We start from the raw sequence: 57,105 nt of genomic DNA on the forward strand, positions 1-57,105 counted from the left end.
TCGGTGGTTTTGGCGATGGGTGTCAGTGATATGGCAAAAAACAAGCACACCATCATCAAAACACTGCCAGCGGTTGAAACGCTAGGCTCAGTGGATGTGATCGCGACGGATAAGACCGGTACCCTGACCAAAAATGAAATGACAGTTAAAGACATCGTATTGGCTGAGCAGGAATACGAAGTGACGGGTGACGGCTATGCGCCGGTGGGCGTGATTCGTCCAAAGCAGGAGGACGTTCGCACGCAAGACATCTTGCAGTTGTTTTTGGAAGCTGGCTACGAAGCCAACGATACGGTATTGGTGCCAGAAGGAAATCACTGGACGATCAATGGAGAACCAACAGACGGCTCCTTTTTGACGCTGTATCATAAGCAATTTGCCTATCCGCAAGCACCCGCTTACCAAGAACTGGATATGCTACCCTTTGATTCGGACAACCGCTACATGGCGAAACTAGTGGCAAACCCTGCGGGGGAACGCTTGTTATTTGTTAAAGGCTCCCCAGATAAATTGTTTGAAATGGTGCAAAAACAAGCGGCACCTTTTAATGAAGCCTATTGGACAGGTCATGTTCGCCGCTTGTCGGCAGAAGGCAAACGAGTGGTAGCGGTGGGCTATCAGAAAGTTTCGATTGATCACATTGATGAAACGATTTTTGAGCAAGGGCTACAATTACTAGGGATCGCCGGGATCATCGATCCGCCGCGAGAAGAAGTGATTGCCTCCCTGAAGGAAATGAACCAAGCCGGTGTTCAAGTGAAAATGATTACTGGGGATCACCCTCTGACCGCCAAAGCGATTGGGGAAAAGCTTGGCTTAGCGGATGAGATTCACGTCGTGACTGGGGCCGAGTTGGATCAGATGAGTGAAGCTGAATTTCAAGATGCTGCCTTGACGAATCAAGTCTTTGCACGAACCACGCCGAAAAATAAATTGGACATTATCAGAGCGCTGCAAGCCAAAGGCAAAGTCACGGCGATGACAGGGGACGGGGTCAACGATGCCCCTGCGTTGAAGCGGGCGGATATCGGTGTAGCGATGGGGATCAGCGGCACGGATGTAGCCAAAGACTCTGCTGATATGATCTTGACCGATGACAATTTCGGTACCATGTCCTTAGCGATTCGCGAAGGACGCAGGATCTATGACAACATCAAAAAGAGCATTCTGTTTCTGTTGCCGACATCTTTTGCCGAAGGGCTGATCATTGCCTTTACGATCATGATGCAAAAAGAATTGCCGCTGCAGGCGACACAACTGCTGTGGATCAACATGGTTTCTGCTATTACGATCCAGTTTGCGTTTATCTTTGAACCAGCAGAGTCTGGGATCATGAGCCGCAAGCCGCGAAAGACAGGCAATAAATTGTTGAATCGTCACGATATTTGGCAGATGGCGTATGTGTCGATCTTGATGGCAGTCATCAGTTTGATCGCCCATGACTGGCTCTTGCTACAAGGCGTCAGCGAAGCCGTTGCTAGTACCATGATGGTCAATATCGTGGTCTTGAGTAAGATTTTCTATTTGTTCAACATCCGTACCAGTGCACCAGCGTTTTCTAATGCTTCCTTCACCAATCCAAAAGCGTTCGTGATCATTGGGGTGATGCTGGTTCTGCAACTGTTATTGACCTATGTTCCATTTATGCAAAGCGCCTTTCATACTGAGGACATGTCCTTGATTGGCTGGGTCATCTCAGCAGCTTCTGGGATGGTCGTCTTACTCGTGACGGAGTTCGATAAATGGCTTCGTTCGAGAAAAAATATTTAACCTAGGTTTTCTCGTGTTTTTTACAGGCAAAATCGCCTTGCTGCAGCTCAGGAAAATGGCGGAACGACAAGGGATTTCTGCTGTCGCTGCTTTGGGGTTGCCAAAAGAAAAAGCCAAGAGGAATTCCTATTGGCTTGTAATCAGGCCTATTGACAAACAAAAATGGTCGGGCTAAAATGCACATGAATTGAATAGTATTCTTCGGGGCAGGGTGTAATTCCCGACCGACGGTGACAAGTACAATGCTTGAAGTCCGTGACCCGCATAGCTATGCGGTGGAGCCAGTGTGAATCTGGCACCGACAGTGAAAGTCTGGATGGGAGAAGAAAAACCACAAAATTTCAAGGGGCGCAGTGCGTCTAAAATTGATTTTTTGCCGGTCTTGTTTGTCTATGCCTCGTGAGATTCTCACGAGGCATTTTTTTATTGAAAGGAGGAAGGAAGATGCATAACGAATACATGCGTTTGGCGATCGCAGAAGCCAAAAAAGGGCGTTACCAAACCTTTACCAATCCGCTAGTGGGCGCTGTGATCGTCAAAGAGCAACGGGTCATTGCCAAAGGGGCTCACTTAGTCTATGGGCAGCCCCATGCGGAACGAAACGCCATCGAACAATGCCATTCCTCCGAAGACCTAATCAATTCGACTTTATACGTGACGTTAGAACCTTGCAACCATCAAGGAAAACAGCCGCCTTGCACCCAGCTGATCATCGACAGCGGCATCAAAAAGGTAGTCGTCGGCCAGTTAGACCCTAACCCGATCGTGGCTGGACAAGGCAAGCGCTTTTTAGAAGAACAGGGCATCGACGTGTTGGTGGGCATCGAAGAAACAGAAGTGCGCCGTTTGAATCCACACTATAATTTTTACCATCAGCATCAGCGACCTTACGTGGCGTTGAAGCAAGCGATCACTTTAGATGGCCGGATCGCTCATGATGCGTTAACCCGCAGTGCGATCACTGGTTCAGCGGTTTGGCAAAACGTCCATCAAGAACGTGGAGACTATCAAGGAATCTTAGTGGGCAGTCAGACGGTGTTGACGGATGATCCCACGTTATTGACCACGGTTGAAACCAGCTTTCCGCCGATTCGCATCGTGTTAGACCGTCGGGGGCGAACGCTGTCGCAACCCCATTTGGCACTGTTTGCCGATGATTCAGCACCCGTGTGGATTTTTACGCAGCAGACAGTTGTCAGCGACTTGCCAGCGCATGTGTCAGTGATCCAGCTGGAAGAGTTGACGATTGTTGCATTGTTGAAGGAGCTTGCCGAACGACAGGTCCAATCGCTTTACGTAGAAGGAGGCGCTGCGATCCATGATGCCTTTTTAGCCAGCGGACTGTGGCAAGAAAGCATTACCTATGTGGCGCCAAAGTTTCTTGGGGGCAATAGTCTCGCAAGTTTTACCAGTGAGCGTACCCCGAAACAGCTGCAGCAGCTAACAGAGGTGACGGTGACGGCAGTTGGGGAAGATGTTTGCATCCGAGGAAGGAGACCAGAGGAATGTTCACAGGATTGATTCAGGAAAAAGGCCGCATCAAAGAGATCCGCAAGCAAAGCCACACGATCCAGCTAACTTGCAGTGCGTCGGAAGGCTTGCTGGCGGATTACCAGATCGGAGACAGTATGGCGATCAACGGGACGTGTTTGACGGCGATCGCCAAACAAGCGACGACGTTTACGGTGGATATCATGCCAGAAACCTTTCAACGAACGACATTTAAACAACTCTCGGTGGGTGCCGAAGTCAATTTGGAGCGAGCGATGGCAGCGACACAGCGTTTTGAAGGCCACTTTGTCGCTGGCCACATTGATGTAACGACCCGTTTGATCCAGAAAAAGCAGTTGGAAAATGCCTTGATCTTGACGTTTGCTTATCCTGTCAGTGTGCAAGGGGAAATCATTCCGCAAGGGTCGATTGCGATCAATGGCGTCAGTTTGACGGTTACCCAGACGACGGCACAGGCCTTTTCCGTTAGCTTGATCCCCCATTCCAAAGACCAGACGACGCTGGGGCAGTTGAAACAAGGGGAGTGGGTCAATATCGAGACGGATATGATCGGGAAATATGTCAAATACCAACGAAAATGAAAGAAGGCAGACGATGCATAAAGTAGAACAAGCAGTGGAATGGATAAAAAAAGGCGGCTTAGTGATTGTCGCCGATGATGAAAATCGGGAATCAGAAGGAGATTTGATTGGGATCGCTGAATACGCAACGCCAGAAGCCGTCAATTTTATGGCGACTTATGGCCGCGGCTTGATCTGTGCACCCATCTCACAAGCGATCGCTGAAAAGCTGGCATTGCCTGAGATGACCGCCAATAATACGGATGCCTTTGGTACCGCGTTTACCATCAGTGTCGATCACGTGATGACGAGTACGGGAATTTCTGCGAAAGACCGGGCAGTGACGATTGAAAAGTTGGCTGATCCTGCGTCACAGGCTGCGGATTTTTATCGCCCTGGACATATCTTCCCATTGACCGCTCAACCTGGCGGCGTGTTGGAACGCAGAGGACATACAGAAGCGGCTGTGGATTTAGCGAAGCTTGCTGGCAGCGTGGAAGCAGCCTACATTTGTGAGATTTTAAATGAAGATGGCACGATGGCTCGGGTCCCAGAATTGAAAAAATTAGCAGAAAAATGGCAGCTGCCGTTTTTGACCATTGATGAGTTGGCGGAATATCTACGAGGAACTGCACCTATCACGGTGGATCTGCCAACGGCTTATGGGGCGTTCCAATTGACCTTATTTGAAGATGAATTCGGCAATGAACACCTTTTACTAGCCAAAGGCGAGATTCAACATACTACCGAGCCGCTGTTACTACGGATCCATTCAGAGTGTTTAACAGGCGACGTCTTCGGCTCTCATCGCTGTGATTGTGGCGAACAGCTGCAAGAAGCGATGCGGCAGATCGAAGCAAAAGGCCGTGGTGCGATTTTGTATCTACGCCAAGAAGGCCGCGGTATCGGCTTGCGGAACAAGCTCCGTGCCTACCAGTTGCAGGAACAAGGATTGGATACGTATGAAGCAAATATTGCATTGGGTTTTGCAGCAGATGCTCGTCAATACACGTTTGCTGCCGATGTTTTACGTTCCTTAGAAGTGCAGGAGATTCAACTGATGACCAACAACCCTGACAAAGTGAAGGAATTAGAAAGCTTAGGGATCAAGGTAGCAGAACGAGTACCGCTGGAGATGCCCGCGCATAAAGAAAACAGCATCTACTTGAAAACGAAGAAAGAAAAGTTTCACCATTACCTATCTATTTAATCAACCAAAGGAGAATGAGCGATGACAGTATTTGAAGGAACGTTTCAGGGAGAGGCAGTCAAAGTAGGGATCGTGGTCTCACGATTCAACGAGTTTATCACTTCCAAGTTAGTGGAAGGCGCCAAAGACAATTTGGTGCGTCATGGAGTCAAAGCAGAAAACATCGATGTATATTGGGTTCCAGGTGCTTATGAGATTCCGTATATTACCAAAAAAATCGTTGACCACAAACAATACGATGGGATCATGACATTAGGTGCCTTGATTCGCGGAGCAACGACCCACTATGAATTGATCTCAAATGAAGTGGCGAAAGGCGTAGCCCAAATTGGTCTGAATGCCGATATTCCGATCATGTTTGGTGTGTTGACGACTGAAACGATCGAACAAGCCATTGAACGGGCGGGAACCAAAGCCGGCAACAAAGGCAGTGAAGCCGCTCAAGGTCTTTTGGAGATGATTTCGTTGAATCAGCAAATCCTTGGCAACGCATAGGTTTCACGTTCGAACAAAGAGAAGCTAGCAAGAAAAAGCCTGCCTAAGCATAGGCATTAGACTGGAGACAGACTTCGTACAAAATGAAGTCTGTCTTTTTTTCATCATTAAAAAAAATGGATCATTTTGCCAAAGGATTCGCTTCTTCACGGGTACCGTGTTTTCGATAGGTCAATGGAGAGGAAAACGCCCATCAATCACGAACATTAGAATAACTCTTATTTAAGGAAATTTTCAGAAAATTATTTACATTTCACAAAAGGTTCCTTATAATGACTCTATTCATTGAGAGTGATTCTCATTTGCAAATAGATGTCAAAGCAGCACATGGCTTTGGCGCTTTTCATGAGAAGAACTGTTATAAGCGAAAAAACGCACAGATGCTTCTTTTATGATGGCGGCGAGGCAACAGTCAAGGTTGTTTTTGCTGTGAAATCAGGAGAGGATCGTGCTGAATAAAGGAGAATCACATGTCGGTAGGGTTGATTAAATCAAATCGTTGGATGGTTTCGACAATCATTTGCTGTGTTTTAGTTGTCGCCATTCTCTTATCTGTAGGAGTTGCTTTGGCAAACGGCCAAGCCAATATCACCCTTGGCGAAGTTTACCAAATTCTCTTCTATAAAATCAGCCATGGGTTGGTTGGTGATCTTTCAGGCATTTCAGACGCAAACATCAATATCGTCTGGTTTGTTCGGGCACCGCGGGTCTTGCTTTCTATTTTTGTGGGGATGGGGTTAGCGATCAGCGGGGCAGTGATGCAGGCGGTGGTCCAAAATCCGCTGGCAGATCCCTATATCTTAGGAATCTCTTCTGGCGCATCCTTAGGGGCGACCTTCGCCATCTTAGTCGGGTTTGGCGGCTCGGCGCTAGTCTTGCAGCTGGGCTTATCGTTTGGCGCCTTTGCAGGAGCGGGGATTGCGACTATTTTGGTGCTGCTGCTTGCCAGTATCGGTGGGAAAATGACTTCCACAAAACTTGTGCTGTCGGGGACGATCGTCAGTGCCTTATGCAGCTCTGTTTCAAACTTGATCATCTATCTGGCTAGCAATGCAGAAGGGATGAAGACCGTAGCGTTTTGGTCGATGGGCAGCCTAACCTCGGCTTCTTGGAACAAATTGGGCTTTATCGTGGTTCTGGTTTCTTTGATCACGCTCTTCTTCCTGACGCAATACCGTGTTTTGAATACGCTTTTGCTGGGGGATGAAGTTGCCTCCACCTTAGGGGTCAAGCTGACCTTCTATCGTCGTTTTTATATGCTGCTAGCAGCGCTATTAACCAGTATCATCGTTGCGAATTCTGGTATGATCGGCTTTGTCGGCTTGATCATTCCTCATATCGTACGTGGAGTCAGCGGGTCGGATCATCGCCTGTTGATGCCATTGACCGCTTTGACAGGCGCGTTGTTTTTGATTTGGGCGGATGTGATCGCCCGCTCGACCCTGCAAGGAGTCGAACTGCCGATCGGGATCATTACAGCGCTGATTGGTGCACCGATCTTTATCTATATCATTGTCAAACGGCAATACAACTTTGGGGGGTGACGGAATGAAATTAGCAGTTGAAAAGCTCAATCTAACGATCGGGGATCAGCAGATACTAAAAGACATCTCCGTCCAAACCGCACAAGGGCAATTTGTCGGCTTGATTGGGTCCAACGGCAGCGGCAAATCTACATTGTTAAAAGCTATCTACAAAACGTTGAAACCTGATAGCGGCGACATTTATTTGGGTGAGATGAATATTTTGAAAAGTTCCGAAAAAAAAGTCGCCCAGCAAGTCAGCGTCGTCAGTCAATTCAATGAGTTGAGCTTTGATTTAACAGTAGAACAGATGGTGCTTTTAGGCCGCACGCCCCACAAGGGGTTGTTGGAACAAGACACCAAAGCAGACCATGAGCTGGTCACCGAAGCCTTAGCCAAAACCGGGCTAAGTGCCTACAGAAAACGCAGCTACCTCTCATTATCAGGAGGCGAAAAACAGCGGGTCGTCCTTGCTCGTGCCATTACCCAAGAACCGAAATTTATGATTCTCGATGAGCCGACCAATCATTTGGATATCCGTTACCAGCTGGAAATCTTAGAGACCGTCAAACATCTGAAGATTGGCTTGTTGGCGGCGCTGCACAATTTGGAACAAGCAGCCAACTATTGCGACATTATCTATGCCTTAAAAGATGGGCGGGTTATAGGTTATGGCGAACCAGAAACGCTGCTGACAGAAGACCTGATCGAAGAAATCTATGGCGTGAAATGCAGTATTTACCATCATCCGATCACAGGCGGATTAGGGTTTCATTATTATTTTGAAAAGGAGCAAACAGATGAATAAATGGGGAAAAATGATTGGGGTAGGATTGGCAGTTTTTACATTAAGCGCTTGCGGCAATACGAAGGATGAAGGAACTTCGGCTTCTTCCTCACAGGCAGAAAGTACGTATCCCTTAACCATCAGCAACTACACCAAAGCAGAAGGCGGTACGCAATGGACCGCCAAGGACCAAACCTTTAATGAGGCACCGAAAAAAGTCGTAGCCAACACACGACCAGCAGCGGAATTGCTGCTGCATCTCGGCCTCAAGGATCAGATTGCGGGTGTCGGTGCAACCTTTGGTGCCGCTGATGAGGAAGTTGCTGCTGATTATGCAGAACTCAACGACCTGGGCAGCGACTATATCAGTAAAGAAACGGCGCTAAGTGTGGATCCAGATTTGATTTTTGGCCGCGGAGGACTTTTTGATAACCAAGATTGGGGCGTCGGCACCGTTGATTCCTTGAACGAGATGGGCATTCCGACTTACGTCCAAGAAACCTCTGTCACTGGTGCAACATTTGATTCCGTTTATCAAGACATTGAAAACCTCGGTAAGCTCTTCAATGTCCCTGAGGCAGCCGCTGCTTTTGAAAAAGAATTAAAGGATCGCCAGAGTGCCTTGGAAGAAAAAGTAGCAGACAAAGAAGAGCAAACCTTTGCCCATCTCTTTATGTCTGATCCTAGTGTTGTCAGTGTCTATGCCGCTCAGGACGAGTCTTTTTTCAATAGCAACTTTGATATGATCAAACTGAACAATGTGTTTCAAGACTATTCAGGGGAAGTCAGTGTCGAAACTTTGATCGAAACGGATCCCGATGTCTTGATCGTCGGCGACTGGTCAACGATCGAAGGCAGTGTTTCTGGTCAAGAAATCATTGAAGGCTTGTACAAAAATGACAAACTCTCCAGCATGAAAGCCATCAAAAACAAACAAGTCTACAGCATGGACTACAATTATCTCTTTGGCTACGGCTACCAAGCCTTGACTGGATTGGAAGAACTGGTAGAGCAAATGGCACAATAAACACCTCCTGTTGCATAAAAAGGAGAACCAACTTTTTATATAATAGAAGAAAAGCACCCTTTGCCGCTGCCCGTTCCGCAACAAGTAGCCCGTTAGCTGTTTTTTTCTGTCACGTGGTCCATTTGATAGCGAGACAACAGCTTCTCTTTGTGTTTTTGCATGATCGTCTCGAGAGAAATATCGTATTTATCGGCGAGAATAAATAAGTTATCCAGTACATCGCCCAATTCTTCCGTCAGGTTTGCCAGTTTTTCTTCTGGCAATCCTTCTTGTTCGTCGGGACGATCACGACCGATCTCCAATGTCCGAATGGCACGGCTCACTTCCCCGACTTCCTCTGCTAAAAAATTCGCCCGAATAAACGGATCGTACTGATACCAGTTGCGGGCTTTGTAGAAGTCACTGATAAATCGTTGATATTCCTCAATGTTCATAAATTTTTTCTCATCCTTTCCCAGAACCTTTATCAGAATCATGATATACTATTTCAAAATGATTGAGAAGGATGATGAAGAGTTTTATGAAAATTGCAGTCTATTGTGGTGCCAGTGTCGGTAATGAACCTAGTTTTGCAACAGCCGCCCAAGAATTGGGGCAGTGGATCGCTTCAAGAAAAAATACGCTAGTTTATGGCGGCGGAAAAGCCGGCTTGATGGGCGTGCTGGCAGATGCTGTCTTAGAAAATGGCGGTCAGGTGATCGGGGTGATTCCAACCTTTTTAAAGGATCGGGAACTAGCACATCCTGGATTGACCGAACTCCATGTCGTCGAGACAATGTCAGAAAGAAAACGAAAAATGTTCGAATTGTCGCAGGCGTTTGTCGCGCTGCCAGGTGGTCCGGGTACGCTGGAAGAAATCACGGAGATGATCTCGTGGTCAAGAATCGGTCAAAACCCGAATCCTTGTGCTTTTTATGATGTGAACAACTTTTACCACGCAACGAGAGCCTTGTATGACAATATGGTGGAAAACGAGTTCTTGACGCAGGCCGATCGCGAAAAAATCGGTTTTGCGCAAACAACGAATGAACTTGAAGCCTTTATTCAAGCCTACGAACCGCCAGTTATTCGGCAGTATTAAGCGTCTGTTGCAAAAGAGCAAGGCGAAGCACCGGCGGGTGTCGTCTTGCTCTTTTGCTTCTTTGACGCATTCTTAGTATAATGGGGTTTGTTTTGCAAGTGGGGTCATAAAAGAAGATCCTTGGACAAAGAAATGGAGCGTAAATCATGACAACAAATTTTTGGGCTGAATTGCCGAAGCCTTTTTTTATCCTAGCACCAATGGAAGATGTCACCGATGTCGTTTTTCGGCATGTCGTTCAAGCTGCAGGCGCACCAGATGTTTTCTTTACGGAATTTACCAACTCCGATAGTTACTGTCATCCAGAAGGACGCGACAGTGTGCGGGGACGCTTAGTCTTCACCGAAGATGAGCAACCGATGGTGGCACACATTTGGGGCGATAAGCCAGAGTATTTCCGTGAGATGAGTATCGGATTAGCCGAGATGGGCTTTAAAGGGATCGACTTAAATATGGGCTGCCCAGTGCCAAACGTTGCCGGACGAGGCAAAGGCAGCGGCTTGATCTTGCGACCGGACGTTGCGGCTGAGCTGATCCAAGCAGCCAAAGCTGGCGGTCTGCCGGTCAGCGTCAAGACCCGTCTGGGATATACCGAACTAGGGGAGATGGAAGCCTGGTTGACCCATGTCCTGCAACAAGATATTGCTAACCTTTCGATCCATTTGCGAACCCGCAAAGAAATGAGCAAGGTCGATGCCCATTGGGAATTGATTCCTGAAGTGGTGGCCTTGCGGGATAGATTCGCCCCACAAACGAAGCTGACGATCAACGGCGATATCCCTGATCGTACCAAAGGTTTAGAGCTAGCAGAAAAATATGGCGTAGACGGAATCATGATCGGTCGTGGTATTTTCAAGAATCCCTATGCCTTTGAAAAAGAACCAAAAGAGCATACCTCAGAAGAGCTATTAGGCTTGCTACAGCTGCAATTAGACTTGCAGGACCATTACGCCAAATTGGTGCCACGCTCGATCGCAGGACTGCATCGTTTCTTTAAAATCTATGTCAAAGGCTTCCCAGGAGCCAGTGATTTGCGGGCAAAATTGATGAATACCAAATCAACGGATGAAGTTCGGCAACTGCTGGCAGAGTTTGCGGAGAAAAAGAACCACGAGGAAAGTATTGAAGCGTAAGTTTCAATGCTTTTTTTGTTCTTGGTTGCTGTCCCCGCTCTATTGTCAATCCTTCCTTGACAATAGATAGGTACCTATGTAAAATGGAGAGCGGACTTTTAACTAGGTACCTATCTAAATAGTGAAGAGGCGAAAGGAGCTGAAGGTCGATGGTTTCCGAACAAGAAATCGTGGAACGATTGTTTGAAGTGTATAAATTAAATCGGCGGTATGCGGAACAAAAATATGGGCGCTTTATGCCAGGTCGGGGACAGTTCAATTGCCTACTGGTATTGGACGAAAAAGGGACGTTGACCCAAAAAGATCTCGCCGCGTATTTAGCGATTCGTTCGACATCTACTGGCGAACTACTAAAGAAACTGGCTGAAAAAGGGCTGATCCAAAAAGAAGTCGATCCGAAAGATAAACGCAGCCATTTGATTTCGCTGACAGAAGCAGGCAAGGAAGAGGCACAGCGAATGAAAGAAAAACGTAGCAAGGCGCACCAAGAAATGCTGACCTATTTGACGGCAGAAGAAAAACAAGCCTTTGGTCAAGCCTTAGCAAAAATCGAACAGTTTTATCTTGAGAAGGAGGCGGACGTTGATTGAGTGAAACAGTCCAACGAACGGAACGTCAGCGGACGCTGATTTTTATTAATTTAATGATTACATGTATTGCCGTATCCATGTTGGCGACCGCCTTGACGACGGCTTTACCCGCCATCGTCACTGACCTGCAGATTTCCGTCACTACGGGACAATGGCTGACAAGCGGTTATTCCTTGGCGATGGCGATCGTTATGCCCTTGACGGCATATCTTATGAATCATGTACCAACCAAAAAGCTCTATCTAGCTGCCTTAGGAATTGCGTTGGTGGGCTTGCTGCTTTGTGCTGCAGCGCCCAATTTTCTAGTCATGATGCTTGCGCGTATTTTGCAGGCCGTAGGCAATGGAATCTTGACCGCAATGGCGCAAGTGATCCTCTTATCGATCTATCCGATCAATCGCATCGGTGTGGTGATGGGCTGGTATGGACTCTCAATTACCGCGGCACCCGTGATCGCACCGACTCTTGCTGGGCTGATCGTGGACCGGTTGAACTGGCATGCAATTTTTTATATCGTTGCCGTGATTGTTTTGATCTCATTGATTTGGGCCATAAAGGTTTTTGATGATGTGTTGCCAGTAAGCAACAGCAAATTTGATCAGACCTCTTTTGTTTTGAGTGCCTTCGCTTTTGGTGGGATCACTTTAGGCTTTGGCAATATCGGCAGCTATGGCTTTTTCAGCTTGCCGGTTTTAGGAACCTTAGGGATCGGTTTGGTAGCAGGGGTCTTCTTTGTCTTCCGTCAGTTAAGAGCGGAAACCCCATTTTTGGATCTGCGGGTCTTGAAAACAAAAGAATATGCCATCAGTGTCTTTGGCAGTATCATGCTTTACTTGGTCTTGATGGGTTCGGCGATGCTGATGCCGCTTTACGTGCAGTCGATTTTAGGCAAATCAGCGACGATCTCAGGGTTAGTCGTTTTGCCAGGTTCTCTGGTCTCGGCTTTTTTAAGTCCCGTGGCTGGGCGAATCTATGACAAAGTCGGCATCCGTCTGTTGACGCTTTTTGGCGGCGGCTCACTGGTCTTGAGCAACATCGGCATGTATTTCATCCATATGCACACGGGTATTTGGGTAGCAGTGGTTTTGAACATGCTGCGCTGTGCCGCCACCGGCTGTTTGTTGATGCCCTTTGTGACGTGGGGAAATAAAAATATTCCGCCGCAGCTGACGGCGCATGGAACAGCGTTATTGACTTCTTTGCGAACGGTGGCAGGCGCCATCGGGACAGCATTATTTGTCGGGATCATGAATAGTGTGGCGCAAAAAAGCACGACCTTAACGGGGACGAGTGCACTGCTTCATGGGATGAATGTTTCTTTCTTATTGATGACGATCGCTTCTGGTCTGCTGTTTGCAACGGGGCTATTTTTGATTCGTGATCAGAAGCCAGAAGCCGTGTGGCTAGAAGGGGCAGAAGAACCACTGGAATAAAGAGGGGCACCTTTCTTTGAAGGGTGCTTTTCTTGATTTATTTCATGAAACTCTATGAAAAACCAAAAAATTCGATATAATAAGATAACTTATGGTTTAGGAGGAGTATTTTTTTTCAGGAAAGACTTGCTTTCATGGAAAAAAATCAGGGAGAAAATGAAGAATAAAGGCGTTTATTTTGGGTTGTCTGCCTATGTCTTGTGGGGCTTGGTCACACTATATTGGAAAATAATCGTTGGGGTTTCCCCGTTAGCCACGATGTGCTACCGAATCGTGTGGTCCTTTGTTTTTATGGTGTTGTTTATCGTGCTTTCTGGGAAGAAAACACAATTTTTACAAGAAGCGCGTCTGCTGTGGAAGAACAAAGCATTTGCTGGACTGATCGTTTTAGCGTCTGTGCTGATCTCCATCAACTGGTTCACTTTTATCTTCGCGGTGAGTGCGGGCCACGTGATGCAAGCCAGCTTAGGCTATTACATCAATCCGCTAGTCAATGTCTTGTTAGCAACCGTTTTTTTGAAGGAAAGTCTTAGTCGTACTGGCATGCTGGCGTGTCTGCTGGCAAGTATCGGGGTAATCTTATTATCGATCCAAACAGGAACGATTCCCTATGCCTCACTGATCATGGCCTTTTCCTTTAGTACGTATGGCTTGATCAAAAAAAGAATCCCTATTAGTTCGGTTACTGGGTTAACGATCGAGACGATGGTGATTTTCCCCTTTGCGCTCGTGTATATTTTAGGGTTTTCAACCGTCGGCTTTATGAATTATCCCTTGCAAACCAATCTCTTATTGATGGGTGCCGGGATCGTGACGGCTATTCCGCTGTTGCTGTTTGCGGAAGCCGCGAAAAATGTTTCTTACATTACGCTTGGGTTTATTCAATACGTCAATCCGACGATCATGCTTTTGTTGGCCATCTTTTTGTTTCACGAAACCTATTCACTGGCCCAATTTTCCGCCTTTGCGTTTATTTGGCTGGGGATCGCGGTCTTCACCTATGGTACGTTAGGCACGGCGATGAAAGAGCGGCGCATGGGACAGCAAAGAAAGCAACTCTGATAGATCAGGAATGGCTGCAACTGGGCCGTTCCTTTTTTGATTAAAAAACAACTCAATTTAGATAGTGAAGGATGTTGCAAGGAGAATTGTTCAATGGTATAACAAAGGAAAAGCACGTTGCAGAAATTCTGATTGAAAAGGGTTGCATCTGCCACAGGGGTGTGTTATTATTCTTTCAGTTACAAGGATTGTTACTGTTCGGCAGGCAAAACCAGAATTGACCGTAGCGCGCTAATGGGGAGATTCTAGGTTTTTTTATTTTGGAGTGAGGGAAAACGATGGTTATTGGGAAAATATTAAATAATAATGTCGTCATCTCGACCAATGATGCCGGTCAGGAAGTGATCTATATGGGTCGTGGCATTGCGTTTAAGAAGAAGGTCGGCGATCCAGTGGATGAAGCCTTTGTCGAAAAAGAATTTGTGTTAAAGGATACCTTTACCGCAAATCAGTTTCAGCAATTGTTTTCAGACATTCCTGTGGAAGAAGTCGAAGTCGTCAAGCAAGTGGTGGATGATGCGGAAGCATCCTTGGGGATCGAGCTGTCGCCAAATATTTATTTGACACTGACCGATCATATCCATTATGCGCTGGTTCGGGCACGTGAAGGCATTGAGCTGCCGAATCCATTGTTGTTTGAGACCCGCAAATTTTATCCGAAAGAGTATGCGGTTGCAGCAGATGCCGTTGCTTATTTTGAAAAAGTCTTCGGGATTTCATTGCCGGAATCGGAAATTGGCTTTATCGCCTTTCATATCGTCAATAGCGAACAAGCCAATGGTACGATGGAAACCACGATGCAAGCGGTAGAGATCGTACGTGACGTACTGGCGATCATCAGTCGCTTTTATGGACGAGTCTTTAACCCCGATTCCTTGAATTATCAACGGATCACCACGCATTTGCAGTATTTTGCGCAGCGCTATTTAAGCGATGAACTTTCGGGGGAAAAAGATGAATTTTTATTTGCCCTTGTGCAATCGAAGTACCCTAAAGCGTTTCAAACGGTCCAACGGATCAACGAATATTTGATCAAAACCTACGACAAATCGATCGGTGAATCAGAAATGATCTACTTAACGATCCATATCGAACGTGTCGTCAATGATCAAACCAATTAACATTCAATCATTAACGGATTGTTACTGTCAGGCAGGCAATACCCAGATTGAAAAGACAACAGTCAGCGAGGAAAAGACTCGTTGGACGGTCGTTTTTTCAATCTGGGTTTTTTTATTAAAAAAGGAGTGTTGAAAAAATGAGTTCAAATAAAGAAATTGCCGTTCGCGTCCTCGATGCGGTGGGTGGAAAAGAAAATGTCAACAGCGTGGTGCATTGTGCGACCCGCTTGCGTTTCAAATTAAAAGATGAGAACAAAGCGGATACGGCACGCTTGAATCAAGACGACGACGTGATCCAAGTCGTTCAAAGCGGCGGACAATACCAAGTGGTGATCGGCAGTCATGTCAGCGATGTTTATCGTGAATTGAATGGAGTAGCGAACTTCGATGGCGAAGCAGACAGCAAAGGCGACAAAGGCAACCTGTTGAATCAACTGGTGGATATTATTTCGTCGATCTTCACGCCGTTTTTAGGCGCAATGGCAGGTGCCGGGGTCTTAAAAGGATTCTTGACGCTGGCAGTCACCTTGAATTGGCTGGCAGCTGATTCTGGTGTCTACACTGTATTGTATGCGATTGCCGATGGGTTATTTACCTATTTACCAGTGATGTTGGCTTTTACTGCAGCGAAGAAGTTTCGTACCAATGAATTTCTAGCGGTTTCCTTAGCGATGGCATTGGTTCATCCAAACATTACCGCTTTGGCTGGACAAACGTTGAGTTTCCTAGGCTTACCGGTCATTATTGGTGCGAGTGCTTATACGTCTTCCGTCATTCCGATTATTTTAGCGGTCTTTTTACAAAGCTATGTGGAGCGTTTCTTTAAAAAAGTCATTCCTAGCTTCTTACAGATCATCTGTGTGCCTTTAGCGGTCTTCTTGATCATGGCGCCATTGACCTTTATTGTCGTCGGTCCACTAGGAACGATTTTAGGAAACTTGTTAGGTAGTGCTTACGACAGCATTTACCACTTTAGCCCACTGATCGCCGGGGCTGTCATGGGTGGTTTATGGCAAGTCTTTGTGATGTTTGGCATGCACTGGGGCTTTGTACCGATCATGATGTTGAATCTCAGTCAAACCGGTGTCGATACGATGGTGCCGATGCTGTTGCCAGCTGTCCTTTCTCAAGGGGGTGCAGCGCTAGCAGTATTCTTTATGACAAAAAATGTGAAACTGAAAGGGTTGGCCCTTTCTTCAACGATCACCTCAATTTTTGGGATCACAGAACCGACGGTGTATGGGGTAACCTTGCCTTTGAAAAAACCATTTATCGCCGCGTGTATCAGTGGTGCCATCGGGGGAGCCTTCATCGGCTTCAGCCAAGTCGAAAACTATACCTTTGGGTTAGTCAGCTTACTAAGTCTGCCGTCCTTTATCCCACAAGATACGAAAGATCTAAGTGGTCTGATCGCAGCTTCCATCGGCACGGCTATCGCTTTTGGCGCAGCGTTTGTCTTGACCTTCTTCTTACGTTTTGAAGATCAGCCAGCAACCGATGCCAGTGCAGCACCGGCAAAAGAGCCAGTTACACCCACAGATAGTTCGTCTAAAGAACGTGTGATCCTCAGCAGTCCGTTAGAAGGCAAAGTGGTTCCCTTAGCAGAAGTCAAAGACCAAGTCTTTTCTTCTGGTGCATTAGGAAAAGGCATCGCCATCGAACCGACCATCGGGGCTTTGTATGCGCCGGCAGATGGCACCATCACGACGCTCTTTCCTACCGGCCATGCTGTTGGTTTGACCACCACGGATGGAGCAGAAGTCTTGATGCATATTGGTATGGATACCGTGGAACTAGATGGCAAAGGCTTTGAGGTCTTTATTAAACAAGACGATCAAGTCAAACGCGGTGATTTGTTGGTGAAGTTTGATCTAGATACGATCAAAGCAGCCGGCTTATCCACAATCACACCAATCGTTGTGACGAATACCCCGCAATATTTAGATGTGATGGATATGAATCAAACCGATGTCTTGCAAGGAGAAGACTTCTTAGCCATCGTAAAATAAGCAAAAGAAACCCGATCCTCGACTGAATATCAGCAAGGATCGGGTTTTTTGTAAGAAAATAAGGCGCAGTTGCCCTTCTCGCTTGCCTGACATGGTAGCAAATGCTTGTCACAGCGCTAGTTAAGGGCAAGGCCAACATCAGGAATGCCAACTCAGGGAAAATCCGAACATTCTTATGGGCTGCTCCTTACACATGGCTTAAATTTTCGGCAAGTGACTCTAAAGCGGGGAAATCGAGAATTGCATAGCCCTGTTTTTGTTTTTCGATCAGCTTGTCTTCACGAAAGCTGGTAAAGGTTCGTAGCAGGTGGCGATAGCTGACATTCAAGATTGCGGCACAGGTGGTCAACTGAAAGGAAAAGTGTTGGTTTTCTTGATGGGCAAGAATAAATTTGGCCAACCGTGTCTCTACAGGTTCCGTCAATGAATTCGCTAAGTTGATCCCCGAATTCAAGCGGGAACTGAGCAACTGACAGATGGTTTGCAAAAAGCGGACGTCTTGTTGCAAGGTGCTGCGGTAGCGATTCAAAGGGATGCAGACACAGACGCAAGCAGAAGCGGCTTTGACACTGCTTTTTGGCAAGAGTTCCCACAAAGAGGAAGCTTCTCCCAAAGGTGCAGCTGGCTTGGCGTAATCAATACAAATCGTTTGGGTATCCGAAGAGAAGGAATAGACCATGACGGTTCCTTCTACGAGAAAATACAAGTATTCAGAAGGCGTGCCCGTTCGAATCAGGTGCTCTTCTTTTTCAAAGGAATGCAAAGTGGCCATCGCTAACAAATCATTGTCCATATAAGATTGCAGATCGTATGTGTCAATGTAATTACTGAGGCGTGCGGTATCATCGATTTTTTTCATGGAAATCAGCCACTCCTGAATGGTTTTCTTTAAGTATAGCTTAGTTCCCCTTTTGACTCAACACGAACGATAAATAAAATCTAATGTAAATTGTATGTAAAAATAAGGTAAAATAGGACATGTGTCACTTCATTTTGAAGGGATACTTGGTATGATTTGAATGTAAGAAAGCTTCAAACCATTAGGAGGAGAAAAAATGCCATTGAAACGAATTGTTAAAGGAATGTTAGGAATTGCGTTAGTTGCAGCATTGACCGGCTGTGGGAATGGGAGCAGCAGCAGCGACAGCAGTGCCGCAGCCGAAAAAGAAAAGCTGGTGGTACAATTTGTACCGACCAATAATGACGGCTCGATGCAAGCCAAAGCAAAACCGTTTGCTGAGTATTTATCAAAAAAATTAGACCGTGAAGTAGAAGTAACGTTAGCAACGGATTATTCGACGATCGTTGAAGCCATGGCTTCTGGACAAGTTGATTTAGGAATCATGCCGCCAGCCGCTTATGTTCAGGCCAAAGACATGGATGCAGCCGAAGCGATTTTGACTTCTCAATTAGGTGCCTATGATCCAGAGACCGGCTTGCCATTAGAAGGGGAAAAAACCAATACCTTCAAAGGGGAGATCTTGGTTCGTGCGGATAGCGATATGACAGAATTGACGGACTTAAAAGGGAAAAAAATCGCTACATTGAGTCCGAACTCTGCCAGCGGCTATATTTACCCAGTTGCCGAGTTGAAAGATGCAGGAGTTGATCCAACGACGGATGCTACATTAACGACGGTGAACGATATTCCAAGTGAGATCACTGCAGTCTTGAATGGTCAGATGGATGCCGCCTTTGTGTTTCAAGGGGCACGGAATGTCTTTGCGTCAAGCTTCCCAGACAACGATTTATTCGAAGATCTAAAAGTTCTTTACTTAACCGAAGGGGACATCCCGAATGACGCCATTGCCGTTCAACCGACGATGGATGCTGAACTAAAAGAGCAGATTAAAGAAGTGTTCTTGAACATGGCAGATGATGAAGAGGGTGCCGAAGCAATGAGCTTGTGGGGACACCAAGGGTATGAAGAAGCAGCAGATTCTGCTTACGATACCATTCGCGATTATACACAACGAGCAGCAGAGTAAAAAATCAGGGATTGCGGTAGAAGGATAACGGGACACGGAGATGTGCAGCGATTTACTAGGGGAATAGGTGGAATACGCAATATTAGTGCATTTTTTAGTGAGATAGACCGTGACCGATTGGGGAAACTTTGCCGCGGTCCCTACATAATGGAGAAAACAGATGATAACTTTTGAGAATGTATCCAAAGTCTACCCAAATGGGGTCAAAGGATTACAGAACATAGATGTAACGATTGAACAAGGAGAATTTGTGGCCATCATTGGTTTGAGTGGTGCTGGTAAGAGTACCTTTTTACGCTCGATCAATCGCTTAGTGCCAATCACTGAAGGAGATATTCGGGTAGACGGCAAATCAGTTACGAAAGCCAATAAAAAAGAATTGCGCTTGATTCGTCGACAAATCGGATTGATCTCGCAAAGCTTCAATTTGGTCAAACGTAGTACTGTCCAAAAGAATGTGCTATCTGGTCGTTTGGGGTATTACGGGACCTGGAAAAGTATTTTAGGGTTGTTTACGAAAGAAGACTACGAAAGAACGAAAGAAGCGCTAGCGACTGTCGGCTTGTCAGACAAACTGCAAACGAGAAGCGACCAGTTGAGTGGTGGTCAACAGCAGCGAGTATCCATCGCCCGTGCCTTGGTTCAACAAGCGCCGGTGATTTTAGCTGATGAACCCGTGGCATCACTAGATCCCATCACGACAGAGAAAGTGATGGAGGATCTGAAGAAGATCAATCAAGAAATGGGCAAAACGATTGTCATCAATCTGCATTCGATTCCCTTGGCTCGTCAGTATGCGACAAGGATCATTGCCTTAAAAGCAGGTGCGATCGTTTTTGACGGCAACGCAGCCGCTTTGACAGATCAGCGTTTAGAACAAATCTATGGCAAAGCAATTTTTGAAGAAAAGGCAGGAGAAATCGATGAAACTGAAAGAAACAGTTCATTTTAATTGGTACAAGCACCTGCTGCTGGTTCTTTTATTGCTGCTCTTTTTTCAAAGCAGTGCCTGGATCACGGGGGCTGATTTTGCCCAAGTGTGGTCGAATCGCAGCCAGATGACGGCTTTCATGGCTCGCTTTTTGCATCCGGATTTTAGTTATTTACCGCAACTGATGATGCCCTTGATCAAGACATTGCAGATGTCCTTTTTAGGCACCGTTTTAGGAGTAGTCGCAGCAATACCGGTGAGTCTGTTGGCGACAACAGTCGTGACAGAAAGCCGTTGGGTCTCTGTGCCGATGCGTTTTCTCTTAGGGCTGGTGCGGACGATTCCCAACCTATTGTTGGCGGCATTGTTCGTAGCGATTTTTGGGATCGGTGAAGCCACTGGTGTTTTGACCATCGCGGTCTTTACCTTTGGTATGGTTTCACAGCTGATGTTCCAAGCGATCGAAACCATTGATTTTGCGCCAATCGAAGCAGCAGCGGCGGTAGGGGCAAATAAATTTCAAGTGACTGTTTGGGCGATCATACCTCAAGTCATCAGCCAGTTTGCCAGCTATACTTTTTATGCCTTTGAAGTCAATGTTCGAGCTTCGACGGTGTTAGGATATGTTGGTGCCGGCGGGATCGGGGTCATCCTGAACGCCTCATTGGCATTATTGAATTATGAACGGGTCTCAATCATTATCTTGACGATTTTGCTAACGGTAGCGATCGTTGATTTTCTCAGTGAGCGGGTAAGGAGGTCATTCCTATGATGATCAGAGAAGTGAAGAAAACGACTTGGCTATTATGGGGACTCTTTGCTATCTTACTGGTATTATCCGCAGCGACGCTGGATTATTCCGGATTGAGTACTTTTTCCTTAGCGATGGGAAGAGATGTCCTGCAAGGGTTGAGTCAGCCAGACTGGTCTTTCTTTTACGACGGTAGCGGGGAGGATCTGTGGAGCTTATTGTTACTGACGATCGGCATCGCTTGTCTAGGAACGATGATCGCAACAGTCTGTGCGATACCGGTGACTTTGCTGAGTGCCGCCAACCTATGGGATTCTGCGCCGTGGGTCGCGAAGGTCGGCAAAATGATCTGCAATATCTTGCGGGCATTTCCAGAGCTAGTTTATGCGATTATTTTTGTCCGTGTGGTAGGTCCGGGACCTTTTGCTGGGGTTATGGCGATCGGTGTCCACCAGATCGGTATGCTGGGCAAGTTGTTTACCGAAGAAATGGAAGCCATGGATGAGCGCTTGACGGAAGAGATGCAAGCAGTTGGTGCCAACTTTTGGCAGACGATGTTTTTCGTGCGGGTCCCTTACTTAGCACCCATCTATAGTTCCTTTGCATTGAATCATTTTGAAATTGCGGTCCGCAGTGCGGCAACATTAGGGTTAGTCGGTGCTGGCGGGATCGGTGCACCATTGATTTTTGCTATTCAAACCAGAACCTGGAGCAAGGTAAGTATTATTTTGTTGGGCGTCGTTGTGACCGTCTTCTTATTAGACCAGTTGACTGGAATCATCAGAAAGAAATTGAGATAAACCTATGAATGTATTGCATATATCAGATATCCATTTTCGAGAAAGTTACCTGCCTTGTGAAGAAGGGTATCAAGGAATGCTGGCAGCCATGCAAAATCCCTTGATTCCTCTGGAAGAGTGTATCCAGGATGCCAAGGCGCGAGGGGCGATCGATTTGGTGGTGATCAGTGGCGATTTGACCGAAGATGGCGCGCCTGCCGATTATGCCTCTTTGAAGCGATATTTAGAAAAAGCCTTTGGCTCAGTGCCGTTCGTGGTAACGCTAGGTAATCACGATATCAAACGGCATTTTCGCCAAGGCTGGCAAGGTAAGTCAGTAGAAACCGCCAGTGATACGCCTTTTAATCAAGTCTATGAAACGGAGACATTGGCGATCGTGACTTTCGATAACTCCTGTTATGGCTATGCCGACGGTATCGTAGATGAGCGACAGTTTGAATGGCTGCAAGCCACGCTGGCTCAGCTCAAAGAGAAAAAGATCGCCTTTGTGACGCACCATCATTTGTTGCCTTATCAAGCAAGCACGCCGGCATGGGCCGGTGCCGATCGTTTGGTAGCATTATTGCAGCAGTATCAAATCTCTTGTATTCTCAGTGGACATACCCATCATGCGTTTACGGGAACGATCGCAGGGATCCCTTACTATACTGTGGCAAGTATGTCGTTTGTCGGGGAAGATGAAGGCGATGGAATGGTCCGTTTTGAAGAACGCTATGGATACAATTTGTATCGTTTCGAGGAAGGTGCGCTGGTTCATCAATCCTCAGAAAACTATCGACCGAACCGTGTATTGATGCGGGTCAACATGCAAGGATAAAAAACAGACGTTCCGTCAACTCTGCCTTTAGCAGCAGAAAAGGAACGTCTGTTTTTGTGTAAAAAAGGCTTAACCTTGATTGCCAAAGGTTTTGACAACTTCAATCGTGCCGTCGATATGGAAAAACAAGGTATAGTTTTCTTCGGTTTTGATACCGTCAAAGCGGCGAGCATAATACGTGACCGCATCTTTGAAGGTTTGTGGGGGAACCCCTAAAAAATCAGCGCATGCCGCCAATGTTTTGCAGCCTTCTTCAAAACAAGCGATGATATCATAGGGCGTGACCACGATCGCAGAACCAATGTCGCGGGCTTTGCGTTCTTGTTTGCGCTTTTCGTTGGTGTCTTGGGCGGTAATGTCGCCAGCACTGGTCAGATAATGACCGATTTCTTCACCGATGGTGCTCAAGAGGTCTTCTTGTGATTGGTCAGGGTTCAAGTAAATATGGTGATCGATGTACAATCCTTGCTGACCATCAGGCATATTTTTATCGAAAATAAAGTGCAAGTCTGGGTAGGCGGCCATCAGTTCTTCTACTTTATCCATTTCCATCATTCCTTTTGGGCGTGCCGCTGTTTTATAAATTCAATGTAGCTGAGGATATCTTCCATCTGCTCATCGGTGACGTCATCATCAATATGGGCCGCAACGGTTTGAACTTTTGCAGAGGGCGGCGTAAAGCCTGCCGGGACTTGTCTGCCTAATAAAAAATCGGTGGATACTTGAAAAATCTCCGCGAGTTTGACGATGGTCTCGCCATCGGGTTCGTTACGATCATTTTCGAAATGCGAATACGCTGCGCGGGTGATCCCTAGCTGATCTGCGATCTGCTGTTGGGTTTGGTTGGTTCGTAGTCTGAGTGTTCTTAGCCGTTCGCCAAGCATGAGTGATCGCCTCCTTTTTTGTAGTATAGCACGTTGGATATAATTTGTATCTATTTTTGTATTATTTGATATAAAAAATATCACATCAGTTGACGATACGAATCGTATCTTTTATACTGGGAACAGATGATATGAATCGTATCAAAAAGAATGGGGGAGGATCATGGATACATCGATCGTAACAGTTGTCTTGCCGTCACTCATTACTGGTGTACTTACTTATTTGGCTACCCGAGTATCCAGCAAAGCGAATTTGGAACAAACGAATATCGAAAATGCCCAAAAGCTTTACCTAAAATATGAACAGATCAATCAAGAATTGACCCATAAAATCGATCAGTTAGAAGAAGAAGTCCAAAAGACCGCCAAAACCTACCAAGAAGAAGTCTTGGTCTATCAAGGAAAGCTTGCTACTGCCCAAAGCGAACGGGATTTTTTGCGGGCAGAAAATCAGGTGCTGAAAGAATTGCAGCGAGTAAATCAAGTGCCTGTGGCGCGTGAAGAGAAGCAACATTCAGCCGTTGGCTAATAGAAAAAAACTGCTTATCCATCAATAAGCAGTTTTTTTTCTAGTTTTTATTCTTTAATTGATCATTTGTTCATTCACGTAGGCAGCATAAAGCGGGTGATTGTTGATCAATTCTGCATGGGTACCTTGACCGGTAATGGTACCTTTTTCTATAAAGTAGATTTGATCGGCATCCACGATGGTCGACAAGCGATGGGCGATCACTAATGTCGTGCGCCCTTCCATTAGATGATCCAACGCCCGCTGGACCTTTTCTTCCGACTGAGAATCTAGGCTGGCGGTCGCTTCATCGAGCATCAGCAGCTTGGGGTCTCGCAAGAATGCTCGTGCGATGGCGATCCGTTGTTTTTGCCCGCCAGATAGTTTGACGCCGCGTTCGCCGATTTGTGTTTCTAGTTTTTCGGGGAACTCTTGGACGAACTGATCGGCATAAGCCAATGCCAGTCCTTGCCACAATTCCTCCTCTGACAGTGTTCGGCTTAATCCGTATTGCAAGTTTTCCCGAATCGTACCGGCAAAGACCGCACTGTCTTGGGAAACATAGCCGATCTGTGCCCGCCAGTCCTGCAGATCAATGTCAGCTATCGGCTGTTCACCAATCAGCAAGCGCCCGCTGGTGGGTTCATAAAAGCGTTCCAGTAAAGCGAAGATCGTGGATTTTCCGCCGCCGCTTGGTCCCGCAAAAGCAATCACGGTGTTGGGTTTGGCTTCAAAAGAAATGTTTTGCAAAATCGGCCGTTTGGGATCGTAACTGAAATCGATCTGTTCTGCCCGTAGGACTGCGCCGTCGATAGCGGCTTTGGGTGCTGCCTGGATCGGCTCCAGCGGCGTATCCAAAATTTCTTGGATCCGTTCCGTAGCACCCATCGCTTTTTGGACTTGTGAAAAGAACATCGCAAACGTCGTCACAGGCGCAATAATATTAAAGAGATACAGTAGAAAAGCAATCAATGCGCCACTCGTCAAGGTGCCGGCTTGGACACGGATCGCGCCATAACCGAGGATTCCTACGAGTAAGCCCAGCATTGCCGTCGTCATGATTGGCTGCAAAATCGCACTAACTTTCGCATCCTTGACCCCGAGGGTAAAGATTGCCCCAATGTTGCGCCGACCGTTTTCTTGTTCACTAGCTTCTCCGTTGCTGGCTTTGATCAAACGGATCTCTGAGAGTTTTTCGCTGGCATCCGCATTGAAATCGGCAGTCGCTGCTTGTAGTTGGCGTCCTAGTTTCGACATGATCTTGCCGATCGGCCACATGATCAAGGTGATCAAAGGCACCGCACTGAACATGATCGCCGCCATCTTCCAATCCATCAAAAACAAGATGATCATCGAACCAACCAATTGGATCAAGCCAGTGACAAAGCTGGGAAATTGCGAGGTGACTAGTTCTTTGATCACGGAAGTATCATTAACGAGTCGCGAACTGCTTTCCCCCGACTTATGGTCATCAAAATAGCTGACTGGCAAATGCAGCAGATGTTTCCAAAGACGTTCTCGTAATGTTTTCACGGCACTTTCTCCCACATAGCGCAAGAGAAAGCCGCCTAAAGTGCCTACGCCTAATTGCAGCACAAAGGCTAGGATCAAAACGACCAGCATGGAGGTGCTGAACGTGGGGGTGCCGCTGGCATCGACTAGCGTTTTCGTCAGCTGCGGCACGACCAAACTGGCGGCACTCGTGATCAGGCTAAAGAGCATCCCTAAAAGAAACAAGCCTTTCTTGGGATTGACACTGACGATCAGGTGGATAAAGTCTTTCATTTTAAATTTGTTTTTGTTCACTGTTGGTGTCGTTGTTTCCATTCGTTTTCCTCCGCTACAAGCAAGATGTCCTGCAGCTTTTTCTTTTTCATTAGGTGCTATTAGAAATCCTGCCAATCATCTTCGGCTGCTTCGTCTTTAGAAGCGGAATCAGGTCTTGCTTTGCGGTCTTGTCCAAACCCGTAGGCATCAAAAAAGTTGCCTTTTCCCCATGTGTCCCGTGGATCATTCGCCTCGCTACTATCAAATGGCCCAAATGGCCCAAATGACCGATTGCCAAACATGCCGCGGTGTCCAGGAAATGGCATTTGCCGCATGGCTTCTTTGATCTGCTTTTTCATTTGACGCCGCTCGTCAGCGCCCATATCTTGCCAAGTATCTTTCATTTGTTGCTTCATTTTTCGGCGATCGTCATTCGTCATTTCCTGCCAATTTCCACCCCATTGCTTCATCATCTGTTCCCGGATCTCCTGCATAGCTTGTAGACGATCCATCGGGTCAATAAAGCGTTGCGTCTGTTGCTGAAAGTCAGCTTCCCACCCAGCGGCGATGTTTTCAAGCAGACGAGCAAATTCGGTTTGTTCTTCCTCTGTTAACCCAGCAAAAAACGTTTGACTGCTGGCGGCTTCTTTTTGTGCCAGTAATTTTTCTGCTTTTTTTCGTCCAGTCTCTGTCAGAAAGATTCGTTTGATCCTTTTGTCGGCTGCATCTTCTTTGCGTTGGATATCCCCACTGCTTTCCATTTTCTTCAATAGTTCTGCCAAGGAACTTGGCCGTAAATCTAAAACTTCTGCGAGGTAATTTTGCACCAAGCCATCTTCTAAATTTAAAACGGCTAGGACGCGTTGCTGTCCAGAAAGGCGTTGGTTATTTTGACTCATAAAAGCATTGCTGGCTTCGCTGATAAAACGAAGCTGTTTCATTAAGTGATCGGTCATTGTACTCATTGAGAACACTCCTTTTGAATTATTGTTCGGTACCTAATGATATCGATGAGTTGATTATAGTTCGGTGCCGAACGAATGTCAAGAGGAAGTAGCTGGGATTTTTTTCTAACAAAAAGTAAGCAAAAGGATTGACTTACTAAAAGTAAGTTTGATATGCTGAGTCCATCGTTAAAGAAAACACAATAAAAGGAGTACAAAAGAATGGTCTTTGGATTTGGGAAAAAAGAACAAATAATTGAAAAAGAAGTAATTAAAGAGGTGTATCGCACTCCGGAAAAGAAAAAAGCGCAAAAAATCGGAATCATCGTTGGCAGCACGAGAGAAGGCCGCGTGAGTCCGCAAGTAGCCAATTACGTGTTACAAACAGCACGAGCACATAGCGACCGCTCGTTTGAAATCATTGATATCAAAGACTACGACTTGCCCTTTATGGGTACAGGCGAAGCGAACCAAGCGTGGAACGAAAAAATCGCTGAATTAGATGGCTACATCTTCATCGTGCAAGAATACAATCATGGGGTCTCGGCTTCCTTGAAAAATGCGTTGGACAGCGCCCGCGAGGAATGGTTCAACAAAGCAGCAGCAATCGTCAGCTATGGTTCAGCAGGAGGGATTCGGGCCGTTGAGCAAGTTCGCTTGATTTTGGCGGAACAAAAAGTAGCCACGGTGCGCACTAATCCAGCCTTCAACTTATTTACTGATTTTGAAAATTTTGCCACCTTTACTCCTGGCGAACATATGACGGCAGGAATGAACGATATGTTGACGGAATTATTGGACTGGGCAGACACATTTGCCAATCGTTAAAAAACAAACGAAAACAATCTTAGGAGGAACCTATCATGAAATTTGGTATTATTTTAGGCAGTACAAGAGAAGGACGCGTTAGTCCGCAAGTCGGAGCATATATTCAAGAAATTGCTACTCAACGGTCAGAGCATCAGTTTGAGATCGTGGATGTAAAGGCATTTGATTTACCGTTTATGGGAACGGCTGAGCCAAACATGGCATGGAACAAAAAAATCGCTGAGTTAGATGGCTATATCTTCATCGTGCAAGAATACAACCACGGTTTTGCAGCTTCCTTGAAAAACGCCGTAGATTCTGCTCGGGAAGAATGGTTTGATAAAGCAGCTGGGATCGTCAGTTATGGTTCTGGCGGTGGGATTCGGGCCGCTGAACAATTGCGCAACGTTTTAGCTGAACAAAAAGTTGCCACCGTGCGGACCAACCCAGCCTTCAATCTCTTCACTGATTTTGAAAATTTCAGTACCTTCAAACCAGGTGCGCACATGGCTGCAGGTGTCAATGACATGCTAGATGAATTGTTGTTGTGGTCAACAGCATTTGCCACGATTCGCTGATCTGTTTTAGGATGTCACCATTTATCATCGATCATTTGCTGGTTCATTCATTGAATGGAGCAGCATTTTTTTGCGTTTCCAAGGGATGGTTTTCACTGGAAAGGCTATTTCACTGAAAGAATGACTAAAAATCGGGTATACTAGAAGAGCAGAAGATGCGGGCAACTGCGTTCGATTTTTCCAAAAACGAGCACGCAACCAGTAACAGAGGAGTGAACAAGAGCATGAATCTACTTTTTGCGATTGATGATCGATTCAGTGAACAATTAAAAACAACGTTATATTCAATCAAGCGCCATACGACAGCAGCATCTTTCGATGTCTATGTCTTACAAGAAAAAGAATTGAGACAAGGTGCAGAGCTAGAGGTCTTTTGTCAAAAATTGGCGATGACCTATCATCCCGTCATCATCGGTTCTGGTTCGATCTTTAAAACCGCGCCAGTTAGTGACCGCTACCCAGAGTCGATCTACTATCGATTGTTGGCACAAAATTACTTGCCGCAGCAGGTGGAAAAGATCCTGTATCTAGATGCGGATATTTTGTGCATCAATGATTTGCGCCCCTTGTATGAGCTGACGTTAGGGGATTTTCTGTATGCCGCCGCCAGCCATTCTAAACTGACAGAAGTGACAACAGTCATCAATAAAGTTCGGTTACGCAATTATGAGTCGGAAGGCTACTATAATTCAGGCGTTTTGCTGATGAACGTGCATCAGCTACGGCAAGAGGTCAAAGAAACAGAGATCGCAGCCTTCATTGAGAAAAATCATTTGAACCTCTTTTTGCCGGATCAAGATATTTTGAATGGGTTATATGGCGATCGGGTGCTGGCGATTCCTGATCAGCTCTATAACTATGATGTACGGAAAAACCGTACGTATGAGACAATCAGCCTAGGGGAATGGAGCTTGGATTGGGTCATCGAACATACCGTTCTGCTGCATTTTTGCGGCAAAGAGAAGCCATGGAAGAAAGGCTATCGCAGCCGCTACGGTTCGTTATACAAATATGTAGAAAATGAACGGCGGAAGTTTGAAGAGGAACAATCAAAGTAGCTGTCATTGAATATAATCAAAATTACCTTGAAAGAAACGTCCACACGGGCGTTTCTTTTTTTAAGCGTTCTATTCTGCTTTTTTTCGATTCGATGGTACGATGAAACGAGAGAGTCATGAAAAAAAGAAGGAGTGGAGAACATGAAATTTTTAATTTGGCTGGTCTGTGTGATCGGCATTGAAGCAACAGGAATCATCTCGAGTTTGTTTGCAGGGGACATTGCCGGAACGTATGCGCAAATGGAAAAACCCTTTTTGGCCCCTCCTGGCGGGATCATTGGGATCGTTTGGACGATTTTGTATGCTTTTATGGGAACGGCGTTGTATCTACTGATCGTAGCCAAAGTCAATCCAGCACTTAAAAAAAATGCCTATATCTTTTTTGCGATTCAGCAAGTATTAAACTTCTTGTGGAGTATTGTTTTCTTTGGCTGGAATGCTTACTGGGCCGGAACCATCATTATTGTCTTGTTAGTGTTATCAGTAATTATCTGTATGATCCTCTTTGCCCGTATCGACAAAAAAGCAATGTACTTGTTTATTCCTTATTTGATTTGGTGTTTATACGCAGGCTACTTAACGATTGGCTTAACTTTATTGAATGCCTGATAGAAAAACCCTCTTCCAAGCGTCGTGTTGGAAGAGGGTTTTTTCTTTTAGATATAGTCTTCAGTCAATTCCATAAAGCTGGCAACATCTTTTAGGACCATGTCGATCCCTGCTTGCCAGAAGTCTGGTTTTGTTAAATCAACACCAAGGTGTTTTTGTGCCAATTCTTCGGTGGTCATTGAAGCAGTATCTTGCAATAAAGCAATGTATTCTTCTTCAAAGCTAGACCCTTTTTCATTGGCATACGCGTAGATCCCCATACTAAAGAGGTAACCAAAGGTGTACGGGAAGTTGTAGAACGGCACATCGTCAATAAAGAAGTGCAATTTGGCTGCCCAGAAATGCGGGTGATAAGTCGCTAACCCATCCGCATAGCTTTCTTTTTGCGCCGCTGTCATCATTTCCGTGATTTGTTCCGCTGAAACTAAGCCCTTTTGACGAGCTTGATAGAAGCTGTTTTCAAAAATAAAACGTGCGTGGATGTTCATGAACATCGCGATCGCATTTTGCATTTTGGCATCCAATAGATTGATTTTTTCTTCTTTTGTTGTTGCTTCTTTAAGGGTTGCATCCGCAACGATCAATTCAGCAAAGGTACTTGCTGTTTCGGCAACGTTCATGGCATAGTTGCGATTTAATTCCGGCAGCTCCCAAAGAACGCTGCTGTGAAACGCGTGACCGAGCTCATGGGCGAGCGTCGCTACTTCGTTGACTGAATTGCTGTAGGTCATGAAAATACGTGACTCTTTGGTTTCTGGCAAGCTGGTGCAATAGCCGCCAGGACGTTTGCCTGGACGATCTTCTGCTTCGATCCAGCTTTTTTCAAAAGCGACTTGGGCAAAGTCAGCCATTTTCGGACTGAACTTACGGAAGTTGGTCAAAATAAAGTCAGCTGCTTCATCAAAGGTGTAGGTTCTTTCTTCCATGTCCCCAAGAATGATTGGCGCATCTTGGTCTTGCCATTCCATTTTTTCTTTGCCGAAAAGCTGGGCTTTGCGGGTCAAGAAATCAACGATCGGCTGTTTGTTTTTTTGGATCGTGCCCCACATAGCATCCAATGTCGCTTTTTGCAGACGATTGTATTCTAATGGTTCCTTCAAGTAATCAGTGACACCGTGAAGTTTGAAGGTAGAGAGGCGGAAGCCGTCTAAGTGGTTCAAGGTATCCGCAAAGAGGTCTTCTTTTTCTGCCCACGTCTTTTCCCAAGTATCGAATAAACGCGCACGAACTTCCGGATCAGGATCGCCCATCATTTTATTGAAGGCTTGACCAGCTGACAACTTGATCGTCGTGCCGTCTTCTTGCTGGAAAGGAATTTCGATTGAGGCAACGATTGTATCGTAATGTTGGCTCCAAGCATTCAAGCCATCTAAATTTAAAGTGTTGATGATGGTTTCTTCTGCCTCGGATAACAATTCTTTGCCGTCGCGGCGAATCTCGCTTAAACGAAAAGCGACAGATGCTAAGTTTTCTGCTTTAACTAGTGCTGTCCAATCATCCTCAGAAATTTCTGTCAATTTTTTTGAAAAAACGGTTTGTGCTGCTTGCAGTGCTGGCAATTTTGCATAGAGGTCACCCGTCAGGATTTTGGCTTTGCTGTCATTGACATTGGCTGAAAGCAAGGCATTGATAAAGCTACCACATTGTGAAAATCCTTGACTGATAGTTGCGGATAAATCAAGTAACTCTCCTAATTTTGCTGCATCGTCTTCGCTGTTGGGCGACCATGCATCGACTGTTGTTCGGTAATTTGCAATTTGTTCTTCCAGTTGGCTCATGCGTTCTTTTAATTGAACAGAATCGCTGCCTCCCGGAAAGATTGTTTCTAGATCCCAATTGATTGAATAGGTCATTCCTATCAAACCCCTTTCTTTTCCTTCGATCTTATTAAGTATAGCATAACGAAATTTGGTCGCAACCATCAGAATCCTTATGAAATAAGGGTTTTTGATGAAACTGTACCAAAAACAAAAAATGGAATGTATATCTCCTTGATCTATTGATAGGGCGGAAAAACGTCAAAAATAAAAAAACTATTACATCCTCATCAAATTCTTAGAAAAAAAACGATGGATAAATATTACATATGAAAAAAAACAGCGAGTAAAAAAACGTCTGAAGAGCGATATTCGCTTTTTCATGCATAATGCCAAATCCTTTGCGAAAAGAACACGAAATATACCACTACGAAAGCGTATACAATTAGGTAGCATAGAGGCGTAAACAGAAGAAGGAGGAAGAAAAATGCCAAATGCTATTCATGTTTTTTCAGAGATTGGACGCTTGAAGCAAGTCATGCTTCACCGCCCTGGTCGGGAATTGGAGAACCTGGTTCCTGATCATTTGAACCGCCTGCTATTTGATGATATCCCTTTTTTGGAACAAGCCAGAGCAGAACATGATCGGTTTGCGGAAGTCCTACGTCAAAATGATGTGGAGGTGTTGTACCTAGAAGATTTAGCTGCTGAATCGCTCACGTCACCAGAAATCAAACAGCAATTTCTCAAGGATTATTTAGCGGAAACAACGATCCAAAGTCCCGAGATCATCAAAGAAGTCACGGATTATTTTCTGTCTTGTGACAATGATCGGGAACTGATCGACAAAACCATGGCTGGTTTAGCCAAAAATGAACTGGAGCTGCCAAACACCAAGAGCCTCGCTGGGACCGTGGATGATCAATACCCATTTCTGATCGATCCAATGCCGAATTTGTATTTTACGCGCGATCCCTTTGCGACGATTGGAAACGGCGTTTCGTTGAATCGCATGTATTCAGAAACAAGACGGCGCGAAACGTTATACGGCAAATATATTTTTGCTCATCATCCAATGTTTCAGCAGAATCCACCTCATATGCTTTATGATCGCGCCCAACCAACCCGCATCGAAGGTGGCGACGAATTGGTTCTGTCAAAACATGTGTTGGCGATTGGTATCTCGCAACGAACGGATGCCGCTTCGATTGAGCAGCTGGCCCGCAAAGTATTCGAAAATGAGCCAAGCTTTGAATATGTCCTAGCGTTTGACATTGGTCAAGAGCGCAAATTCATGCATTTAGATACGGTATTTACAATGGTCGATCATGACAAGTTTACGATTCATCCAGAAATTGAAGGAGAGCTGACGGTTTATTCAATCTCACGAGCAGGTGATGGGGTGACGATCAAAGAAGAAAAGGACACGTTGGAAAATATTTTATGTCGCTATCTAGAACTAAATGCAGTTGAATTGATTCGTTGCGGCGGCAGTGATTTGATTGCAGCGGCTCGGGAACAGTGGAATGACGGTTCGAATACTTTAACGATCGCACCTGGCGAAGTCGTCGTATATGACCGCAATACCATCACTAATCAGAAGTTAGCAGAAGCCGGCATCAAATTGCACAAAATCTCCGGCAGTGAATTGGTTCGCGGTCGTGGCGGCCCTCGTTGCATGAGCATGCCATTTGTTAGAGAAGATATTTAAATCAGAGGAGGAATCATCGATGGAACAAGTATTTAAAGGAAGAAGTTTTTTAGCAGAAAAAGATTTTACGAAAGCCGAGTTAGAATACCTCATTGATTTTTCAATCTATTTGAAACAGTTGAAAAAACAAAATATTTCTCATCGCTATTTGGAAGGCAAGAACATTGCTCTTTTGTTCGAAAAAACATCGACTCGGACACGGGCGGCCTTTACGACAGCTGCCATCGATCTTGGTGCCCATCCAGAATTTTTAGGTGCGAATGATATTCAGCTAGGCAAAAAAGAATCCGTCGAAGATACAGCAAAAGTTTTAGGCAGCATGTTTGATGGCATTGAGTTCCGCGGGTTCAGCCAACAAGTCGTTGAAGATTTAGCCAAATTCTCCGGTGTTCCTGTTTGGAATGGCTTAACCGATGAATGGCACCCAACCCAAATGATCGCTGACTTTATGACCATCAAAGAAAACTTCGGTACCTTGGAAAACATTACGCTAGTTTATGTGGGTGACGGTCGGAACAATATGGCAAATAGTTTGTTAGTGACGGGGGCGATTTTAGGGGTCAACGTTCGTATCTGTGCACCAAAAGAACTTTTCCCAGCGCAAGAAGTGACAGATTATGCCAACGAATTTGCTAAAGAATCTGGCAGTCAGTTGATGGTAACAGAGGATATCCAAAAAGGTGTTAAAGATGCAGACGTCTTGTATACCGATGTTTGGGTGTCAATGGGGGAAGAAGACCAGTTCGAAGAGCGGGTGAAGCTGTTGAAAGATTACCAGATCAACCGCGAAATGGTGATGGCTACCGGAAAACAAGACGATGGCTTGATCGTGCTTCACTGCTTGCCAGCGTTTCATGATACGAATACGACGTATGGAAAAATGATCGAAGAAAAATTCGGCATTTCTGAAATGGAGATCACGGACGATATTTTCCGTAGTCACTGGGGTCGTCAATTTGAAGAGGCTGAAAACCGGATGCACTCAATCAAAGCGATCATGGCAGTAACCTTAGGCGATCTATTTATTCCTAGAGTGTAAGAAGGAGCAGTGAGCAGATGAGTGAAAAGAAACCAACGATCGTTGTCGCCCTTGGCGGCAACGCCATCTTAGCAGAAGATGCCAGTGCCAAAGGGCAAAAAGAACGGCTTAAACAGACGGTCGAGTATTTAATTCCCCTGATCCAAAAAGACGTTCATTTGATCATTACCCATGGGAATGGGCCCCAAGTGGGAAATTTGGTTTTGCAGCAGCAAGCGAGCGATTCTAGTAAAAATCCAGCGATGCCTTTAGATACCTGTGTCGCTATGACCCAAGGCAGTATTGGCTATTGGTTGCAAAATGAGCTGAGAACCCAGTTGAAAGCAGCTCAAATAGCGAAGCCGGTGGTGACTGTGGTCACGGAAATTACAGTCGATGCCCAAGATCCAGCATTTGCCCATCCGACAAAACCAATCGGGCTTTTCTTAACGGAAACGGCTGCCAAAGAAGCCATGGCGGCAACAGATGCCATCTATCGTGAAGATGCTGGTCGTGGTTGGCGGAAAGTCGTAGCCAGTCCTGCACCACAAGCGATCCAAGAAGTTGCCAGCATCAAAGCGCTGATTGAACAAAACACGATCGTCATTTGTGCAGGAGGCGGTGGCATTCCCGTGTTAGACAATGGCCTGGGTGTTGAAGCCGTGATCGATAAAGATTTTGCTTCTGAAAAATTGGCTCGTTTGGTCGATGCGGATCAGCTGATCATTTTAACGGGCGTAGAAAAAATCGCTTTGAACTTTGGCAAGGAAAATGAGCAGTGGTTGGATCATGTGACCGCCGCTGAATTGGAAACCTATGTCGATGAAGGCCATTTTTCACCAGGTAGTATGTTGCCGAAAGTGCAAGCCGCTTTGAACTTTGTCAAAATGGGGGCGGAAAAACAGGCAGTGATTACTTCTTTAGACAAGCTGGCGGACATCGAAGACGCTGGTACGCAGATCACCTGGAAATAAGCGAAGCAGCAAAGCAAGACCCAAAACATTGGAGTGAGAAAAATGATCGACCACCAAATAAAAGATCCATCAACAAGAGTGAACAGCTTTCAATGGCTGGAAGAAGAAAATCAGCAGCGGTTGAAAGAGCATATTTACTGCCGTACGTACAAAAAAGGCCAGGTACTTTTTTATGAAGGCGACGTAAGAGATCGGATATTCCTCGTGATAGAAGGACTTGTGCGGATCGAAAAAACCGACGGAACTGATTCCTATTGTTATGTAGATTTTGTTGGGCCTGATCAGTTATTTCCTTTGATTGGCTTGTTTGAAAGAGACAACTATGATGTATCGGCATTCGCTGCAACAGACATTGTCGTGCAGTTTGCAGCGATGTCGCTGTTTGAACCGCTAGTTGTTTCGTCTACAAGTCAGTTGCTGTGGCTCAATCAGCAAATGAGCCGGCAGTTGGAAAAGCAAAGACGCCGTGTCGAGTATTGTGTCACCTCCAGCGCGCAAACAAGAGTCGTCAATACGATTGGTCTTTTGATGATCGAGCATGGGCAGACACAAGGTGAGCAGATTCGCATCCCTTTTCCCGTTTTTATCAATGATATAGCCAAGTACAGTGGAACGACGCGAGAGACAGTCAGTCAAACGCTCAAGGCGCTCGTGCATAAAAGAAAGATTTATTATCGCTACAAAGAACTCATTATTTATGACCAAGATTATTTTTCTCATGTTGCCAAATAATGGCTGGCAGCAAATAGGATTGATTCAATAAAGGGGGAACACAGATGAAAAAAAAGCAAAAAGAAAAAAAGTCGCTGACATCGTTCAGTATCTTATTTCTGATCATTATCGCCTTGACGGTCGCTTCCTGGCTTTTAGCAGGGCAGCCTTTTGCGCCTTCTTTACCAGCAGGCCAAGAAGAGATGGTCAGCCAAGTGGTAGGTGCCAAGTTTTCTGATTTCTTTATGGCGCCTTTTAACGGATTTCGTGATGCGATCGAGATCTGTGTGTTTATTCTCTGTTTAGGTGGTTTTTTGAATATCGTCACGCGAACAGGCGCTTTGGAAGCCGGGATTCAACATTTGGTCAAAAAACTCAAAGGTAATGAGTTGATTTTGATTCCGATTTTAATGATCCTGTTTTCGATCGGCGGCTCCACTTATGGAATGGCGGAAGAAACGATTCCTTTTTATTCCTTATTAGCAATCACGATGGTGGCATCAGGTTTTGATACGATCGTCGCAGCAGGAACCGTTATGCTGGGTGCGGGTGCTGGCGTGATTGGCTCCACCGTCAATCCCTTTGCGACCGGCGTTGCGATGGATGCCTTGCGAAGCATCGATATTGCCCCAAACAACGGCACGATTTTAGTAGTCGGGGCAATGCTTTGGTTAGTCACGACCGCATACTGTATCTTTGTAGTGATGTCTTATGCCAAAAAAGTCAAAGCTGACAAAGGGTCGACGATCTTATCGCTGCAAGAGCAAAAAGAAATGGAAGAACATTTTGTCAAAGACACGAACGAAACCTTGGTGTTTACGCAAAAACATCGACTGATTCTAACGATTTTTGGCTTATCCTTTGTGATCATGGTGGTTTCCTTGATTCCTTGGGGAGACTTTGATATCCATGTGTTTGACGGTTGGACTGCCTTTTTAACCGGCAATAGTTTCGGAGAATGGTATTTTGGTGATTTGGCCATGTGGTTCTTCTACATCAGTATCATTATCGCGTTGATTCAAGGGTTCTCAGAAAAAGAAATCGTAACCAACTTTATTGATGGGGTCAAAGACATTTTATCAGTGGTCTTGATCATCGTTGTGGCACGGGGTGCTTCCTATATTATGCAGACGACCTACTTGGATCTGTTTATTTTGGATCGGGCTTCTCATCTTTTAGAAGGCTTATCGCCCGTCCTGTTCGTGATTGGCGCCTACATTTTGTATTTGCTCTTATCGTTCTTGATTCCATCAACTTCCGGACTAGCGTATGTATCGATCCCAATCATGGGGGCCTTGGCGCAAAGCATCGGACTCAATCCGAACGTTATGGTGATGATCTTTACTGCTGGTTGCGGATTAGTGAATTTGATCACACCAACTTCTGGCGTCGTGATGGGGGGATTGGAGCTGGCTCGGGTCAACTATTCCACTTGGACCCGCTTTATGCGCAAACCGTTACTTGTGATTGGGGTTTCGAATCTACTGATCTTGATCTTCTCGATGCTCTTCCTATGATAGGCAACCTGTCTTGCTGCTCCCCCACTGAGTGAGAGGTTCTGCTTATTTAAAAAGATCTGAGAGGAGCTGATTGAACAAATGAAGAAAAAAGAGCGTCAAGTGATCATCAAACGTCTTTTTGCGGAACACCGTATCGAATCTCAAGAAGAATTGATGAACTTATTAAAACAAGAAAACGTTACAGCAACCCAAGCGACGATTTCTCGTGATATGCGAGAAATGAATATTGCCAAAACCTATGCGAAAAATGGTCGTCCTTATTATTCGATTTTTGAATCAAAAGAGCGCAATTTGGAGGACAAAATTGCTTTTTCTATGTATGAATATTTAAAAGCGATCACGCAAGTCGAGTTTATGGTGGTGGTGCATACTGCGGGAAATGGAGCAGATGTCATCGCCAACTACCTAGATGAGATGGAGCTACCAGAGATCGCCGGTACCATCGCAGGTTTTGATATCCTATTGATCATTACCCCTTCAAAAGCTGCTGCTGAAGCCGTCGTTCGCCGCTTAAATCATTATGTCGAGGGCTATGAGATGGGTACAAGCCTCTTCAAGGATGAACCACAGGTCTGAAAATAAGCAAAAACTTGCAGGTAGGCAGCGATGTGTCGCTTAAGTTGTTTCAAAAGAAGTATGTCAGCTCTATAAGGATGAACAAAGCTATTTTTACTGACTAGTGAATGATGAAAAAATCCGTGCGTCGAACAGAGATAGGTTCGACGCACTTTTTTTATAGGTAGAACATGGTCAAGCAGGAAGGTCACGACAGCAGTTGGTTATTATGGGAGAGTGCTGAAAGGAGACGGTATTATTGAATCAGTTGGTCACTGATCTTGTAGGATCAACGGTCTCGAGATAAAAAAAGTGGCCATTTTCATAAGTAAAGACCATAAAACCGCAATTAGCCAATCGTAAAGGGGGACTTCATTTGGAAATAAGTGTTTGAAAAAATAAAAGATTGCACCGTTGTGGGAGACAACTAAGGTATTGTCAGCTTTGGTAGTGGTCATGATATCTACAAGCTCGGCAAACATTCGTTGGCGAACTTCAGCAGCAGATTCTCCGCCGAAGGATTGATAAAAATGTTCGTAAGCTTTTGGTCCTTTCGGCTGCAAGTGGGTACTTTCTCCCTCGAATAGACCAAAATTCATTTCTTTCAATCCTTTTCGGCGCTCATAGTCGGTTGTCCCGCAGATTATTTCTAGTGTGTCACAGGCCCTTTCTTGAGTCGATGCTACTGCATGGCCGAAAGTTAGTTGGTTTCTTGCAAAGTAAGATTTTGCCTTATGGGCTTGCTCTTTGCCGGTCTCCGTTAGGGGAGAATCACACCATCCTTGTACTTTGCCAAGTTTGTTGAAAAGAGTTTCTCCGTGGCGCATTAAGTATAACCGCTTCATAATCATTACTCCTTTTTTACTATTGTAGCTGTTTGAGTGTACTTGAAGTCAAGGGGAACAAGCCTTGTTTTTTTTGTGACCACAAAAGCCATATTGAACCCTTAAAAAATGGATAAGCATTGTTTCTAGCTGCGTAATTTTGAGCAGACGATTTATTAAGTGGATACATCACTTATCTTAGGAAAGATCAAGTGATCACCTAATCGCCAGAAAGTCTATGCCTAAAAAGCATAGGAAGGCGTTTTTTAAGCAATAGACATCGCTTTTTGTTTGAATTAAACTTTAGCTAACAAAGAAAATAGTGGGGAGTGATCAGTAAAATGGAGTATACCAAATTAGGCAATACGGGTTTGGATGTTTCCAAAATCTGTTTAGGTGCGATGAGTTTCGGTGACCCAGTCAATTGGATACACAAATGGGTTTTGGAAGAAGCTGACAGCCGTCCAATCATTAAAGGGGCACTTGACTTGGGAATCAATTTTTTTGATACGGCGAATGTTTATTCAATCGGGCGTAGTGAAGAGATTCTAGGCGCAGCATTGAAAGACTATGCTAAACGGGATGAAATCGTGCTAGCAACAAAAGTACATCAGAAAATGTTTGATGGCCCTAATGGCGGTGGACTTTCTCGGAAACATATCATGTCCCAAATAGATCAAAGCTTGAAACGTTTGCAAACAGACTATGTTGATCTATACATCATTCATCGATGGGATTACAACACACCGATCGAAGAAACGATGGCAGCCTTACATGATGTGGTCAAATCAGGAAAAGCTCGCTATATTGGCGCATCAGCGATGCATGCTTACCAATTTCAAAAAGCCAATTATATTGCTGAGAAAAATGGTTGGACCAAATTCGTTTCTATGCAGAATCATTTAAACTTGATCTATCGTGAAGAAGAAAGAGAAATGATTCCTTATTGTGAATCAGAAGGTATCGCTCTTACACCATACAGTCCATTAGCCTCTGGTCGTTTGGCCAGAAGCAAAAATGAGTCATCAAAACGATTAGTGACTGATGAGGTTGCTCGCTCCAAATATGACGAAACCGCAGATAAAGACCAACTGATTATTGACCGCGTTGGAGAATTGGCTAGTCGCTATGGTGTCAGTCGAGTAGAAATCTCTTTAGCTTGGTTATTCAGCAAACCAACTCTAGCAGCACCAGTGATTGGCGCGACGAAAATGTCTCATGTTGAAACAGCAGTTAAGGCGACAGGCATTGTTTTGGATCCCGCTGATATTGCATATCTCGAGGAGCCTTATGTTCCTCATCGAATCGTTGGGTTTGAATAATTCGTTTCCTTCTAGGTTATGGTCTGAGAAATGAGAAAAGTATCTGAATGGCATGAAAAGCTGTTTCAGATACTTTTTTATGTTTTTTGAGGAATCGCTTTGAAAGAGAGACTCTAAAGGAAGATCGTTTTTCATCGAAACGCTGAAAGATCAATAGAACGCTCTTTTTGAAAAACAGTTGCATCACCAAATGAAAATGGTAAGATAGGAAAATGAGGAGTGAAAATTATGAAAAAATTACTGAAAGAACCGAATTTTTACTTTTGTATCGCAGTTGCGGTCATGGTCATCCTCTTTATCAGCTCTTCACAAACCTATGAGCAGCAATCGCAAATCGGGTTGCTTTCACGAATCTTAAAAAATGAACCATTGAAAGAGTGGCTAGAGAAGATTTCTTTTTCCTATGCTGGTTCGGAGATCAGTATTGCGGAAAAAGGCTATTTCTCCTTTGTGGAATTTTTCATTCGTAAAGGCGCACATTTCTTTACCTATTTTGTCCTAGGGGGCAGTTTGTTTTTCGTGCTCGTTTATCGCCGTATGCCGTATTGGCTAGCCGCTTTTTTTGCTTGGTTGGCAGCCACTGGCTATGCAGGGATCGATGAATACCATCAAATGCTGACGGGAGGACGGACGCCGCTTTTTCAAGATGTCATGCTGGATTCAGCTGGAGCACTGACCGCCGTTCTTTTGGGGTGGTTGATTTGTCAGCTATCGAAAAAGTCACCTAAACGCCGCAAAACATAACGAGTTGTCGGCGTTTTTAAGCGTTAAGCTGTTAGAAAGTATAAAAAACAAGAGGCGAAACCAATGGAAAAAAGTTTGAGTAGTGTCAAAGGCAAAACCGAGTTTGTCGTGCATGAAAGTTTGCCGGTGGGGGTTCTTCTCGCAATGGCTGGCGGCTTTTTAGATGCCTATACCTATCTCTTTCACGGTGAAGTGTTTGCGAGCATGCAGTCGGGGAATGTTATTTTGTTAGGGATCAATCTTTCAACGGGGCAGTTTGAACAAGCCTTTCGGTATCTGCCACCAATCTGTATGTTTTTAGTGGGGATCGTGGTGACGAATTATCTGCAGCATCATTTTCCGACTGGTGGTTGGATCGTTTGGCAAAATGCTGCGTTGATCTTTGAAGCAATCGGTATTTTGGTTCTGGGCTTTTTTGCGCGTTCTTTACCCAATGTCCTGGTTGATTCCGGATTATCTTTTTTTGCAGCGATTCAATATGCCGCCTATCGACGCTTGGCAGGGATGCCCTATGCCACCACGATGACAACTGGCAATTTACGTTCGCTGGCTGATTACTTATATTTGCGCTGGTTTAAGCAGGACCAATCAGTGACACCCAAGATCATTTCTATTTCCTTGATCATCGGCGGTTTCTTTTTTGGGGCGGTTTTAAGCAGCTTGCTAGGAATTTTCTTATTCCACCGGACCATCTGGGTGGTTTCAGGAATTTTAGCCCTGGTGTTGGGAATCACGATCCACAGTCAAAATAAAGAATAGAAAAAAGACATTCCCCGGAATGTCTTTTTTGTCTTACTTTTTGGTGCTCGCGCGTGAATCTTTGAGATAAAGCGCTATTTCTACCAGCAGTGCTGCTAGAAGGTAGCTGCCAAGGACGGCTAGCTGGTAAAATTTCTCTTCCATCAGCTCGTTGCGCTGCAGCAAAATGACCCCACCTAGAAAGAGCATCGCCAACAGGGAGAACCACTGCTGGGAAAAACGCCAATTGCTGACACTGGCTGTACTGCGCTTGGTGCGAAAGCCGAAGATATAATTGGGTTCTTCTCGGTAAAAGAACCGGAAGACGATGAAAAAAATCCCCGTAAAAATCAACAACAAAAGGCCAATATCGATCGAGATCACTTCCTTTCAAGCGAGGTTTGTTGGGAAAATCAGCGAATAAAGAGGATTATCTATTTATTGTACTCGCTGTAAAGGGTTCTATGAAGGGGAACTATTGAAAAAATAGATAGTTTTGCGTAAATAAAAAGGGAGGGCGCTATAAGTCGCCATCCCTTTTTCAATTATCCGCGTTGAAATGGTCCTTTTGGTGCAATCAGTTCAAGATTGGTACCGTCTGGATCTGTAAAGTAGGCAACACCTGTTCCGAACCCGCTTTTTAAACCATCTTGTTCTTCAAAAACGATTGGGGTACCGTCAGGTTCAACCCCGATGGCTTTTAGACGAGCAACGGCTTCATCAATATTTTCGACTTCAAAACAAAGATGCATGGCACTGATTTGCTCATTGGAATAGTTAGCTTTGTTGGATTTTGGTTCGACGTATTCTAAAAGGTCGATGTTGAGATTGTCTAAATGAAGATTGGCGTATTTGATCAATGTATCCTCTAAACCTTGCGTTTGCGCCATTCGTTTGCCACCGATCGTATCTTGATTGGCGATTTTCTTTCCAGTTAATGCTTCATAAAATTGGATGGAACGTTCGAGATTGCTGACGGTGATTCCCACGTGGTTCACCATTGAAAATCCTGTGTTTGTGTTTGTCATTCTACTTCCTCCTAAGGTTTTGTTTAGTATATCGTTTGGTTAATGAAAATCGAATGTGTCTGGATCTGGACCCACTCTCAGGTCTTCATTTAATGCGTTCAAGCGGGCCATTTCCTCTTCTGATAAACGGAAATCAAAAATCGCTGCATTGGCGATCATTCGCTCAGGGTGTGTCGATTTGACGTTGACTAAGATTCCTTGTTGGATAGCCCAGCGTAAAAGCACTTGTGCCGCTGATTTTTGCTGTGTATCGGCGATCGCCAAGACGGTGTCATCTTTCAGCAGTTTACCTTGCATCAAAGGTGACCAGGCTTGGATCGCAATCCCCTTTTCAGCACAAAAGTCCCGCAGGTCTTGCTGCGTCAGTTTGGGATGCAGTTCGATCTGATTGACGACAGGAACGACCTTAGCAACGGCCAATAATTGCTCCATGTGATGAATCTGGAAGTTGCTGACCCCGATTGCTTTTATTTTTCCTGCGGCATACAAGTCTTCCAATGCGCGCCATGACTCTTGAAATGCTTGATTTCCCGGCCAATGGATCAAGTACAAGTCGAGATACTCGAGGTTTAAGCGGGCCAAACTTTCATTGAAGGCGTGGATCGTTTCATCATAAGTTAAATGATCGTTCCAAAGTTTGGAAGTGACAAAGAGTTCTTCACGAGACAACCCCGTTTCTTGTAAGCCTTGTTTGATTCCTTCCCCTGTTCCTGTTTCGTTGCCGTAAATAGCCGCCGTATCAATCAGGCGATACCCATTGATAATGGCCTGTTTCACGACCTCTGCTGTTTCAGTTTCAGGGATTTGAAAGACACCTAACCCCAAACCGGGGATTTTACTGCCATTGTTCAGTGTAACGGTATCCGATAATTTTTCGATCATAAAAACATCTCCTTTATTTTTTTCTGTAATCATCATATAATGAGGAGGTAAGGTTGTATAGTACGTACTTTTTTGTTTGATACACACCTTTTGGTAACTTTTGTATGTTAGCAAACATGATGAGGTGAAAAAAATGGAAGAAAAAATTTATAATATAGGTGTAGAAGCAACAATGGATGTCATCGGCGGGAAATGGAAACCAATCATTCTTTGTAATTTACGCCATGGGGCATTGCGTCCTAGTGATTTACGGCGGAAAATTCCTGGCATCAGTCAAAAAATGTTGACGCAGCAATTGCGGGAATTAGAAGAGTCTGATATCGTTACCCGCAAGTCCTATAATCAAGTACCACCCAAAGTTGAGTATTCCTTGAGTGAATATGGAGAAACGTTAGGCGGCTTATTGGATACCCTTTGCCAGTGGGGGACGATGCACGTCGCCGCGCTGCAAGACAAAGGAGAGCAAGTTACTTTGTTAGAACAAGAAGAAGCGATGGTCTAGCAAAGGGCAAGTGGCATGAGAAAAGGCCGGCAGAAACCATTGGTTTCCGTCGGCCTTTTTAGGTTATGCTTGTTGGATCAATTCTAGAATGCCTTCAGTATTCATGCCGCTGTAATGATTGACAGGAAACGACAGGCGTTTGATGCGCGGTGGGATAGCTTGTTGGATCATTGGATCTGTTAAAGAAAGCAAAGGGTCGACCAAAACGATTTTTTCTTGCGAAAAACGATAACTTGCTAGTCGTTCCGGTGTCAGAACCGTCACGCTGATTTGATCCTCAGAAAGCATTTGGATGTTGCGGGCAAAAATTTTAATCAAACTTCCAGCCAAAGTAGAACGATCGATGAAGACGACTTTTTCCAAAATGATTCTCCTTATTAATTAATATAGTTAATTAAGTATATTAATTAAATGATGCTTTGTAAATAGGAACATGGGGGAAATAACAAAAAAAGCCGCAAAAGAATTTTCTTTTGCAGCTTTTGGTTCATCTATAAAAAGGTCTGAATCTTTTTTCGGTTAAATCACGATCACGGGTGTCCCGACTTCGGCTTGGCTGTACAATTCTTTCATGACGCCTGGCGGAGTATTGATACAGCCGTGAGAGCCGCGGGTTTTCCAAAGATCACCACCGTATTCCGTTTGCCAATCAGAATCATGGATTCCGACACCCGTCCAATCAATCGGCATCCAGTAATCAACAGGGGACGCATAATCTTCACCGGTCAAGGTTGCATCTTCTTCTTTGTTCCAGACATAGAAGACACCAGTTGGCGTTGGTGTAGCTGGTTTCCCAGAGATAATTTTCGTATCTAGCACCAGCTCGCCATCTTTGTAATACCACATGTGTTGGTTTTTCAAATCAACTTCAATATACGTGTTGCCAAATAACGGGCTGCCAGCATCGGTGCTTCCTTGAGCAATCGGTGTGCGGGTGAAGTCTTCGCCGGCTTTTAATGCCTCGATCAATGCTTCTGTTTCCGCATCGGTTTGGATCGTCCAGCTGAGGGTGCCGGCTGGAACTGTTACTTCGCCTTGTTTGGTACTCTTGAAGGTCGAAGAATTGGTGCTGGTGTTGTATTGCTCACCGATCGAAGCGACATAGCTTCTTACTTTGTCTTCGTCGATCGTGGTGTTGCCATCTTTGTAAGAGAGCCAATCCATGATCGATTCTCTTGGAATTTGAAACGTGTTTCCGTTGATCGTATAATTGCCGGTTACTTTGGCGATTTTATTCAACGAATCCATTTCTTTGGTTAGATCAGGATCATCAGCGGTCACACTTGGTTTTGTGATGTAATCGCCGAGATTTAGTTCCTTTTCGCCGCTGACGATGGCTTCTTGTAAGTCAGCCACTGCTTTGTCCACATCAATGGCATCGCCGTCAACTTCTGGTTTGATAGAAAAACCGTCTTCGCCTTTTTTCAATGTTGCATCGGCAGACTTGGTGCGATCCTCATTTAAAGTTTCTAGTTCCTTTTGAATCGTGTCTGTTTCGCTGTTTAGCGTATCTTGATCTACCGAGAGATTATCCAGTGTTTTTTCTTCTGTAGCAGAAACGTAAGCCATTCCCCAACTCCACTGGTTCTGTTCATCTTTTAACGATTGTAGCTCATCGGTGAAATCCGTCTGTAAACCAAATTGAGCAAGGTTGATTGTCTTCCATTCGCTATCGCCTTCTTTGATGGTGAAATCTTCTTGCGAATAGCGGTCATGCAGCAGAGCATTGGCCTCAGCGACGGTTTTGTTGCTGATATCGATGCCCTCAATTTCAGTCTTTGGTAAAAAACGGTTTGCATAATATGTACTTCGGTAGGTATAGCCGCCAGCGATCACTACTAATAAAGCAGCCACAACGATCAGAACAATTTTCTTGGTATTGTTCTTGGCGTCAGTATGTTTGTTTGAACGAGTCATTCAACTACTCCTTTTTTCTAATGGCATAATAGATAATAACGCTTAAATCATACCATATTCCCCCAGGAAAGCGAATATGGCAAATGAAACTTCCATGAAAAATAGAAAATTCTTAAACTATCTTTAGCTAAGCTGTAGAAAAGCATTTCATTGCATAAAAAAACTGAACGAACCGGCAGCAGGTCATCTTGATCAAATTGTTCTGAAAAAGAGTAAGCTGTAAGGTTCGTTCAGTTGCATGGTTGATTAGCTAAACGAAGTGAAAGAAATTATTGATTGTCTTCTGCATCTAGTTTTGCAAAAGCTTCATCAAGAATATCTTTTAATTGTTTTGCAGAAGCGGCCATCCGGTCTTTTTCCCCATCCGTCAATGGGATCTCAATCACTTTTTGGATCCCTTGGGCGTTGATGACTGCAGGCGCACCGATGTACAAGTCGTTTAAACCATATTCGCCATTCATATACACAGATAGTGGTAAGACAGCATTTTCATCGTCTAAGATCGCACGAGTGATCCGTGCTAAAGCTACTGCGATCCCATAGAAAGTCGCACCTTTTTTCTCGATGATGGTGTAGGCTGCATCACGAACGCTGAAGAAAATGTTGACCATGGCTTCTTCATCGATGTCTGGGTTATTTTTGACCCATTCATAGATTTGTAGGCCAGCTACGTTGGCATGAGACCAAACAGGGAATTCTGAATCGCCGTGTTCCCCTAAGATATAGGCATGGACGTTACGGGCATCGACATCGACCAATTCAGCCAATGCTTGACGGAAACGGGCAGAGTCTAATGAGGTACCTGAACCGATAACGCGTTCTTTCGGGAAGCCTGAGAATTTCCAAGTAGAATAAGTCAAAATATCGACTGGGTTTGCTGCAACTAAGAAAATTCCGTTAAAGCCTGAATCAACGATTTGGGTAACTACTTCCCGGTTGATTTTCAAGTTTTTATGAACCAAATCTAAACGGGTTTCGCCTGGTTTTTGAGGCGCACCAGCAGTAATAACGACTAAATCAGCATCATGTGCATCTTCATAAGAAGCGGCATAGATTTTTTTAGGGGAAGTAAAGGCCAAAGCATGGGACAAGTCAATTGCGTCGCCTTCTGTTTTTGCTGTATTTATATCAATGATTCCGACTTCTTGCGCAATGTTTTGGGTCACCAGCGCAAACGCGTAACTAGAACCAACCGCACCGTCTCCAACAAGAATTACCTTTTGGTGATCTTTTTTGTTCGTTTTTGCAGTCATCTGTGTATCATTCCTTCCGCATAATTGTTTTACTCGCTATCATCCTACCATTTTCAAGTATATTTGTCATGTGATTTGCACAACAATATTACACAAAATATCACTGTTTCAGTTGTAAATGCTTTCTTTGTTATTACGTCAAAAAGAAGATATACCAACGTTTTATTAAGATTCGTTAAGAAAGATAAAAACTGAGCAAGAGGACGCCACCATAACAGTCCATTTCGTGTTATAATTACCTAAGCAAAAGAACTGGGCGCATTTGTGTGCCCAGTATTTTGTGTTTGGATAAGAAAACCGATAAAATAGATGAAGAATCAGCTTGAAACTAGAAATAATGGAGCGTAACTAAAAAATGAAAATGATTGTAGGCTTGGGAAATCCCGGCAAAAAATATGAAAAAACCAAACATAATGTTGGCTTTATGGTAGTGGATGCGTTGGCACAAAAGTACCAAGCAACCTTTAAAAAGTCGGCTTTTGAAGCAGAGGTGGCAGAGTTTTTCTTGAAGGGTGAAAAAATTCTTTTGGTCAAACCGCAAACCTTCATGAATGAATCGGGTCGTGCGGTAGGTCCGTTGATGACCTATTTTGGCATCTACCAAGAAGAATTAGTGGTGGTCTATGATGACCTTGATTTAGCATTAGGGAAAATCCGCTTGCGCCAAAAAGGCAGTGCAGGTGGCCACAATGGGATCAAGAGTTTGATCGCTCACTTGGATTCGACAGTCTTTGACCGTATCAAAATTGGGATCGATCGGCCGCGTCCGGGACAAACCGTGGTCAATCATGTGCTGAGTCCTTTTGCAAAAGACGATCTGCCGATCGTTTTACAAAGTATTGATAAAGCGGTCGAGGCAAGTAGTGATTACTTGACCAACGGCGACTTTCTTGCCACAATGAATCGATTTAACTAAGGAGGGCCGAGATGGATTTAATTGAATTAATAAATAAAGTGCCGACAGTGGCGGCTTGGCATACAGGTTTACGTGAACAGGCCCCCCGGCAATTATTGACCGGTCTAGCTGGATCGGCAAAAACATTAGCGATCACCGGTGTGTATCAGGCATTTCAAAAGCAAGTGATCGTGGTGACACCAAATCTCTATTATACAAATCAACTAGCCGAAGATCTGCGTAATGTGACGGAAGATGTCTATGTTTTTCCAGTGGATGAAGTGTTGTCAGCCGAAATGGCTTTTTCTTCACCAGAAGCACGAGAAGAACGAGTGGCCGCGCTGAATGCTGTTTCGCAAGGGAAAACCGGGATCTATGTGTTGCCGGTGGCGGCTTTGCGAAAGTATTTACCTGAAAAGAAAACCTGGTTAGCCAACCAATTCCAATGGCAGATCGGCGATGAGATCGATTTAGAGTGTTTGCCGCAACAATTGATCTTGATGGGTTACGAACGGCAGTCAATGATTGGCAAACCCGGCGAATTCAGTATTCGTGGAAGCATCCTCGATATATACCCATTAAATGCCGAATACCCCGTACGGATCGAGTTGTTCGATGTGGAAATCGACTCGATGCGTTCTTTCAACGTGGAAACGCAACGCTCAGTGGAAACGCTGCAACAAGTGGCTATTTTACCCACTACTGAATTAGTTTTCTCAGCGGAAGATTTAGCTGCGGGGCAAAAGCAGTTGCAAGAATTATTGAACAAGCGGTTGGCAGTCACCAAAGAAGCAACCGATCGTGCCTTTTTAGAAGACTATTTCGGCCAATTGGCCTCCCAGTGGCAAGCGGGGATTCCTGGTGAAAGTGCCCGTTATTACACGGATTTGCTGTATCGTCAGCAAACAAGTGTCTTAGATTATTTTTCTGAGGATGCCTTTTTAATGATCGATGATTATGCCCGGATCATGGAGACCAATCGTGAGATCGAACGGGAAGAAGCGGAGTGGCATACCCAAAAATTAGCGGAACTGCGGGTCTTTTCTGAACAGCAATTCGGGATCGATGTCCATCAGCTACTACAAAAAGAAACCTTTGTGACCAGCTTCTTTTCTTTATTCCAAAAAGGAATGGGGAACATTCGCTTCCAAGCGATCCATCAATTCCAATACCGGCCGATGCAGCAGTTTTTCAGCCAAATGGGTCTCTTGAAAGTTGAGATCGATCGCTGGGAGAAGCAGCAGCAGACGGTGATTTTCCTGGTCAGTGACCAAGAACGGGCCAAGAAGTTAGAGCAAGATCTGCGAGATCATGATATCTATGCCGTGCAGACGCAACAAGACCGCCTGTTTACGGGACGCACCCAAATCGTGGTGGAACGTTTGCAAAGCGGCTTTGAAATGCCGCAAGACAAGCTAGTGGTGGTTACGGAAAAAGAAATTTTCCAAAAGATGAACAAAAAAAGAGCCCGCCGGCAAAATGTCACCAATGCGGAACGGCTCAAAAGCTACAATGAGTTAAAAGCGGGCGACTATGTCGTCCATGCGAATCATGGGATCGGGAAGTACATCGGCATGGAAACCTTAGAAGTCGATGGCGTCCACCAAGATTACATGACGATCTTGTACCAAAACGAAGACAAGCTCTTTATTCCAGTCACCCAACTGAATTTGATTCAAAAATATGTGGCTTCCGAATCGAAAACACCGAAAATCAATAAATTAGGTGGCAGCGAGTGGGCGAAGACCAAGCGCAAAGTGACGGCTAAAATTGAAGACATCGCGGATGATTTGATTTTATTGTATGCCAAACGCGAATCAGAAAAAGGTTATGCCTTTCAACCAGACGATGCCTATCAAAAAGAATTTGAAGATGCTTTTCCGTATTCGGAAACCGATGATCAACTGCGCAGTACGGCAGAGATCAAGCGGGATATGGAAAAAGAAAAACCGATGGACCGCTTGTTAGTCGGAGATGTCGGTTTTGGGAAAACAGAAGTGGCGCTGCGGGCTGCTTTTAAAGCAATCAAAGAAAGCAAACAAGTGGCTTTCTTAGTGCCGACAACGATCTTGGCGCAGCAGCACTATGAAACGATGGTCGATCGTTTTGAAGGGTTCCCCGTCAATGTTGGGGTGATGAGTCGTTTTCGGACGAAAAAACAGCAGAATGAAACGATCGAGCAAGTGCGCAAAGGGCAAGTCGATATTTTGGTGGGGACCCACCGATTATTGTCAAAAGATGTTGAGTTTGCCGATTTGGGCTTGTTGGTGATCGATGAAGAACAACGTTTTGGGGTCAAACACAAAGAGCGCTTGAAACAACTGCGTTCGCAAGTCGATGTGTTGACGTTGACAGCAACGCCGATCCCACGAACATTGCATATGTCGATGCTGGGGGTGCGGGACCTATCTGTGATCGAAACACCACCGGAAAATCGTTACCCGATCCAAACCTATGTGATGGAGATGAATCCAGGAGCGGTGCGAGAAGCGATCCAACGGGAGATGGCCCGGGGAGGGCAAGTGTTTTATCTCTATAATCGTGTCGATACGATCGAGCGAAAAGTCGAAGAACTGCAGGCGTTAGTGCCTGATGCACGAATCGCTTATGCCCACGGGCAAATGACCGAGATCCAATTGGAAAATACGTTGTTTGACTTTATTGAAGGCCAATACGATGTGTTGGTGACAACGACGATCATTGAAACCGGTGTGGATATTCCCAATGCCAATACGTTGTTTGTAGAAAATGCCGATTACATGGGGCTTTCGACGTTGTATCAGCTGCGCGGCCGTGTCGGACGGAGCAATCGAGTCGCCTATGCGTATTTCATGTATGAACAGCAAAAAGTGTTGAACGAAGTCAGTGAAAAACGACTACAAGCCATTAAGGACTTTACGGAGTTAGGTTCAGGATTCAAAATCGCGATGCGCGATCTTTCGATTCGGGGAGCGGGAAATCTATTGGGGGCGCAACAGCACGGCTTTATCGATGCAGTCGGGTTTGACATGTACTCGCAAATGCTGTCGGAAGCAGTCACTCGTAAGCAAGGGAAAAATACCCAAACAGAGAAAACGACCGTTGAGATTGATCTGGGGATCGATGCCTACTTGCCGACTTCGTATATTGAAGATGAACGGCAAAAAATCGAGATCTACAAACGAATTCGTGAGCTGGAATCCCAAGAAGCAGTCGATGAACTTCAAGATGATTTGTTAGACCGTTTTGGAGAATACCCTGTTGAAGTGGCGCACCTCTTAACGGTGGGCGAGATCAAGATGAACGGCGATCGTGCCTTGTTACAAACTATCCGTAAGCAGCAACAGACGGTGTCATTTACTTTGAGTAAAGTCGGCACGAAAAATTATTCGGTGGAGCAGCTGTTTGAGGCATTAAAAGCCACTAAATTAAAAGCCACGATGGGTGTCGATCATGAGCAAATGACCATCAAATTACAGATTCCGCCAGTGATGAAAGAAAGCACCTGGCTATTAGAAATCCAAGATTTTGTCAAAGCATTACGGGAACAAAAATACGCCAGTCAAGGCTAGAAAGGAACCAGAGGGATGCCGAAATCACAATTGAAGCGTACGATGGAAGGGGCGTTTATTTTAACGATCGCTTCCTTTATCGCAAAAATCTTAAGTGCCGTTTATCGGGTCCCTTTTCAGAACCTGGTAGGGGACGAAGGGTTTTATGTGTATCAACAAGTCTATCCGATTTATGGATTGGCAATGACTTTGGCGTTGTCAGGTTTGCCACAGTTTATCTCCCGTATTGTCGCTGAAGAACCCGATCCTTTGAAAAGCAAGGAACGGCTGCAAGCTTTGACGCCTTATGTGCTTTGGTCGGCGATCGGCTTATGGGCTATGACCTTTTTATTTGCCGGTCCAATCGCGCAAGTGATGGGGGACTACCAACTGTCAGGCTTGATTCGAGTCGTTTCCTTTACCTTCTTGTTTGTCCCACCTTTGACCTTTTATCGAGGAATGTTTCAAGGGAATTTACAAATGGTGCCAACCGCAGTTTCCCAAGTCGTAGAGCAGCTCCTTAGAGTCGGGGTGATTTTAGGTGCTGCGGCAGCTTTCCAGCAATTGGGTTGGACGGTTTATCAAACGGGGACTGTCGCCATGATGGGTGCCTTAGTCGGGGGGCTTGCGGCGTGGTGGATTTTAAGTTACTATAGCCGACAAATCAACGGCAAACGCTTATCGTTATGGCATAAACCAGTCACTAGTATAGGAGAAAACACTGCTGTTTTATCAGCCTCTTTGAAAAAACGGTTCTTCTTAGAAGGCGGTCTGTTGACGATTTATAGCGGCTATTTGATCTTGTTCCAGTTAGCGGATTCGTTTTTGTTGACCAATGCACTGGAAGCAGGTGGGTTGACGGCACAAGCAGCTCGGATTTCGAAAGGGATCTATGATCGAGGACAACCCCTCGTCCAACTAGGTCTTGTGGTGGCGATGGCGTTAAGTTCGACGTTTTTGCCAACATTGACCAAGTATTTGACGGTAAAAAATCAGCAGCTGTTTGAAAAGTCGGCAAAAATGTATTTACGCCTAACAATCGGGATTGCTTCGGCTTCCGCCGTAGGCTTAGCGATTTTGCTGCCTTATATCAACTTTGCCTTATTCAAAGACGGATCTGGCAATGCGGCGCTAGTATTGTTTGTCTTTTCCATCGCTCTGATGGCGACAATTCAAGCTTATCAAAGCATTCAACAAAGCCGCAGTACCTATACCTTCGGCTTGATCGCTGCGGGGATCGGTCTTTTGGTTAAATGTCTATCGATGTGGCCGCTGACTGCTTCTTATGGGACTGCAGGAGCAAGTATCAGTACGCTGTTGGGGTTAGGAGCGACCTTATGCTGTTTTGTGGTTTCCGAACAGCGTCGAGCACAAAGTAGCATCAATCGCTTTTGGTATGAAGGAAATTATGGAAAAAAATTATTTATTTGTTTAGGGATCATGGCAAGCGTGCTATTCTTATATTATAGCTTCGTGGCGATCTTATTGAACGGTCCTTTGACCCATCGACTACAGGCGCTGCTTTTTTGCCTAGGCGGTGTCGGTCTGGGAGGCGCAGCCTTTATCGGGGCAGCGATCAAAATCAAATTGTTAACGATTCGCGAATGGCTGTTAGTTCCATTTGGAAAGAAACTATTAAGAAGAGGTGAAAAACATGAGATTAGATAAATTTCTTAAAATCTCCCGCATCATCAAGCGTCGCTCTGTGGCCAAAGAAGTGGCAGACAAGGGACGCATTCAGATCAACGGCAAATTAGCCAAGTCAAGCAGTGACGTCAAAGTAGGCGATACTATGCGCATTCAATTCGGGAATAAGGTCTTGGAAGTAAAAGTTAATGAATTGCATGAATCGACGAAAAAAGAAGACGCTGCAAAAATGTATGAGATCGTTTCAGAGGAAAGAATCTCAGAAAATGCTTGATTTTTACGGCATTTTCAGTTAGACAAGCTTTGCGGATGTTGGTATAATGTAAAAAACAAAGACAGCGACGGGAGCGAGTTCAGGTGGCAAAAGAATCAAATAGAAAAATAGAACTATTGCAGACCGATTATGCGAAAGAGCAATTTGCCAAGTTTGAAAAAGAGCGGCGGCAAGTCGTGTTTCGCCGACGTCGGCTGGTGGCGTTTTTCGTAGCGGCATTAGCGATATTTGCGATCGTAGGCATTCAGATGTTCAACGATCAAATGCGCCTGCAAAAGCTAAAGGAATATAAGGCGGAAACAGTCGCTGAACAAAAAGAAGCTGAACAAAAAGTGGCTTCGTTGGAGCGGGATGTTGCCTTACTGAAAGACGATGAATATGTAGCGAAATTGGCCCGGAGCCGATTCTTCTATTCAAAAGATGGCGAAAAGATCTATCCGGTCTTGCCGGACGGAACGGATTCTCAGAGCACGAATGAAGACTCTTCACAAAGCGAGCAAGAATCATCATCCACAGAGTCACAAGATTAAGCAATGTCATACCTACTCAGCGCAGTAGTTTGAATTATTTTAAATGGGTAAAAATTAGGAGGAACATTTTTTATATGTCAATCGAAGTTGGAGCGAAACTAAAGGGCAAAGTGTCTGGTATTACAAATTTTGGTGCGTTCATTGATCTTGGTGAAGGGAAAACTGGTTTGGTGCATATCAGTGAAGTATCAAACGGATTCGTCAAAGACATTCACGACGTGTTGTCTGTTGGGGATGAAGTGACAGTACTTGTTACGGCAATCGGCAACGATGGGAAAATTGGACTATCGATCCGCAAGGCAGAAGATAAGCCGGAAGAAAAACGTGAATACCCGAAAAAAGAATTCAATCGACCAAATCCGAAAAAATCTTTTTCACGCAATCAAACTACGAATGTAAATAAACAAGACTTCGATTCATTGATGAGTTCTTTTCTAAAAGATAGTGATGATCGTCTTTCATCATTACGTCGAAATACAGAAGGAAAACGCGGTGGCCGCGGCGGACGCCGTAACTAAACATGAATAGCAAGTTGGAAAAAGCTGGAACAAAACTGTTGGTTCGTTTTGTTTCAGCTTTCTTTCTTGTGGGTCTACCGAAGGAAAAGGAGGTCATAAGATGGTCATTCAAACCGTTCGAGGGCAAATCGCTGCTATCGATCCGGAAAAAAAACGCCGCTTTTTGCTGGCGGTATCGACGGGCGTCGACTCCATGGTCTTGTTGCAGGTCTTTTGTCAGTTGTTTCCCGAAATGCAAAAAGAGCCATGTTTTGGCGTGGCACATGTGAACCATCAATTGCGTCCAGCATCTGCTGAGGAAGCGGCTTTTTTACGGCAGTACTGCCAGGAACGCGGCATTCCTTTTTATGAGCGGTGTTGGGAAAATCCGCCAGAAACCGGCGTAGAAGCTAGCGCTCGTGACTTTCGCTATACGTTTTTTGCCGATGTCATGTCCCAAGAAGGCTATGATGTTTTGCTGACTGCTCACCACAGTGATGACCAAGTAGAAACGATGCTGATGAAGATGATTCGAGAAGGCCGCTTGCAATCGGCTGGCGGGATGCAGCAGCAGCAGCCTTTTCACACAGGAGTCCTGTTGCGGCCGCTGCTTAGTGTCAGTAAGGCAGCGATTTACGACTATGCGCAAGCACAGCAGATTCCCTACTTTGAAGACGAAAGCAATCACGAACCGTTGTATTTGCGAAACCGACTACGCCAGCAAGTAGTGCCGGCATTAAAAGCGGAAAATCCGCAACTGCTGCCACATTTTCAACAGCTTTCTGTAGAAATGCAGTTCGCCAATCAGTTGATCCAGCAAGAGCAGCAGCAATGGTTGTCTGCGTTCGTTCAACAGCAAGCTACTCGCTTAGTGATCAATCTGCAACAGCTGCCGACGTTTTCGCCGGCGCAGCGCTATTTTTTCTATGCTGGGTTTTTGCAGCAAGCAGAAGCTTTTACAAAGCAGCCACTCAATCAAAAACAGCTGCCGCAGTTATTGCGTCTGCTAGACGAAAAGAAAGGGCAATGGCAATTGGCATTGCACAAACAGTGGCAGTTACGGCGCAGTTATGACCAATTATTATTGGAACCTGTAGCTGTTTCCCAAAAGCCTGCAACGCCGTTGACAGAAGTCAGTCAGCGTCTGGTTTTAGGGGAGGGGATCTATCTGTCTGAAAAGGAATGGATTGGGTATTTTCCGATAAATGAACAGCATATTCCCAAAAAAATCACAAATTGGTCAGAGTTTTCCCAAGATTTACCGCTAAACTATTCCTCTGAGCTGATCGTACGTAAGCGTCAGCCCGGAGACCGAATCCGCTTGGCGCGTGGCCTGACCAAAAAGATCAGTCGTTTTTTTATCGATTCAAAAATTCCTAATGAAGAGCGAGAAAAAAGTTGGGTCGTCACAAACCTTGATAAACAGGTGATTGCCTTACTACCTCATGCATTTTCCTATTTGAGTATTGCGCCAGAAACTGATAAAATACACTACATACTTCTTTATAAATATCAGAAGTAAGAGTTGGAAGGAGAACTTTATGCTAGATAAAGATATTGAGAAAATTTTGATTTCCCGTGACGAAATCAAAAATCGTTGTGTGGAACTTGGTCAAGAATTAACGGCGGCTTATGCGGATAAAAATCCTCTAGTCGTAGGTGTACTGAAAGGTGCCGTTCCTTTCATGGCAGACATCGTTCGTGAGATGGATTGTTACTTGGAGTTAGACTTCATGGATGTCTCAAGTTATGGCAATGCCATGATTTCATCTGGAGAAGTCAAAATCATCAAAGATTTAGATACAAATGTTGAGGGCCGCGATCTTTTGATCGTTGAAGACATCATTGACAGCGGTCGCACGTTGGCTTATCTGGTAGATCTATTCAAATACCGTAAAGCGAAATCAGTGAAAATCGTGACGTTATTAGATAAGCCGGAAGGCCGTGTTGTTGAGATCGATGCTGATTATGTCGGTTTCGATGTGCCAAATGAGTTTGTTGTTGGATATGGACTGGACTATGCAGAGCAATATCGAAACTTACCTTACGTTGGCGTCTTAAAACCTAGTGTTTATCAGTCAAATTAGTGACTGTTCTAAATCAATTGTGATACAATTAAATGGTCAGGATTGATAAAACAAAATAGCCAGGGAGGTACGCATGAATAAGAAAAATAACGGTATGGTAAAAAATACCTTATATTATGTACTTGTCTTGTTGGCAATGGTCATGGTCGTTTATTTCATCTTTGGAAATGGCAATCAGCAGACCCCAACGATCGAGTACTCCACGTTTACAGAACAACTGAAAGACGGGAAGGTCAAACAATTTACTGTCCAACCCGCTAACGGTGTTTATCGAATCGTGGGTGAATACAATGAAGAACAAACTGTCAGCAATGACAACAGCTTGTCTGTTTTAGGCAATACACAGGCAAGTTCGACCCGCTTTTCAACGATTATTTTACCAAATGATTCTACGCTGAGCGAAGTCACCAGTCTGGCCTCAGCACAAGGGGTCA

The 57,105-nt window shown here is 45.0% G+C and carries 58 protein-coding genes and 1 riboswitch (2 of these 59 running past the window's edge); of the genes, 44 read left to right on the top strand and 14 right to left on the bottom strand.

Annotated elements, in window-relative coordinates; translation table 11 throughout:
* From IAE45_RS14430 to IAE45_RS14465, 8 genes are all read left to right on the top strand, one after another.
* A protein-coding gene (locus tag IAE45_RS14430; RefSeq protein WP_200126685.1) for an HAD-IC family P-type ATPase crosses the window boundary here: on the top strand, nt 1–1,770 show its 3' portion. The gene continues 879 nt to the left of window position 1, outside the view; 1,770 of the gene's 2,649 nt are visible here — the last part of the coding sequence; the start codon falls outside the window, past its left edge; the stop codon is at nt 1,768–1,770.
* A gap of 193 nt (nt 1,771–1,963) precedes the next feature.
* Nucleotides 1,964–2,102: riboswitch (FMN riboswitch) on the top strand.
* 112 nt (nt 2,103–2,214) lie between these two features.
* Complete coding sequence (gene ribD / locus IAE45_RS14435) at nt 2,215–3,291, top strand: bifunctional diaminohydroxyphosphoribosylaminopyrimidine deaminase/5-amino-6-(5-phosphoribosylamino)uracil reductase RibD (protein ID WP_200126683.1); 1,077 nt, start codon at nt 2,215–2,217, stop codon at nt 3,289–3,291.
* Entirely contained in the window at nt 3,276–3,863 is a 588-nt protein-coding gene (locus tag IAE45_RS14440; RefSeq protein ID WP_200126681.1) for a riboflavin synthase, read from the top strand. The genes ribD and IAE45_RS14440 overlap by 16 nt, the downstream gene beginning before the upstream one ends.
* 13 nt (nt 3,864–3,876) lie before the next feature.
* Nucleotides 3,877–5,052, top strand: coding sequence for a 3,4-dihydroxy-2-butanone-4-phosphate synthase (gene ribB, locus IAE45_RS14445; protein WP_200126679.1), 1,176 nt, complete (start codon nt 3,877–3,879; stop codon nt 5,050–5,052).
* 21 nt (nt 5,053–5,073) lie between these two features.
* Entirely contained in the window at nt 5,074–5,547 is a 474-nt protein-coding gene (ribH, locus tag IAE45_RS14450) for a 6,7-dimethyl-8-ribityllumazine synthase (protein WP_200126677.1), read from the top strand.
* A 470-nt stretch (nt 5,548–6,017) separates the two neighbouring features.
* Nucleotides 6,018–7,091: a FecCD family ABC transporter permease gene (locus IAE45_RS14455; RefSeq protein ID WP_200126675.1), complete on the top strand. Its 1,074-nt coding sequence runs from the start codon at nt 6,018–6,020 to the stop codon at nt 7,089–7,091.
* Nucleotides 7,092–7,095: 4 nt separating this feature from the next.
* The gene (locus IAE45_RS14460) at nt 7,096–7,878 is read left to right on the top strand and encodes an ABC transporter ATP-binding protein (RefSeq protein ID WP_200126673.1); all 783 of its coding nucleotides are present in this window, start codon (nt 7,096–7,098) and stop codon (nt 7,876–7,878) included.
* Nucleotides 7,871–8,884: an ABC transporter substrate-binding protein gene (locus IAE45_RS14465; RefSeq protein WP_005233274.1), complete on the top strand. Its 1,014-nt coding sequence runs from the start codon at nt 7,871–7,873 to the stop codon at nt 8,882–8,884. Before IAE45_RS14460 ends, IAE45_RS14465 begins: the two co-directional genes overlap by 8 nt.
* A gap of 92 nt (nt 8,885–8,976) precedes the next feature.
* Here the strand turns inward: IAE45_RS14465 and IAE45_RS14470 are convergent, their stop codons facing one another.
* A complete protein-coding gene (locus tag IAE45_RS14470; RefSeq protein WP_015510530.1) occupies nt 8,977–9,318 on the bottom strand; it encodes a MazG nucleotide pyrophosphohydrolase domain-containing protein in 342 nt (113 codons plus the stop codon).
* A gap of 86 nt (nt 9,319–9,404) precedes the next feature.
* On the opposite strand from IAE45_RS14470, the gene IAE45_RS14475 reads away from it, so the two are divergent.
* From IAE45_RS14475 to IAE45_RS14505, 7 genes are all read left to right on the top strand, one after another.
* Nucleotides 9,405–9,965, top strand: coding sequence for a TIGR00730 family Rossman fold protein (locus IAE45_RS14475; RefSeq protein WP_200126671.1), 561 nt, complete (start codon nt 9,405–9,407; stop codon nt 9,963–9,965).
* Nucleotides 9,966–10,111: 146 nt separating this feature from the next.
* Nucleotides 10,112–11,098, top strand: coding sequence for a tRNA dihydrouridine synthase (locus IAE45_RS14480; protein WP_200126669.1), 987 nt, complete (start codon nt 10,112–10,114; stop codon nt 11,096–11,098).
* A 149-nt stretch (nt 11,099–11,247) separates the two neighbouring features.
* Nucleotides 11,248–11,688 carry a MarR family winged helix-turn-helix transcriptional regulator gene (locus IAE45_RS14485; protein ID WP_005230651.1) on the top strand — a complete coding sequence of 147 codons (441 nt, stop codon included), beginning with the start codon at nt 11,248–11,250 and terminating at the stop codon, nt 11,686–11,688.
* Complete coding sequence (locus IAE45_RS14490; RefSeq protein ID WP_233619076.1) at nt 11,685–13,121, top strand: MDR family MFS transporter; 1,437 nt, start codon at nt 11,685–11,687, stop codon at nt 13,119–13,121. The genes IAE45_RS14485 and IAE45_RS14490 overlap by 4 nt, the downstream gene beginning before the upstream one ends.
* 156 nt (nt 13,122–13,277) lie before the next feature.
* The gene (gene rarD, locus IAE45_RS14495; RefSeq protein ID WP_081119271.1) at nt 13,278–14,183 is read left to right on the top strand and encodes an EamA family transporter RarD; all 906 of its coding nucleotides are present in this window, start codon (nt 13,278–13,280) and stop codon (nt 14,181–14,183) included.
* 278 nt (nt 14,184–14,461) lie between these two features.
* Entirely contained in the window at nt 14,462–15,304 is an 843-nt protein-coding gene (licT, locus tag IAE45_RS14500; RefSeq protein ID WP_081119238.1) for a BglG family transcription antiterminator LicT, read from the top strand.
* 137 nt (nt 15,305–15,441) lie between these two features.
* On the top strand, nt 15,442–17,313 hold the full coding sequence (locus tag IAE45_RS14505; RefSeq protein ID WP_081119239.1) for a beta-glucoside-specific PTS transporter subunit IIABC: 1,872 nt from the start codon (nt 15,442–15,444) through the stop codon (nt 17,311–17,313).
* 187 nt (nt 17,314–17,500) lie between these two features.
* Here IAE45_RS14505 and IAE45_RS14510 read toward each other — a convergent pair whose 3' ends face one another.
* Nucleotides 17,501–18,172: a cyclic nucleotide-binding domain-containing protein gene (locus IAE45_RS14510; RefSeq protein ID WP_005233292.1), complete on the bottom strand. Its 672-nt coding sequence runs from the start codon at nt 18,170–18,172 to the stop codon at nt 17,501–17,503.
* A 196-nt stretch (nt 18,173–18,368) separates the two neighbouring features.
* On the opposite strand from IAE45_RS14510, the gene IAE45_RS14515 reads away from it, so the two are divergent.
* From IAE45_RS14515 to IAE45_RS14535, 5 genes are all read left to right on the top strand, one after another.
* A complete protein-coding gene (locus tag IAE45_RS14515; RefSeq protein WP_016620312.1) occupies nt 18,369–19,301 on the top strand; it encodes a phosphate/phosphite/phosphonate ABC transporter substrate-binding protein in 933 nt (310 codons plus the stop codon).
* 160 nt (nt 19,302–19,461) lie between these two features.
* Entirely contained in the window at nt 19,462–20,253 is a 792-nt protein-coding gene (phnC, locus tag IAE45_RS14520) for a phosphonate ABC transporter ATP-binding protein (protein WP_005230661.1), read from the top strand.
* Nucleotides 20,225–21,004: a phosphonate ABC transporter, permease protein PhnE gene (gene phnE, locus IAE45_RS14525; RefSeq protein ID WP_010748971.1), complete on the top strand. Its 780-nt coding sequence runs from the start codon at nt 20,225–20,227 to the stop codon at nt 21,002–21,004. Before phnC ends, phnE (IAE45_RS14525) begins: the two co-directional genes overlap by 29 nt.
* Nucleotides 21,001–21,783 carry a phosphonate ABC transporter, permease protein PhnE gene (gene phnE, locus IAE45_RS14530; protein ID WP_200126667.1) on the top strand — a complete coding sequence of 261 codons (783 nt, stop codon included), beginning with the start codon at nt 21,001–21,003 and terminating at the stop codon, nt 21,781–21,783. The genes phnE (IAE45_RS14525) and phnE (IAE45_RS14530) overlap by 4 nt, the downstream gene beginning before the upstream one ends.
* Nucleotides 21,784–21,787: 4 nt before the next feature.
* Nucleotides 21,788–22,600 (top strand): metallophosphoesterase family protein, encoded by an 813-nt coding sequence (locus IAE45_RS14535; protein ID WP_081119240.1) that lies wholly within the window; start codon nt 21,788–21,790, stop codon nt 22,598–22,600.
* 69 nt (nt 22,601–22,669) lie between these two features.
* Here the strand turns inward: IAE45_RS14535 and IAE45_RS14540 are convergent, their stop codons facing one another.
* Together IAE45_RS14540 and IAE45_RS14545 are read right to left on the bottom strand one after the other, a co-directional pair.
* On the bottom strand, nt 22,670–23,146 hold the full coding sequence (locus IAE45_RS14540; protein ID WP_034858679.1) for an ImmA/IrrE family metallo-endopeptidase: 477 nt from the start codon (nt 23,144–23,146) through the stop codon (nt 22,670–22,672).
* 5 nt (nt 23,147–23,151) lie between these two features.
* Nucleotides 23,152–23,484, bottom strand: a complete 333-nt coding sequence (locus IAE45_RS14545; RefSeq protein WP_005230670.1) for a helix-turn-helix domain-containing protein — start codon at nt 23,482–23,484, stop codon at nt 23,152–23,154.
* Nucleotides 23,485–23,647: 163 nt separating this feature from the next.
* Here IAE45_RS14545 and IAE45_RS14550 point away from each other — a divergent pair, with 163 nt between their 5' ends.
* A complete protein-coding gene (locus IAE45_RS14550) occupies nt 23,648–24,013 on the top strand; it encodes a hypothetical protein (RefSeq protein ID WP_081119241.1) in 366 nt (121 codons plus the stop codon).
* A gap of 54 nt (nt 24,014–24,067) precedes the next feature.
* Here IAE45_RS14550 and IAE45_RS14555 read toward each other — a convergent pair whose 3' ends face one another.
* Both IAE45_RS14555 and IAE45_RS14560 read right to left on the bottom strand, forming a co-directional pair.
* A complete protein-coding gene (locus IAE45_RS14555) occupies nt 24,068–25,819 on the bottom strand; it encodes an ABC transporter ATP-binding protein (RefSeq protein ID WP_008380198.1) in 1,752 nt (583 codons plus the stop codon).
* A 59-nt stretch (nt 25,820–25,878) separates the two neighbouring features.
* A complete protein-coding gene (locus IAE45_RS14560; RefSeq protein ID WP_081119242.1) occupies nt 25,879–26,724 on the bottom strand; it encodes a MarR family transcriptional regulator in 846 nt (281 codons plus the stop codon).
* 201 nt (nt 26,725–26,925) lie between these two features.
* Between IAE45_RS14560 and IAE45_RS14565 the strand changes: the two genes are divergently transcribed.
* The 4 genes from IAE45_RS14565 to IAE45_RS14580 all read left to right on the top strand — a co-directional run bounded on the left by IAE45_RS14565 (nt 26,926) and on the right by IAE45_RS14580 (nt 29,755).
* Nucleotides 26,926–27,531 (top strand): NADPH-dependent FMN reductase, encoded by a 606-nt coding sequence (locus tag IAE45_RS14565; protein WP_081119243.1) that lies wholly within the window; start codon nt 26,926–26,928, stop codon nt 27,529–27,531.
* Nucleotides 27,532–27,566: 35 nt separating this feature from the next.
* Nucleotides 27,567–28,088, top strand: a complete 522-nt coding sequence (locus IAE45_RS14570; RefSeq protein WP_077452405.1) for an NADPH-dependent FMN reductase — start codon at nt 27,567–27,569, stop codon at nt 28,086–28,088.
* A gap of 224 nt (nt 28,089–28,312) precedes the next feature.
* Nucleotides 28,313–29,146 (top strand): glycosyltransferase family 8 protein, encoded by an 834-nt coding sequence (locus IAE45_RS14575; protein ID WP_005233315.1) that lies wholly within the window; start codon nt 28,313–28,315, stop codon nt 29,144–29,146.
* A gap of 141 nt (nt 29,147–29,287) precedes the next feature.
* Nucleotides 29,288–29,755: a TspO/MBR family protein gene (locus IAE45_RS14580; RefSeq protein ID WP_081119244.1), complete on the top strand. Its 468-nt coding sequence runs from the start codon at nt 29,288–29,290 to the stop codon at nt 29,753–29,755.
* A gap of 47 nt (nt 29,756–29,802) precedes the next feature.
* On the opposite strand, the gene IAE45_RS14585 is transcribed toward IAE45_RS14580, so the two are convergent.
* Nucleotides 29,803–31,608 (bottom strand): M3 family oligoendopeptidase, encoded by a 1,806-nt coding sequence (locus IAE45_RS14585; RefSeq protein WP_081119245.1) that lies wholly within the window; start codon nt 31,606–31,608, stop codon nt 29,803–29,805.
* 391 nt (nt 31,609–31,999) lie between these two features.
* On the opposite strand from IAE45_RS14585, the gene arcA reads away from it, so the two are divergent.
* The 6 genes from arcA to IAE45_RS14615 all read left to right on the top strand — a co-directional run bounded on the left by arcA (nt 32,000) and on the right by IAE45_RS14615 (nt 38,022).
* The gene (gene arcA, locus IAE45_RS14590; protein ID WP_200126665.1) at nt 32,000–33,223 is read left to right on the top strand and encodes an arginine deiminase; all 1,224 of its coding nucleotides are present in this window, start codon (nt 32,000–32,002) and stop codon (nt 33,221–33,223) included.
* A gap of 19 nt (nt 33,224–33,242) precedes the next feature.
* Nucleotides 33,243–34,262, top strand: coding sequence for an ornithine carbamoyltransferase (gene argF / locus IAE45_RS14595; protein ID WP_200126663.1), 1,020 nt, complete (start codon nt 33,243–33,245; stop codon nt 34,260–34,262).
* A 17-nt stretch (nt 34,263–34,279) separates the two neighbouring features.
* A complete protein-coding gene (gene arcC, locus IAE45_RS14600) occupies nt 34,280–35,215 on the top strand; it encodes a carbamate kinase (RefSeq protein WP_200126661.1) in 936 nt (311 codons plus the stop codon).
* Between the two features lie 42 nt (nt 35,216–35,257).
* Entirely contained in the window at nt 35,258–35,947 is a 690-nt protein-coding gene (locus tag IAE45_RS14605; RefSeq protein ID WP_096741861.1) for a Crp/Fnr family transcriptional regulator, read from the top strand.
* A 44-nt stretch (nt 35,948–35,991) separates the two neighbouring features.
* Complete coding sequence (locus IAE45_RS14610; RefSeq protein WP_200126659.1) at nt 35,992–37,443, top strand: YfcC family protein; 1,452 nt, start codon at nt 35,992–35,994, stop codon at nt 37,441–37,443.
* Between the two features lie 81 nt (nt 37,444–37,524).
* The gene (locus IAE45_RS14615; RefSeq protein WP_077452397.1) at nt 37,525–38,022 is read left to right on the top strand and encodes an arginine repressor; all 498 of its coding nucleotides are present in this window, start codon (nt 37,525–37,527) and stop codon (nt 38,020–38,022) included.
* 251 nt (nt 38,023–38,273) lie between these two features.
* Here IAE45_RS14615 and IAE45_RS14620 read toward each other — a convergent pair whose 3' ends face one another.
* Entirely contained in the window at nt 38,274–38,846 is a 573-nt protein-coding gene (locus tag IAE45_RS14620; protein WP_233619077.1) for a histidine phosphatase family protein, read from the bottom strand.
* A 320-nt stretch (nt 38,847–39,166) separates the two neighbouring features.
* On the opposite strand from IAE45_RS14620, the gene IAE45_RS14625 reads away from it, so the two are divergent.
* From IAE45_RS14625 to IAE45_RS14635, 3 genes are all read left to right on the top strand, one after another.
* Entirely contained in the window at nt 39,167–40,147 is a 981-nt protein-coding gene (locus IAE45_RS14625; protein ID WP_200126657.1) for an aldo/keto reductase, read from the top strand.
* Between the two features lie 228 nt (nt 40,148–40,375).
* Nucleotides 40,376–40,891 carry a VanZ family protein gene (locus tag IAE45_RS14630; RefSeq protein ID WP_081119254.1) on the top strand — a complete coding sequence of 172 codons (516 nt, stop codon included), beginning with the start codon at nt 40,376–40,378 and terminating at the stop codon, nt 40,889–40,891.
* A 63-nt stretch (nt 40,892–40,954) separates the two neighbouring features.
* A complete protein-coding gene (locus IAE45_RS14635) occupies nt 40,955–41,650 on the top strand; it encodes a YoaK family protein (protein WP_081119255.1) in 696 nt (231 codons plus the stop codon).
* Nucleotides 41,651–41,683: 33 nt separating this feature from the next.
* Here the strand turns inward: IAE45_RS14635 and IAE45_RS14640 are convergent, their stop codons facing one another.
* From IAE45_RS14640 to IAE45_RS14650, 3 genes are all read right to left on the bottom strand, one after another.
* Nucleotides 41,684–42,013 (bottom strand): SdpI family protein, encoded by a 330-nt coding sequence (locus tag IAE45_RS14640; RefSeq protein ID WP_200126655.1) that lies wholly within the window; start codon nt 42,011–42,013, stop codon nt 41,684–41,686.
* 161 nt (nt 42,014–42,174) lie between these two features.
* Nucleotides 42,175–42,657: a VOC family protein gene (locus IAE45_RS14645; RefSeq protein ID WP_200126653.1), complete on the bottom strand. Its 483-nt coding sequence runs from the start codon at nt 42,655–42,657 to the stop codon at nt 42,175–42,177.
* A 39-nt stretch (nt 42,658–42,696) separates the two neighbouring features.
* Nucleotides 42,697–43,575 carry an aldo/keto reductase gene (locus IAE45_RS14650; protein ID WP_325123427.1) on the bottom strand — a complete coding sequence of 293 codons (879 nt, stop codon included), beginning with the start codon at nt 43,573–43,575 and terminating at the stop codon, nt 42,697–42,699.
* 97 nt (nt 43,576–43,672) lie between these two features.
* On the opposite strand from IAE45_RS14650, the gene IAE45_RS14655 reads away from it, so the two are divergent.
* Nucleotides 43,673–44,041: a winged helix-turn-helix transcriptional regulator gene (locus tag IAE45_RS14655; protein WP_077452389.1), complete on the top strand. Its 369-nt coding sequence runs from the start codon at nt 43,673–43,675 to the stop codon at nt 44,039–44,041.
* Between the two features lie 63 nt (nt 44,042–44,104).
* Here IAE45_RS14655 and IAE45_RS14660 read toward each other — a convergent pair whose 3' ends face one another.
* The 3 genes from IAE45_RS14660 to IAE45_RS14670 form a co-directional block, all read right to left on the bottom strand.
* Entirely contained in the window at nt 44,105–44,404 is a 300-nt protein-coding gene (locus IAE45_RS14660) for a hypothetical protein (protein WP_194195615.1), read from the bottom strand.
* 156 nt (nt 44,405–44,560) lie between these two features.
* Complete coding sequence (locus IAE45_RS14665) at nt 44,561–45,958, bottom strand: L,D-transpeptidase family protein (RefSeq protein ID WP_200126649.1); 1,398 nt, start codon at nt 45,956–45,958, stop codon at nt 44,561–44,563.
* Between the two features lie 269 nt (nt 45,959–46,227).
* Nucleotides 46,228–47,211 carry an L-lactate dehydrogenase gene (locus IAE45_RS14670; RefSeq protein WP_005230720.1) on the bottom strand — a complete coding sequence of 328 codons (984 nt, stop codon included), beginning with the start codon at nt 47,209–47,211 and terminating at the stop codon, nt 46,228–46,230.
* Nucleotides 47,212–47,566: 355 nt separating this feature from the next.
* Between IAE45_RS14670 and pth the strand changes: the two genes are divergently transcribed.
* The 9 genes from pth to ftsH all read left to right on the top strand — a co-directional run.
* Nucleotides 47,567–48,127: an aminoacyl-tRNA hydrolase gene (gene pth, locus IAE45_RS14675; RefSeq protein WP_015510502.1), complete on the top strand. Its 561-nt coding sequence runs from the start codon at nt 47,567–47,569 to the stop codon at nt 48,125–48,127.
* A gap of 11 nt (nt 48,128–48,138) precedes the next feature.
* Nucleotides 48,139–51,657, top strand: a complete 3,519-nt coding sequence (mfd, locus tag IAE45_RS14680) for a transcription-repair coupling factor (RefSeq protein ID WP_200126647.1) — start codon at nt 48,139–48,141, stop codon at nt 51,655–51,657.
* A 15-nt stretch (nt 51,658–51,672) separates the two neighbouring features.
* Nucleotides 51,673–53,304, top strand: coding sequence for a putative polysaccharide biosynthesis protein (locus IAE45_RS14685; protein WP_200126645.1), 1,632 nt, complete (start codon nt 51,673–51,675; stop codon nt 53,302–53,304).
* Entirely contained in the window at nt 53,291–53,557 is a 267-nt protein-coding gene (locus IAE45_RS14690; protein ID WP_005230745.1) for an RNA-binding S4 domain-containing protein, read from the top strand. The genes IAE45_RS14685 and IAE45_RS14690 overlap by 14 nt, the downstream gene beginning before the upstream one ends.
* Nucleotides 53,558–53,640: 83 nt before the next feature.
* Nucleotides 53,641–54,087 (top strand): FtsB family cell division protein, encoded by a 447-nt coding sequence (locus IAE45_RS14695; RefSeq protein WP_200126643.1) that lies wholly within the window; start codon nt 53,641–53,643, stop codon nt 54,085–54,087.
* Between the two features lie 74 nt (nt 54,088–54,161).
* Nucleotides 54,162–54,605: a S1 domain-containing RNA-binding protein gene (locus IAE45_RS14700; RefSeq protein WP_005233352.1), complete on the top strand. Its 444-nt coding sequence runs from the start codon at nt 54,162–54,164 to the stop codon at nt 54,603–54,605.
* Nucleotides 54,606–54,705: 100 nt separating this feature from the next.
* Nucleotides 54,706–56,106 (top strand): tRNA lysidine(34) synthetase TilS, encoded by a 1,401-nt coding sequence (tilS, locus tag IAE45_RS14705; RefSeq protein WP_200126641.1) that lies wholly within the window; start codon nt 54,706–54,708, stop codon nt 56,104–56,106.
* A gap of 19 nt (nt 56,107–56,125) precedes the next feature.
* Complete coding sequence (hpt, locus tag IAE45_RS14710; RefSeq protein ID WP_005230750.1) at nt 56,126–56,671, top strand: hypoxanthine phosphoribosyltransferase; 546 nt, start codon at nt 56,126–56,128, stop codon at nt 56,669–56,671.
* A 73-nt stretch (nt 56,672–56,744) separates the two neighbouring features.
* Nucleotides 56,745–57,105: the 5' portion of an ATP-dependent zinc metalloprotease FtsH gene (gene ftsH, locus IAE45_RS14715; protein ID WP_142425152.1), read on the top strand. The gene runs 1,748 nt beyond the window's last position; only the first 361 of its 2,109 coding nucleotides appear in the window; it begins with the start codon at nt 56,745–56,747; the stop codon falls past the right edge of the window.

The sequence above is a fragment of the Enterococcus sp. S53 genome (assembly GCF_016516865.1).
Classification (GTDB): Bacteria; Bacillota; Bacilli; order Lactobacillales; family Enterococcaceae; genus Enterococcus_D; species Enterococcus_D innesii.

Coding starts and splice junctions, on each gene's coding strand:
- ribD (WP_200126683.1), top strand. CDS start 2,215: ATGCATAACGAATACATGCGTTTGGCGATCGCAGAAGCCAAAAAAGGG.
- IAE45_RS14440 (WP_200126681.1), top strand. CDS start 3,276: ATGTTCACAGGATTGATTCAGGAAAAAGGCCGCATCAAAGAGATCCGC.
- ribB (WP_200126679.1), top strand. CDS start 3,877: ATGCATAAAGTAGAACAAGCAGTGGAATGGATAAAAAAAGGCGGCTTA.
- ribH (WP_200126677.1), top strand. CDS start 5,074: ATGACAGTATTTGAAGGAACGTTTCAGGGAGAGGCAGTCAAAGTAGGG.
- IAE45_RS14455 (WP_200126675.1), top strand. CDS start 6,018: ATGTCGGTAGGGTTGATTAAATCAAATCGTTGGATGGTTTCGACAATC.
- IAE45_RS14460 (WP_200126673.1), top strand. CDS start 7,096: ATGAAATTAGCAGTTGAAAAGCTCAATCTAACGATCGGGGATCAGCAG.
- IAE45_RS14465 (WP_005233274.1), top strand. CDS start 7,871: ATGAATAAATGGGGAAAAATGATTGGGGTAGGATTGGCAGTTTTTACA.
- IAE45_RS14470 (WP_015510530.1), bottom strand. CDS start 9,318: ATGAACATTGAGGAATATCAACGATTTATCAGTGACTTCTACAAAGCC.
- IAE45_RS14475 (WP_200126671.1), top strand. CDS start 9,405: ATGAAAATTGCAGTCTATTGTGGTGCCAGTGTCGGTAATGAACCTAGT.
- IAE45_RS14480 (WP_200126669.1), top strand. CDS start 10,112: ATGACAACAAATTTTTGGGCTGAATTGCCGAAGCCTTTTTTTATCCTA.
- IAE45_RS14485 (WP_005230651.1), top strand. CDS start 11,248: ATGGTTTCCGAACAAGAAATCGTGGAACGATTGTTTGAAGTGTATAAA.
- rarD (WP_081119271.1), top strand. CDS start 13,278: ATGAAGAATAAAGGCGTTTATTTTGGGTTGTCTGCCTATGTCTTGTGG.
- licT (WP_081119238.1), top strand. CDS start 14,462: ATGGTTATTGGGAAAATATTAAATAATAATGTCGTCATCTCGACCAAT.
- IAE45_RS14505 (WP_081119239.1), top strand. CDS start 15,442: ATGAGTTCAAATAAAGAAATTGCCGTTCGCGTCCTCGATGCGGTGGGT.
- IAE45_RS14510 (WP_005233292.1), bottom strand. CDS start 18,172: ATGAAAAAAATCGATGATACCGCACGCCTCAGTAATTACATTGACACA.
- IAE45_RS14515 (WP_016620312.1), top strand. CDS start 18,369: ATGCCATTGAAACGAATTGTTAAAGGAATGTTAGGAATTGCGTTAGTT.
- phnC (WP_005230661.1), top strand. CDS start 19,462: ATGATAACTTTTGAGAATGTATCCAAAGTCTACCCAAATGGGGTCAAA.
- phnE (WP_010748971.1), top strand. CDS start 20,225: ATGAAACTGAAAGAAACAGTTCATTTTAATTGGTACAAGCACCTGCTG.
- phnE (WP_200126667.1), top strand. CDS start 21,001: ATGATGATCAGAGAAGTGAAGAAAACGACTTGGCTATTATGGGGACTC.
- IAE45_RS14535 (WP_081119240.1), top strand. CDS start 21,788: ATGAATGTATTGCATATATCAGATATCCATTTTCGAGAAAGTTACCTG.
- IAE45_RS14540 (WP_034858679.1), bottom strand. CDS start 23,146: ATGGATAAAGTAGAAGAACTGATGGCCGCCTACCCAGACTTGCACTTT.
- IAE45_RS14545 (WP_005230670.1), bottom strand. CDS start 23,484: ATGCTTGGCGAACGGCTAAGAACACTCAGACTACGAACCAACCAAACC.
- IAE45_RS14550 (WP_081119241.1), top strand. CDS start 23,648: ATGGATACATCGATCGTAACAGTTGTCTTGCCGTCACTCATTACTGGT.
- IAE45_RS14555 (WP_008380198.1), bottom strand. CDS start 25,819: ATGGAAACAACGACACCAACAGTGAACAAAAACAAATTTAAAATGAAA.
- IAE45_RS14560 (WP_081119242.1), bottom strand. CDS start 26,724: ATGAGTACAATGACCGATCACTTAATGAAACAGCTTCGTTTTATCAGC.
- IAE45_RS14565 (WP_081119243.1), top strand. CDS start 26,926: ATGGTCTTTGGATTTGGGAAAAAAGAACAAATAATTGAAAAAGAAGTA.
- IAE45_RS14570 (WP_077452405.1), top strand. CDS start 27,567: ATGAAATTTGGTATTATTTTAGGCAGTACAAGAGAAGGACGCGTTAGT.
- IAE45_RS14575 (WP_005233315.1), top strand. CDS start 28,313: ATGAATCTACTTTTTGCGATTGATGATCGATTCAGTGAACAATTAAAA.
- IAE45_RS14580 (WP_081119244.1), top strand. CDS start 29,288: ATGAAATTTTTAATTTGGCTGGTCTGTGTGATCGGCATTGAAGCAACA.
- IAE45_RS14585 (WP_081119245.1), bottom strand. CDS start 31,608: ATGACCTATTCAATCAATTGGGATCTAGAAACAATCTTTCCGGGAGGC.
- arcA (WP_200126665.1), top strand. CDS start 32,000: ATGCCAAATGCTATTCATGTTTTTTCAGAGATTGGACGCTTGAAGCAA.
- argF (WP_200126663.1), top strand. CDS start 33,243: ATGGAACAAGTATTTAAAGGAAGAAGTTTTTTAGCAGAAAAAGATTTT.
- arcC (WP_200126661.1), top strand. CDS start 34,280: ATGAGTGAAAAGAAACCAACGATCGTTGTCGCCCTTGGCGGCAACGCC.
- IAE45_RS14605 (WP_096741861.1), top strand. CDS start 35,258: ATGATCGACCACCAAATAAAAGATCCATCAACAAGAGTGAACAGCTTT.
- IAE45_RS14610 (WP_200126659.1), top strand. CDS start 35,992: ATGAAAAAAAAGCAAAAAGAAAAAAAGTCGCTGACATCGTTCAGTATC.
- IAE45_RS14615 (WP_077452397.1), top strand. CDS start 37,525: ATGAAGAAAAAAGAGCGTCAAGTGATCATCAAACGTCTTTTTGCGGAA.
- IAE45_RS14620 (WP_233619077.1), bottom strand. CDS start 38,846: ATGAAGCGGTTATACTTAATGCGCCACGGAGAAACTCTTTTCAACAAA.
- IAE45_RS14625 (WP_200126657.1), top strand. CDS start 39,167: ATGGAGTATACCAAATTAGGCAATACGGGTTTGGATGTTTCCAAAATC.
- IAE45_RS14630 (WP_081119254.1), top strand. CDS start 40,376: ATGAAAAAATTACTGAAAGAACCGAATTTTTACTTTTGTATCGCAGTT.
- IAE45_RS14635 (WP_081119255.1), top strand. CDS start 40,955: ATGGAAAAAAGTTTGAGTAGTGTCAAAGGCAAAACCGAGTTTGTCGTG.
- IAE45_RS14645 (WP_200126653.1), bottom strand. CDS start 42,657: ATGACAAACACAAACACAGGATTTTCAATGGTGAACCACGTGGGAATC.
- IAE45_RS14650 (WP_325123427.1), bottom strand. CDS start 43,575: ATGATGATTACAGAAAAAAATAAAGGAGATGTTTTTATGATCGAAAAA.
- IAE45_RS14655 (WP_077452389.1), top strand. CDS start 43,673: ATGGAAGAAAAAATTTATAATATAGGTGTAGAAGCAACAATGGATGTC.
- IAE45_RS14665 (WP_200126649.1), bottom strand. CDS start 45,958: ATGACTCGTTCAAACAAACATACTGACGCCAAGAACAATACCAAGAAA.
- IAE45_RS14670 (WP_005230720.1), bottom strand. CDS start 47,211: ATGACTGCAAAAACGAACAAAAAAGATCACCAAAAGGTAATTCTTGTT.
- pth (WP_015510502.1), top strand. CDS start 47,567: ATGAAAATGATTGTAGGCTTGGGAAATCCCGGCAAAAAATATGAAAAA.
- mfd (WP_200126647.1), top strand. CDS start 48,139: ATGGATTTAATTGAATTAATAAATAAAGTGCCGACAGTGGCGGCTTGG.
- IAE45_RS14685 (WP_200126645.1), top strand. CDS start 51,673: ATGCCGAAATCACAATTGAAGCGTACGATGGAAGGGGCGTTTATTTTA.
- IAE45_RS14690 (WP_005230745.1), top strand. CDS start 53,291: ATGAGATTAGATAAATTTCTTAAAATCTCCCGCATCATCAAGCGTCGC.
- IAE45_RS14700 (WP_005233352.1), top strand. CDS start 54,162: ATGTCAATCGAAGTTGGAGCGAAACTAAAGGGCAAAGTGTCTGGTATT.
- tilS (WP_200126641.1), top strand. CDS start 54,706: ATGGTCATTCAAACCGTTCGAGGGCAAATCGCTGCTATCGATCCGGAA.
- hpt (WP_005230750.1), top strand. CDS start 56,126: ATGCTAGATAAAGATATTGAGAAAATTTTGATTTCCCGTGACGAAATC.